This is a genomic window from Neptunomonas antarctica (assembly GCF_001305295.1).
Classification (GTDB): domain Bacteria; phylum Pseudomonadota; class Gammaproteobacteria; order Pseudomonadales; family Balneatricaceae; genus Neptunomonas; species Neptunomonas antarctica.
Genome location: NZ_LJSI01000030.1, coordinates 1 through 57,218 on the forward strand (window position 1 = coordinate 1; position 57,218 = coordinate 57,218).

Here is a 57,218-nt window from a genome sequence, read left to right on the forward strand (position 1 = left end):
GGAATAAAAGTGAAAATACTCTCAAATACGAAAAAAACGCCTAAAAAGGTGCCTTTTACAGGGCCGGATACCAGGCTACGCAGAGTAATAGAAAAGATGGTGCTTTTTCTTCCCTAATTTTACCAGAAAGTATGCATTGTAAATCCCTTCGGATTCAGCAAAAACCTCCGCACTCTTGAAATTATCCTCTAAACCTTTAGCGACACCATTAACGGTAACGGCGTTACGCTGTAACGCATCTTTAATTTGTTTGCCGTTCCCCATATCCGCTTCTGCCAGCAAAGACGTTAACGGCTTATCACTCATACCTTGTAGCACCAAAGAAGATGATGGCAACCCATCTTGCTTAAGCTGCTCGAAATCGTCTGCACTTAAATCAGATAAATCACCACTAAAGAGTGCCGCTGTAATACGCTGAGCAGCTACCAACCCATCTTCACCATGTACAAGCTTCGTGACTTCACGCGCCAATACGCCTTGCCCTTCAGGACGGCCTTGGCGCTCTTTATCATCAGCTTCTATCTGGTCAATTTCTACAACACTTAAAAATGTGAAGTATTTCAGAAATTGATACGCATCGGCATCCGCCACCTGCAGCCAGAACTGGTAGAAAGCATAAGGCGATGTTTTTGCTGCCGACAGCCAGATAGTACCTGTTTCGGTTTTACCAAACTTAGTCCCATCAGACTTCGTTACCAAAGGCAGAGTAAGACCATAAGCGCGGTTTCCATTCATGCGGCGTGTTAACTCTGTTCCACCGGTAATATTGCCCCATTGATCAGAGCCACCTATCTGTAATGTGCAATGATGACTCTTATTGAGTTGCTGAAAGTCAAATGACTGAAGGATCATGTAGGTAAACTCAGTAAAGGAAATACCATCACCATCGCGATCAATACGCTGTTTAACTGATTCTTTAGCGATCATCTGATTCACAGAAAAGTGCTTACCTACATCTCGCAGAAATGTCAGAACATCCAGACCACGAGTCCAATCAAGGTTATTAACAACTTCTGCACTATGGGTGCCGCAATCAAAATCAATAAACAAACTAACTTGTTCTTTTAATTTATTAACCCAGCTAGCGACTGTTTCGTCGTCATTTAACTTACGCTCTTGTGCTTTAAAGCTCGGATCACCAATCAACCCTGTAGAGCCGCCTACTAAAGCTAATGGCTTGTGTCCATATTGCTGAAACCGTTTCAACGTTAACAAAGGCACTAAACTACCGATGTGCAGACTATCCGCAGTCGGATCAAAACCACAATAAAGAGTCACACTGCTTTCGTTGAGATGATTCTCAAGCTCCTCTTCGCTGGTCATCTGAGCTATAAGGCCTCGCGCTTTCAAATCCTGTAGCAGTGTTAACTCGTTCATTTTGGATCATTACCTTGTGAAAATATTAAGACATAATAAATTAGTGCCACATTCTACCCACAGCATCGCTTTTGAACAAATTTCAATTATTATTGTCTATGTTTTGCTTTATCTGCCGATAAACTAAGCCCTCAACAGATAGTTCTGGCAAGTAAACATCCTATGTTACAATTTTAATTTTACTATTTGATAAATAGACTGCAGGAATGAGGAATGTTGACTCTTTTAAAAGGTATTCAAAACCGTTTCCCTACGGTACATATTGCAGCAGTAAGCATCTGCGGAGTTATTTTAAGTATTACCCTGCTTTTACTGCCCTCGGCAGAAGTCTCCGCCACCAAAGACACCTCCCTGACAACAGAACGGCCTACGCAAAACGCTGTACAAAAAGAACTTATTGAGCAGTCCGCGGAACGAATACACAACGATCTTGTATTAAACATTTCAGGATCAGAGTCGGCATTCACGCCACTAGTACCAGCCGCAAACAAAAACACCACTCAAATAAAAGCAACCTTACCCACGAACAACCCAACGATCTCGACCTATGAAACCCCTGATGAAAACTGGGTTTCTTATACCGTTCAAAAAAATGATAATCTGACATCGCTATTTTTACGTGCAGGGTTGAATGCAACTGATGTTTACAATATCAGCCAGGCAACACTGGAAGGGAAAGAACTGAATCAAATTTATCCAGGTGAAGCGTTAGCTTTTCTGATTGAAGGTAGTGTTCTCAAAAAACTGAAGTATGAAGTCAACCCGTTAAGAACCATCGTAATCCAGCTACTTGGTAGTGACTATGTCGTAAATGCAATCGAACGAACACCTGACACACATGAGCGTTATATTGAGGGAGTTATTAATAACTCTTTATTCGTCGATGCCGAGCACGCAGGCTTATCTAACAATATGATCATGAGGTTTGCCGCTATTTTCGGATGGGACGTAGATTTTTCGCAAGGCATTCGTCAGGGTGACCGTTTCAGAGTTATTTATAATGAACAGTTTTTAGACGGCAAAAAAATCAAAGACGGCCATATTGTCGCGGCACAATTTGTTAATAATGGTGAAACCTTTACTGCGATTCGATATACCGACTCTGATGGCAGCAGTCGCTACTACACTCCAGACGGACATAGTATGCGTAAAGCTTTTTTACGCATGCCTGTTGATTTCGCCCGTATTAGTTCCGGTTTTAACCTTTCTCGTAAGCATCCTGTTTTAAATAGAATCAGAGCACATAAAGGGGTGGATTACGCAGCCTCTACTGGAACACCTATTAAAGCGTCTGGTGACGGCAAAATCATATGGAAAGGCACTAAAGGTGGTTATGGCCGCGCCATTATTATTCAGCACGGTAGCAACATCACTACGCTGTATGCCCACATGTCCAAGTATAATTCAAAGTTACAACAGGGTAGCCGGGTTAAACAAGGCCAGGTTATTGGCTACGTTGGCAAATCAGGGCTCGCAACAGGGCCACATCTGCATTATGAGTTCCGTGTCAACGGCGCGCACAAAAATCCTATGACCGTTAAATTCCCTCAGGCATCTCCTGTTGCAAAAAGGGAACTGGTAGCTTTTCAGGCGGTATCTGATCAAATGCAGGCACAACTTGAAACTTATTCAACGATCAAATACGCACGAGCGGAATAAACTAAATGAAGCCTGATATATACATTGGCGTAATGTCGGGCACTAGTCTTGACGGTATTGATGTGGCCGCGGTATGTATTGACGATCAATTCAGCTTCTTGGCCGCTCAATGTATCGATATCCCCGCCGAACTTCGCCGGCAGATTTTAGCACTAACACAAGCAGCCGATAATGAGATCGAGCGTATGGGGCGGCTGGATATTGACCTGGGCAAACTATTTGCCGCAAGCATTAATCAGCTGATAAAGACTGCCGACATCGATATAAAACGAATTGCGGCAGTAGGCTGCCATGGACAAACAATCCGCCATCGTCCACAAGCAGGCTTTACACTTCAGATTGGAGACCCTAATACGATAGCAGAGATAACGGGGCTCACAACGATCTCAGATTTCAGAAGAAGAGATCTTGCCAATGGCGGACAGGGAGCGCCTTTAGTCCCTGCTTTTCACAACTGTATATTTCGTTCCGCTGAAAAAAACCGTGTCATCCTTAATATCGGAGGCATGTCGAATATCACCGTTTTGCGTGCAAAAACGGCATCTTCCGTCATAGGTTATGACACCGGCCCAGGTAATGTCTTATTAGATGCCTGGATCAATAAGCATTCAGGAACGCCATACGATAAAGCCGGACAGTGGGCGAATTCAGGCCAGCATAATCAAAGACTACTGCAAGCATTACTGAACCTCCCTTTTTTTACGGAGCCTCCTCCTAAAAGTACAGGAAGAGAGCAATTTAACCTCGACTGGCTAGAGCGCGTTATTAGCGATAATGGTTTTAAAATTTCGCCCGTTGATATTCAGGCTACCTTGTTAGAGATGACCGCACGTTCAATCGCAGATGCCATTAATGCAGAAAACCTGAGCGATCCTGAACTCTATATTTGCGGCGGGGGTGTTCACAATCACACGTTGGTAAAGCGTTTAGGCGAGCTGATTCATACCACAGGTATTACGACCACCGAAGAACTGGGATTACATCCTGACTGGGTAGAGGCATCCGCCTTTGCCTGGCTGGCTCATCAAACGCTTAATCAGCTCACGGGTAATTTGCCCAGCGTAACCGGCGCCACTCAAGAAAGGATATTGGGGGGGATTTACCAAGCTTGATGGACTTTAACAAGCTATGTACAAAATTAAGCACAGCCGGTAGCTGTGCTTAATAAAGATTTACATCTGCTTACTTACATTGACGCTCTTAAACCGAAAACGATGAACCGCAACCACAGGTTGTCGTTGCGTTAGGATTCTCAATCTTAAACTGAGATCCCTGTAGTCCTTCTTTATAGTCAACGACAGAACCTTCCAGATACTGCAAACTCATAGGGTCAACCACCATAGTGACGCCCTGATTGACTACTTGAGTATCGTCCTCTGCAGCTTCTTCATCAAAGGTGAAGCCATAGGAAAAGCCTGAACAACCGCCGCCCGTAATAAAAACACGCAGCTTAAGGTTATCGTTTTGCTCTTCTTCTATAAGACTTTTTACTTTTGTAGCAGCTGCGTCTGTAAAGACCATTGCTGCACTTGATGCCACTGATTCTGTCATAACTCTCTCTGCGTCATTAGACCCTGATTGCCTATTCTCAATTAACCAAGCATTTTAGTCAAGTATCAAGGCATCATACCCACGAATCTTAACCCTGCCGATTCATCCAATCCGAACATAATATTCATATTCTGAATCGCCTGGCCTGCAGCACCTTTCACCAGATTATCAATCACAGACAGCACTACAACAGTGTCATCATTTTGCGGACGGAACACACTTATTCTGCAGGTATTGGCACCTTTAACACTGCGTGTCTCAGGGTGACTACCCGCCGGCATAACATCTACAAACGGCTCATCCTTATAACGTTGCTCGAATAACTCCTGAAGCCCATCCTTCGGATCTTTCAGTGTCGCATACAGCGTAGAATGAATACCGCGGATCATCGGCGCCAAATGAGGAACAAAGGTTAAACCGACAGGCCGCTGGGCCGCATTTGATAACCCCTGACGAATTTCCGGCAAATGCCGATGACCAGCAACACCATAGGCTTTCATGCTTTCGCTGGTTTCACACAGCAAGGCAGCCACACTCGCCCCACGGCCAGCACCGCTGACGCCTGTTTTACAATCGGCAATCAAACGACGGGTATCCACCAGCTTATTTTCTAACAGGGGTAAAAAGCCCAATTGAGTAGCGGTCGGATAGCATCCGGGACAGGCAATTAACTGCGCCGCTTTAATCTGCTCACGGTTTACTTCAGGCAATCCATAAACAGCCCTTTCAACCAGATCAGGACAGGTATGCTCAAGTTTGTACCATTGAGACCAGAGCTCAACATCTTTAATCCGGAAGTCAGCTCCCAGATCAATAATCCGCACACCCCGCGCCATCAAATCTGGCGCCATACTCATCGCTACACCATGGGGTGTTGCAAAAAACACGACATCGCACGCCGCTAGCGCATCGTTATCCGGCACGCTAAATTGTAAATCATAATGACCACGTAGATTCGGGAACATGTCCGCTACATAAACACCTTCTTCTGATCGAGAAGTAATTACCTTCACATCTACATCAGAATGGCTTGCCAGTAACCGCAAAAGCTCTACGCCGGTATAACCGGTTCCACCTACGATACCTACATTAATCACTTTAACCTCTCCTCGGCCTTAAAAAACTGTTAACTTATAATACCGGTCAGGAACCATAAAAACTATCTTCAGCTGTTGGTTAAAAAACTGAATGCAAAAACACCATTTATCTCTGCAGTATTTCAGAGAACGTCTGGCCCATTATGATGCCTTGCCACAACTGGTTATTCTGGGCTTACTGTCAGGAGTAATGACCGGATTACTGATGGTTCTTTTCCGGCTTGCAATGGAGCTACCCCTTACCTATTTGCTGGGCCATCCCGATAATTTTGAGGCCCTGTCTTCGCAACAGCAATTCTTGTGGCCGATCATAGGTAGTAGCGTTCTCATCCTGATTTTCTACCTATGGCCGCAAACCGCCAAACAAATAGGTATGGTAAACCTGTTTGAACGTCTTGCTTATCATCAGGGAAGAATTCCAGGCAAAAGTATTATTATGCAATTTGTGACTGCCGCAATAGCACTCAGCAGCGGCCACTCTGCCGGCCGTGAAGGCCCTTCAATCTTTTTAGGTGCCGCCTGTAGCAGCCTGATAGGACAGCGCTTACAACTGCCTAATAATTCGTTAAGATTATTAATCGGATGCGGGGCCGCAGCAGCGATCTCTGCTGCCTTTAATACGCCTTTGGCTGGTGTCATATTTGCAATGGAAGTGATTCTCATGGAATACACTATCATTGGGTTCACTCCGATTATCGTTGCCGCCGTGTCAGCCGACTTAGTAATGCGAAGCATCTTGGGCCATGATAATGTTTTTGACGTTCCGCTATTCCATATAAACACTCTGGCCGAAGTGCCCTGGGTTATGCTGCTGGGCGTTGTTGTCGGCTTATGCGCAGCCACCTTCAATCGCATTATGCTGTTCGCTTATAAAGTCAAACACTGGCCTGTCGCTATCCGATTTTTGTTAGCGGGACTTATCACGGGCATCGCGGCCACAGCCTATCCTCAGATAATGGGTGTCGGTTATGACACCATTTCAGAAGCACTGTGGGGAAGGCTGGATCTACAACTCCTGTGTGGCTTATTACTGATCAAGCTCCTGATTACACCGCTTATTCTGGGCTTAGGCATTCCTGCTGGGCTTATCGGACCAACGCTTTTTATCGGTGCGATTATCGGCGCTATTTTCGGCGTTATTGGTGGTTGGTTTACCGATATGCCGGTCTCTCATATCGGTTTGTATGCCATGCTTGGCATGGGTGCAATGATGGGCGCCGTACTGAATGCGCCGCTGGCAGCTCTGGTTGCGCTACTTGAACTCACCGGCAACACCAATATTATTTTTCCGGGCATGATCGCCATAGTGATCAGCAACCTGACCGTACGCTATTTTTTCAATTTACCTTCTATTTTCCTGTCATCCTTACAGGCGCAAGGGTTAGATTATCGACAGGAACCGATAGCTCAAGCGCTTTCACGAGCCGCTGCCGGAAGCTTGATGGAAACAAGCTTTATCACAACAGCCCTGAGCTTAAGCACTACCGCCGCACAAGAAATACTGGCAAAAAAACCACGCTGGATCTTGCTTCAGGATGTTGGACAAGCCGCCAAATCACTCATGCTACCGACTGACCTGCAAAGCTATCTGGCCCGCGATGAGACACCAGAGCAGATCAACCTTTTAGACATTCCCGCGGAACGTTTAAATATCGTCGAAATCAGCTTCAGAGCGACGCTCTATGAAGCCCTGCAAAAGCTGAATGAACAACACATAAGCACGCTTTGCGTCACCAGTAATAAGGGCGACATTATGGGCGTACTGACGCGGGCACAGATAGAATATTACTACACACACAAGCAGACACTATGAACACACTACACGGCCTTTATGCGATTACCGATAACACGCTAATGCCTGATCAAATTGAACATTACTACACAAATAAGCAGACGTTATGAATCCATTACATGGCCTTTATGCTATTACCGATAACACGCTAATGCCTGATGACGAGACATTATTGACCTGTGTACGCGCCGCTATTTTAGGCGGAGCACAGATCATCCAATACCGGGATAAAACAGCCGATACACAAAAGCGCTATCGTCAGGCATGCCTGCTCAACGAATTGTGCCGCACAAATGCCCGTACGTTCCTGATAAACGATGATGTAAAACTGGCGCTTGCTTGCGAAGCTCACGGCGTACATCTGGGCCAGCAGGATACAAGCATAGAAACGGCACGGGATTTATTACCACACCACGCGGTTATTGGCATGACCTGCCACGATCAGCTATCACTGGCAACAACTGCCGCGTTGAGTGGTGCCGATTACGTGGCTTTTGGTGCCTTCTACCCGTCAAAAACAAAACCCGACGCAAAACCAGCGCCGCTCACTCTGCTCGCTGAAGCCAAAACCATTCTGTCCTGCCCGATAGTAGCGATCGGGGGGATTACTGTGGATAATGCCTACCAAACGATTACTGCCGGTGCCGATATGATTGCCGTCGTGCACTCACTTTTTTCCGCAGAATCAATTATTCAGCAAGCCGAAGCATTTGCCTTGGCTTTCAATCGGAATGTTTAACAAAGGTTTTTATTACTATGTCACGTTCAGAAGATCTCTTTAAAGCCGCTCAAACGCATATCCCCGGTGGTGTAAACTCACCCGTTCGCGCCTTTAAAGGTGTGGGCGGCACCCCTGTTTTTTTCAAAAAAGGGAAAGGCGCGTATCTGTATGATGAAGATGATAACCAATATATAGACTATGTCGGTTCATGGGGCCCGATGATTTTAGGCCACGCCTTCCCCGATGTGATTAATGCTGTCCGTAGTGTATTAGATAACGGATTGGGCTTTGGCGCACCAACCGAAATTGAAACGCAGATGGCCGATAAAGTCTGTGAAATGATGCCCTCCATCGAGATGATCCGCATGGTCAGCTCAGGCACAGAAGCCACCATGAGCGCCATCCGTCTGGCCCGTGGTTATACCAGTCGCGATAAAATCGTGAAATTTGAAGGTTGCTATCACGGCCACTCTGATTCATTACTGGTAAAAGCAGGTTCCGGCGCATTAACACTGGGCGTACCTAACTCCCCGGGTGTTCCTGCATCGGTGGCAGAACATACCATCACTTTAACATTTAACGATATTGATAACGTTCGTCAGGCGTTTGCAGAAGTCGGTAACGAGGTTGCCTGCATCATCGTTGAACCCGTTGCCGGCAACATGAACTGCATCCCGCCTAAAGAAGGTTTCCTTGAAGGCTTACGTGAAGTCTGTGACGAATACGGCACTGTGCTGATTTTTGATGAAGTAATGACCGGCTTCCGCGTTGCGCTCGGTGGCGCTCAAGCTCTTTACAACATCAAACCCGATCTCACTACGCTTGGCAAAGTTATTGGCGGAGGGCTACCTGTCGGCGCCTTTGGTGGTAAGCGTGAAATAATGGAATATATCGCACCACTAGGACCTGTTTATCAGGCAGGTACGCTTTCAGGCAATCCTTTGTCGATGAATGCCGGTTTAGCCATGCTAAACGCACTCACATCAACACCCGGCATCCATGAAGGCCTTGCGGCCAAAACAGAATACTTAACACAGGGCCTGGAAGCTGTCGCATTGGCGAAAGGTATTCCTTTCACAACTACGGCCGTGGGCGGCATGTTTGGTCTGTTCTTTACGGAGCAAACCGATATCAGCAGTTTCGCTCAAGCAACCACGTGTGACACCGAGCGGTTCGCTCAATTTTTCCAGGGCATGCTAAAAGAAGGCGTTTATCTTGCGCCATCTGCATATGAAACCGGCTTTATGTCTGCGGCAATTTCTGAAGAAGATCTGGATCACACCATTGAAGCAGCCGGACGCGTGTTTGATACACTTGTTAGCAATACGGTAAAAAATGCCTGAATGATGGAAATAGTCGCTAATGTGGCACTCATACTGGGCTGTGCTTTCTGCGCAGCTCAGCTGTTTCGCCAACCGGAAAAGTTAAACGAACACAATAAAACATTGGCGATGCTGATCACATTATCAGTGGGCTTTATAGCTGCTGCTGCTATTGGACAGCTACTTATCAGCGAGCATAATCAGGACACTCAAACCCTGCAACGCCTGCTCAGTAACATGAAAGAGTATGTCGCCATCCCGTTGATCGGCTCTCTTTTACTGGCCACCAGCTTTAGCAAATTCTGGTCTCGTGCGGGTTGGGGACGCTGGATGCTGGCGTTATTTGCACTATTTGAACTGTTTCGACGCGCCGAATTGGGCGGACATTATGCCATGGTATTGGCAGGGCTTTCATCCGCAGCACTCATCATCGCCTTTGCACGCTACTCTCAAGCAGAGATACGTGTACCGGGCTTGATCGGCGCGTTATTAGCCAGCCTTGCGATCGGGGTTTACGGGCCTTTATCGCTGCTGCCTGAATACCGCAATGAAGCGCTCAGTCATGGGTTACTAGCCATTAGCCTGGCTATTTTGGGCGTGGCAACAGGGCTAATTATTGCTCTGAATCAAAAGCAGGAAACGCTATCGCCGCGCGTGTAAACATTCAAATTTTACCCCCAAAATTTCTCACCTTTTGATTGGTATTCGCTATGTATTAACAACCCAACAAAAAAGGCCATTGAATTCGCATTCAATGGCCTTTATCTAGCGCCTATAGTTAACCTATAGGCCTGCTTAAAATATAACCCTTTGCCAATATCCTACTGATAACGCCGCGAGATAGCCGCTGCTTTATTGGCACCTTCTATATCACCTGCATCGGTGCGGATCGAGGCAATTAACTGCCATAGCCGACGCAGTTTGGTATTTTGCCCCTGTGCAATAGCGACACCTTTTAATGCGACCTGCTCGGCCTGTAAAAACTCGCCCAAGTGGCGGTGAGTATCTGCCAATGAGTAATAAACTTCCGGATCTTTCGGTGAGATACGCTGCGCCCGCTGCAAACTGGTTTGGGCTGAGCGTAACTGGCCATCATTGGTTTGCTTACGTGCCGTTTCCAGTAACGCGAGGGCCGCAGGGTTTTGCTGTAATTGCATAACAACCTTCGGTGCTACCGGAACAGCCGTTGATTCACTCTCAGAACTTTCATCTTTCTGCGAACGAAAAACAGGTGAAGGAGCCACCGGTGTTACCGTCACGCCGGTAGAAATATCGACCGGCGTGACAACCCCATTACTGCTCTGTGGGCCAGCGCCTACCGAGGATCGATCCTCAATGGGCATATTATAGGTGTTTATCTCGGAGCACCCGGCAAGGGATACCAACGCACCCAACGCGATTATTCTCATTTGTGCTGTAATATTCATTACTACTCCTGCCTGAACCAACGCCGAAACCAGTCAAGTGACTTTGTTTCGCTATTTTGAACAGGTTCTACTCCACAATCAACACGATACTGCGGTTTACTGCCTTGAATGAAAGGCACCGGTATCGCTCCCTGACAACGCTCATCGGATAAATAACCCGTTTCCTTATCCACCCAAAGATAATCCACACCCTCTGGCACCGGTGCTATGAAAGGTTCCGGTTTCTCTTCTTTCATAAAAGCAGTCCATACTTTCAATGCACCGCCTGAACCCGTAAACGGTAACGCTGTATTATCATCACGCCCCAACCAGACAACCGCCAGGCGATTGCCTGTAAAGCCCGCAAACCAGCTATCCCGCTGATCATTAGACGTGCCCGTTTTACCCGCGACGTTCAGATTAGAGGGCAGTTGCGTATAAACAGAACGTGCCGTTCCTTCACGTGCCACTTCTTGCATCGCGTACTGTAACAAATGAATACTTTCGCCGGAGACCGTCTGCTTCACCTGAAAAGGATAGCGGGACAACTCTGTTCCTGCATTATCGGTCACCATCCGGATCGCCCGTAGCGGCATCTGAAAACCATTAGCCGCAATCGTCTGGTACATAGTCGCCACTTCTATGGCAGGCAACCCTTGAGCGCCCAACAACAGTGAAGGGTACGCATCCAGATCTCGTGTCACTCCCAACTTGTGCAATGTATCAACCACCTTGCCAACGCCTAACGCCATACCGAGATTAGCCGTCGCTAAATTATACGAATGCGCTAATGCCTGGTGCAATGGCACTGTGCCATGCGAGTTCTTACCAAAATTTTGAGGCTCCCATGTTGACCCATTAGGCATCGCTACTGAGATAGGCTCGTCCTTCAGCGGTGACACCAAAGAATACCCGTTATCCAGAGCGGTTAAGTAAACCGCCGGCTTAACGAGTGAGCCTATCGGCCTGATTGCATCCAGCGCACGGTTAAAGCCTTCATAACGCGTACTTTTACCACCGATAATACTCAGTACTTCACCGGTTTGCGGGTCGGTTACCACCATGCTTGCTTCAAGGTTTGCGGCTCTTTTTCCGTAGCGCTTTTCAAGACCCGTAACCGTCGTCAGTAATGCAGTTTCCGCTTTAGCCTGAACGATAGGGTTCAAACCCGTATAGACGCGTAAGCCTTCAGTTCGGAGATCATCTTCGTGATAACTTTCGCGCAGCTGCCGTTTTACTAAATCCAGATACGCAGGATAAGCCCCCTTCAGCAAACTTTTTTGTTTTACGACACCTAAAGGTTTTTGAATAGTTTGCTGGTAAAGCTCTTCTGTAATATTTCCTTCATCACGCATTACTCGTAGCACCAGATCACGACGCTGCTTAGCCCGTTCAGGATGACGACGCGGATCATAGTAAGAAGGACCTTTCACCAGCCCCGCCAAGAGCGCTACCTGCGATAACTGCAACTCCTGAATCGGTTGAGAAAAATAGTACTGCCCCCCTAAGCCCATACCATGAATCGCCCGAGAGCCTTCCTGGCCCAGATAGACTTCGTTCAGGTATGCTTCCAGAATTTCATCTTTGCTGTAGTGCAATTCTAATAAAACAGCCATAGGCAGCTCCATTAGTTTACGTGCTAAGGTTCGATCTGATGTCAGATAAAAGTTTTTTATCAGTTGCTGAGTTAAGGTGCTGCCGCCCTGTACAAAGCGACCTGCCCGGACATTGATCCACATGGCCCGCGCTATACCTTTAAAAGAAATACCAAAGTGATCGTAATAACTCTGATCTTCAATCGCGATCAGCGCTTGTGTCAGGCTAGTGGGTACATCTTCTAAGCGAACCAGATCCCGATCCTCATTATTTTGAGGATAAATACCACCAATCAGAACGGGCTCTAAACGCACCAGATTAACGGTCTGCCCTTTGGCGTTGCGAACCCGGGAGAGCTGATCAGAATTAAAGTCTAACTGCAGCTGCTGCGCAGGCTCCCTACCATCAGGGAACGCAAATCCACGCGTGAAGATATGTGCCTTGCTACTCGAAAACTCAGCCTGCCCTGGTAAGGATGCATGCCGGACAGTTTGATAACCTAACCCTGCCAATTCAATTTTTAAGTCCTGAATCGAGATAGGTAAACCTGCGTAGAGTTCCAGCGGGCGGGCAAAGACTTTCGCAGGCAACGCCCATCGTTTACCCTCAAACTGTTGACGAATCTGGGCATCCAGATACATTAAACCGATGCCGCCGATCACTATCCCAAGCAGTGTCAGTTTCAACAAAAGGGCTCTGAAGGTACGCCAAAAGCCTCCCTTCTTCTTAGCTGCAGAGGCCCTTTTGCGGGGTGTTTTTTTTGCAGGTGTTCTCTTTTTGTTCATCAAGCCCGTATAATTCCTTAATTTTTAGACAATACCGAAGGTTACATGCTTCCAGAATTGATCGCAGCGCTTAGCCGTCCTGAAAACTACCCTCATCCGGTAGACGCACCCATACGCGTAATAGAAACACATATCTCCTGGCTTTTATTAACCGGCGAATACGCCTATAAAATAAAAAAGCCGGTCGATTTCGGATTTCTGGATTTTACGACACTAAAAAAACGCCGCTTCTATTGCGAAGAAGAGCTTCGACTCAACCAGCGTTTGGCACCAGACATCTATGATACGCTAATCGCGATCATCGGTTCGCCTGAAAATCCTCAATTAATTGAAGCATCACAAATAAACGAAGCGAAGCCTTTCGAGTATGCCGTGCGCATGTACCAGTTCGACCCTGAGCTGCGGTTGGATCTTATCCTTGATCGACAACGCTTTGAGCCGGCCTGGATCGATATGCTAGCCGAGCAGATTGCACACTTTCACACCCGAACCCCTCGCGTTGCTAAAAATAGTCCGTGGGGCGAGGCCACTAGTATCTGGGATGCGGTATCTGACAACTATCAACATGTGAGCCAGCATCAGCTGGACGCCAACGACTGGCAACAGTTGCAATTTCTGTCACAGCGAACCGCACAGCAGTTTCGTAAACTAACGCCTGCTATCCAACGCCGCAAACAGGAAGGTCACATCCGCGAATGCCATGGAGACCTGCATCTGGGTAATATCACTCTCTATCATGGGCAGTTACGTCTGTTTGATTGCATTGAGTTTAATCTTCAATTCCGTTGGACTGACACTATTTGTGACTTAGCTTTCCTGCTGATGGATCTTGAAGTCAAAGGGCAATATCGTTGGGCCAATCGCTGCCTGAATAGATACCTTGACCTAACAGGTGATTACGAAGGCCTGACACTGCTTAGTTTTTATAAATCATACCGTTCCATGGTGCGAGCTAAAGTTTCAATGCTCGGTGAAAATCCTGATTTAACGTCGTTTCGTCGCTATCTGCAACTAACAAACACATATACTCGTCAAAACAAGCCCTCTTTATTTATCATGCACGGCGTTTCCGGCAGCGGTAAAAGCTACCTATGCGGTCAGCTACTTGAACGCCTGAATTGCATCCAGATACGTTCCGATGTCGAGCGTAAACGCCTCTACAAAGAACTATGCCGAAGAGGCGAACGTCTGGAACTTTACGGCCAAGAGATGAACGCACGTACTTTTCAGCACCTTCTGAATTTATCGAAAGCACTACTAAAAAGCGGTTATTCCGTGATTGTCGATGCTACTTTTATCAGACAGCGAACCCGACAGAGTTACATCGACCTCGCCAGTTCACTTGATATCCCGATGCGTATTATCAGCTGCTATTGCGATATGAAGCTAATCGAAGCACGGTTGGCACGCCGTAGCTATGAGGGAGGAGATGCTTCAGATGCAGACATCGGTGTTATGCAGGATCAGCTAAAGCACCAACAGAAGCTCACCGAGTCAGAATTAACGCACACCTTACTAATGGATACTGATAACGATGATGCCATCAATGTACTGGTCAGCCAGTTAATCGTTCAGGGACTGGTCGAGCCTTAAACTCTTAAATGTTAAAGAATCACGCCTTAAATCGTAGATCGTGTAAAAAACAGCGGTTGTCCGAGCACTTCGGTGAAGCCGATAGGCGTTTGAAAAAGCTCTGACAGAATGTCGGGTTGCATGACCTGAGCCGGGGTCCCCGTCATTACGATGCGGCCGCTGTCCATCAGGGTAATGGTATCGGCGAACTGCGCCGCCAGTGACAGATCATGCACAATTAACAATACTGCTTTGCCTTGATTAGTGATGGTCCGAATCTGCTGCATCACCGCCACCTGATGCTTTAGATCGATCGCTTTTAACGGCTCATCCAGTAACACATAAGCGGTCTTTGCAGAGATCTGAACTAACAGACGCGCTAAATGTGTGCGCTGCTTTTCGCCTCCCGATAAAGTCGTGTAATCCCGATCAGCTAAGTGCTGTATATCCAGCGCCGTCATAGCCTTATCTGCCAGATAATTTTGCTGCGAAAAAACAGCACCAATAGGATAGGCACCCATCGAAACAACCTCTCGGACGTGAAATGGGAAATCAAGCAGTTGCTCCTGTAGCAAAACTGCCAGCGTAAGTGAACGTTCACTTACGCTGTACTCCTCAATATTTTTTCCCTCTAATGCAACCCGACCAATATCCGCTGCAATTAAACCTGCCAGGGTTTTCAGTAATGTAGTTTTCCCCGCGCCATTAGGCCCCAATATAACATGCAAACTCCCTGGCTTTACCTCCATAGAGGCGTTGTCGAGCAAGGCGCGTCCATGACGAATCACAGACAAGGACTCAGCACTCAGCATTAGCCTCGCTCCCGTTGTCGATAAGCAATCATAACAAGAAAGACAGGGCCACCGATTAATGCAGTGATTAACCCGATAGGGAGTTCAGCCGGCGACGCGACGACACGTGCGACCAAATCAGCCACCAGCAACAACAATGCACCCAGTAAAAACGAGATGGGTAATAGGAAACGATTATCAGGCCCGTTGATTAAACGCACTATATGCGGCACCACCAGCCCGACAAAACCTATCAGCCCCACCATCGACACAACAGCGCCGACCATTAAGGCAGTGATAAGTACCAGCCGCTGCTGGATTGCTTTCACATCGACACCCAAAAGATAGGCCTGCTGCTCGCCAAGCAATAATAAATTCAACTGCGCGGCATAACGAATCAATACGGGTACAAACACCATGCTAATCAGCAACAACGTCAGCACTGACCACCATGATGCCCCCTGTACATTACCCATCAACCAAAATGTCACTTGCCTGAGCGTCATACTGTCTGATAAATATTTCAACCCGGCAATACCGGCGGCGGCAATCGCATTAATAGCAATCCCGGTTAACAGCAGGGTCAGTGACGATATTCCTGAAGCACTACGGGCAATACGGATCACCATAAAAGTGACCAGCATCCCACCCACAAAAGCAGCCAGTGGCATCCCAAATGAGGCGACAACACCTGCGCCAATCGTAGCCGATACCGTTACTTGCCACGCCACAGCGGCTAACGCAGCGCCGCCCGACACGCCAATCAAGCCGGGATCAGCCAACGGGTTTCGAAAAAGAGCCTGAACTACCGCGCCGGTAATCGCCAGCAATCCACCCGATAGCATCACCAGTAATATTCTGGGCAAACGCAGTTCATAAAGAATACGACGCGACAAATCGCTGCCTTGCCAAAGATCCGTCACAGACAACGCCGCACTGCCTTTTAACAGTGACAGCAACATAAAGAACGGCAGCAGTGTAAGCACGGCCAGCCACACGCCCGCCTTCAACCTTGCACGCGACATTAGTGATTACCTTGTAGTGAAAAGCGCACAGGAATTAACGCGCGGGCGACAATACGTCTTCCCGCTTTTTTTGCTGGCATAAAACGCCACCCCAATGCGGCTTTTGTCGCGGCTTTATCAAGCATGGAATAGCCGGAACTATGATCTATCGACACCCGGTCCACCGCCCCGCGTGTATTAATGATCAACATTAACAGCACAGTACCCTGCAACCTTCTTCGCTGTGCCATCCTCGGATAGTCCGGAGGCGCGGGCGACTCGCTATACCGTAGTTCGTTATAATCAATTTGTAATATTGATTTATTAACACCACCTGCATCACCCTCCACACTCTCCACTAACGCATCATCGACAGCTGCTTGCATGCCTTGAGGTGGGGAGTCCAACGCTGAATCTGGAGTAATCTCATTCGATATCGCCGGTTGCGGTTGCGGTTGCGGTTGCGGTTGCGGTTGCGGTTGCGGTTGCACTGCGTCAACTTTTCGCGACGACAGTTTTATCTTTAAGAGGCACTGCGTCAACTTTTCGCGACGAATACTTCATGGTATTCAATGTAATGGCGTGTTGGGAGAAAATCGGGGATTGAGGTGAGAATTTTTGTAATAGCCCATGCTCTTCTACTCCCTGATCAGACCATATAAAAAAGGCATGCACGCACGCAGAGCCCAGCAGCAAGAGTAAAAAACGTATGGAGTAGTGATCAATGCGCACGCTTTATTCCCGCTGCATCAGGCAGTATCATAAGCACGAATTATAATCACTTATACAAGGTGATGGTTGAGTGCTCTTCATCATGACACACATCTGATTCACTTTTCCTGATGATAGAGGCCCTACATGCACCTACTTTGTACACTCGACACCTTAGCCGAAGATGTCTCTAAAGGCTTTCAGCTGGCCGACGTCTCATTAGTCGCCGTCAATAAGTGCGGCCACATTTATGTTTACCTGAATCAGTGCCCCCACCGAGGCGTCCCCTTAGAGTGGCAACCGGATCAATTTCTCGATCTGGACAAAAATTTTATTCAGTGCGCTACCCATGGCGCACTGTTCAGGATAGAAGATGGCGAATGTATTGCCGGTCCTTGCCCGGGAGAGATGCTCACTAAGATTCCCTGTAAAGTAGAGCAAGGTGAAGTCTGGATTAACCTATCCTCTCTTGCGGCGGCTATCTGATCATAAAAATATAATCATCTAAGCCTAATAACATATCAGCCGTTAATTTTATCTGCCAGCCGGCTCAGCGCCAGCTCAATACGGTCTACACCTGTTGTATATGAAAAACGTATGAACTGGTTAGACCTATAAGTCCCAAAGTCCAGCCCCGGTGTTACTGCAACATGCTGTTGCTCCAGTAAGTCCCAACAGTATTTGAACGTATCATCGGTAAGGTGTGATGCATCGGCATACACATAAAAAGCGCCTTCCGGCATAAGAGGAATTTTAAAGCCCAACTTCCTTAACCCATCCACCAGCAGGTTCCGCCGCAACTCAAACTGATGCCGTCTGTCTTCTAGAAGCGCCAGTGTCTCGGGTTCAAACGCCGCCAGAGCAGCGTACTGGGAAACCGCCGGGGGGCAGATATATAAATTTTGCGCCAGCTTCTCGATTTGCGGCACGGCGACCTCAGGCGCAACAATCCAACCCAGTCGCCACCCCGTCATACCGAAGTATTTTGAAAAACTATTGATTACAAACGCCTCTGGATCGACTTCCAACACCGAAGGCGCATCAAAGCCGTAAGTAAGCCCGTGGTACAGCTCATCGACCACCAAGGCGCCCTGCTTTTCTCTTACTGCTTCTGCAACAGCCGCCAGCTCCGTCTTATGTAATACTGACCCTGTTGGGTTAGCAGGAGATGCCAGCAAGACACCTGCGGTGTTGGGCTTCCATTCCTGGCGTATCAGCTCAGGCGTTAGCTGGAAATTCTGTTCAGCAGAGACAGCAACCAACTGCCCTCGCGCTTCCAGCATCCTTAAAAATTGTCGATTACAGGGATAGCCGGGGTCACTCATCATAAACGTAGTGCCCGGATCTGCCAACAGCCCAAAAACCATCAACAATGCGCCCGAAGCACCCGACGTAACAACAATGCGCTCAGGCGCAACATCCAAACCATAACGCGTACGATAAAACCCGGAGATAGCCAAACGTAGCTCTGGAATGCCCGCAGAGGGAGTGTATTGAGTGAGCCCTTGGTCAATAGCACGATGTGCGGCTTCTCTGATCAAAGGCGCCGTACTGAAATCAGGTTCTCCTGCTTCCATATGCACCACATCATGACCGAGAGCATCCAGCGCTTTTGCGCGCTTCAAAAGATCCATCACTTTAAACGATTCAATATCGCGTGCCCGACCTGTCCACTGATTTTCCATACCGGCATCCTGCATAATTTAACCTGGATATTATACATAAGTTGAATCGAATATTTCCTAAAACACTCTTATTGTCCTTATATATCTATTGAATAGTTTTAATCTGCTCTTTTTCAGAATCAGGACTAGCCTATTGAGAAGTGTTCTGGTAATTTCTGCAACCTTCTGATCTCAGGAAGTAATGGAATTAACTGTTTTGGGTCACGGGTTTATTGTAAACCCGGTCATTTCGGAGAAGTGAGGCGCCACATGCCAAACACTAGCGATACACAGTTCACACACTTTGTACCTTACGAGAAAGCAAAGGGTGAGGAATACATGAATGATGCTCAAAAAGAGCATTTTCGTCACATCCTTCTGGCCTGGCAACAGGAGCTAATGGAGGAGGTAGATACTACTATCAACCATTTGAAGGAAGAAGCATCTAATTTTGCGGATCCCAGCGACAGAGCCAGTCAGGAAGAAGAGTTCAGCCTTGAACTTCGCACCCGTGACCGTGAGCGTAAACTGATCAAAAAGATCCGTGAAGCAATGGAACGCATCGAAGACGATGAGTATGGTTATTGTAGCACTTGCGGTATCGATATCGGCATTCGTCGTCTGGAAGCCCGTCCAACGGCTACCATGTGTATCGATTGCAAAACACTGGCTGAAATAAAAGAAAAACAGATCGGCTCTTGAATTTTATAAGTTCAGGTAAATGGAGTTTTCCTTTACCTGAATTTATAAACTTAACGGCTTCATTAGCGGCCTAATTGATGCTTTCACAATGATTTTGCGAACGCGTCATATCCCTTCTCTCGTCCATGCAATATTACTCTCGCTTAAATAATACGTCTCGTCTTTCTAGCTGCCAACGAACCTTCGGGGCCAACATCCTCCTATTATGTTAAAAAACAACATTGAGAAAACGGCTATCCACGGATATTCTGACCCTGACAATACTGTACTAGGCTATTCATCAGAAACCTGACGCCTTGCCAGCATATGAAGGGAGCTCGAACACACTATGCATAAGCAGCACATCACCCCGTTGGCAAAAGTAACATTATGAATTTTTCAGTTACCGAACTTTTCCTGATCGTTACTGCGTATCTGCTGTTTTTATTTGGCATTGCCTATGCCACCGAGCGAGAAATCATTCCACGCCGAATTTCACAACACCCTATTACTCACATGCTCTCATTAGGCACCTATGCCAGCGCCTGGACTTTTTACGGTGCCTTCGAGATGCTGGAGAACTCGGGATTCTTATTTTTATCCTCCTATCTTGGTGCAAGCGCCGCCTTTATTATGGCGCCTACGCTACTCATACCCATATTCAACATAACTAACCGTTACAAACTAAGCTCTCTCGCTGACCTGTTCGCCTTTAGATTTCGTAGTGGGCTGGTAGGTACTATCACGACATTACTCTTATTACTTGCCACACTGCCTCTGCTATCTATTCAAATTCAAGCGGTCACAGACTCCTTACATATACTGAACGATGACTTTGCTTCGTCACAAATTGCAGCAGCCTTCTGTATCTTAATTGCGCTATTTGCCATTCTTTTTGGTACGCGTCACCCTTCAATGCGAGCACGTAACCGCGGTTTAGTGATGGCAATGGCCACCAGCGCCTTAATTAAGCTAATCGCACTGATCAGCATCTCCGTGTATGTGCTTTTTTCAGTGCTGGGAGGTCCGACAGAAACATTACAATGGTTGAATACCAATCCTCAAATCCTCGCATCGCTGACGGGTGATAATAACGATGACAGCTGGCACACGTTACTGCTGGCTTTTTTCGCGGCTACTCTGGTAATGCCACATATGTTTCATCTGGCTTTTACCGAAAACCGTTCAACAGAAAGTCTGTACAAAGCGTCATGGGGTATGCCCCTTTATTTATTATTGCTGGCGGTTTGTGTTCCCGTTATCGTACTGGCAGGCTATAAACTGGAGATCCATAAGGAGTCCTCCTTTTTACTGCTGTACTTAAGCCAGTTATTGCATTCCGAGTGGCTAATTATCACGGTATTTATTGGCGGCCTCACAGCGGCCAGTGGCATTATTATCGTAGCCTCCATATCGCTGGCGTCCATGCTACAAAACCATCTGATTTTACCTCTGATTAAAACACCTGAAAATGTAAAATTTTATGCGTGGCTGCTGTGGCTGCGACGCATACTCATCTCGTTGGTTGTTTTGTGTAGTTATATTTTTTATATGACATTTGGCGCTCATCAGCAGATCCATTTGCTGGGTTTAAGTGCTTTCGTTGCTTTTTTACAGTTTTTACCTGGCATTATCGCCACACTGTTTTGGCTGGGGGCAAATCGAATTGGCTTTATTGCCGGCCTGATTCTCGGCATGTCCAGCTGGATCATTACCACTTTTTATCCCGTCATGCTGCAACAAGGAGTACTTCTCAGCGATACCAACATTGATAGTCTTAACTGGCAATCCTCCGCTATTATCTCTCTTCTGCTGAATATCGGTGCTTTCATTCTTATTTCGCGCCTGACACGCACGTACCCGGAAGAAACCCGGGCCGGCGAGGCATGTCTGATTAATACGATGGACTCACCCTCGGATATTCAACGGCCTTCTTTCGAAACCGCTGACATTATCCGCTTGTTAACGCCTAAGCTGGGCGAAACCGCCGCACGTAGAGAGTTCCAGCACGCGATTACTCAGCTGGGCTTGGATATAGATCAGATAAGACCGTTAGACCTACTGCGCTTACGTAATGCATTAGAGCAAAATCTTTCTGCTCTCATCGGCCCCATAGAAGCAGCTACTATACTGGAATCACTGGCTAAGCAACCTGTTGACCGATCATTTAAGGCGCGCGACATTCATCTTCTTGAAACCCATCTGGAAACCTATCAGGCAAAACTAAGCGGTCTTGCAGCAGAGCTGGATGAGCTACGCCGCTTTCACAGAAGAACACTGGAAAAGCTTCCTCTGGGTGCATGCACTGTCACTCCTTCGCAGCATATTCTCTTCTGGAATCATGAAATTGCCAAGCTGACAGGACTTAATTCTTATGATGTAGCCGATCTTTCTTTATCTGATTTACCGGAGCCCTGGTGTACTCTGTTACCCGATTTTATTAATCAGGATGATAATCACCTCACTGATACACAGGTGATTATTAACGGTGATAACTATTGGCTTACCTTACATAAAAGCCAACTTTCAGAGAATCCTGATAGCTCAATTATTATTTTGGTTGAGGACGAAACAGAACATCACCTTTTAACTGACAAATTGCGACATAGTGAACGCCTCGCCTCAATAGGCCGATTCGCCGCCGGTGTTGCCCATGAAATAGGTAACCCTATTACGGGTATCGCATGCCTGGCACAAAACCTTTCTCTTGAAACTGATCAGCCTGAAGTGCTCCAGGCAGGCGATCAGATCATGGAGCAGACACGTCGGATTAATCGAATTGTGCAGTCACTGGTACGCTTTGCGCATACAGGACAAACGATCACTGATATTCAATGTGAGAGCATCAACCTCAAGCAGTGCATTGAAGAAGCTATCCAGCTGGTATCACTTGATATTCATGCCAGGCAGCAGCAGTTTATCTGCGAGCTCAATAGTGACGTGCGGGTAGAAGGCGATCCTCAGTTACTCTTACAAGTATTCGTTAACATTCTTAACAACGCCTGCGATGCATCACTGCCAGAAGGCGCTATTGTTATCAGCTGTGAACAAGCAGAGCAACGGGTATTCTTATCCATTACCGACGAAGGCACAGGTATCGACAAGGCCATTCAGGACAAATTGTTCGAGCCCTTTTTTACCACCAAAGAACCGGGAAAAGGTACAGGACTCGGGCTCTCTTTGGTTTACAACATCCTGACTGAACATTATGGTAGTATTGAAATAATTAGCCCCGCCAATAACAAGCAGAATAAAGGCACTCAGGTGATTATCACCCTACCGGGCTCCAGACCTGAAGTGAAAAACGACTTTTCATAACGGCCTCGCATTGGAGAATAGGTAAAGAGCAATGAGCCGCATTCTGATCGTAGAGGATGAATCAATCATCCGTGCCGCGTTACGGCGTTTATTGGAAAAAAATGATTATGTCATTGATGATGCCGCATCGGTTGATGAAGCAACGTCACAATTCAATCTAACTGATTTCAACCTCATCATTAGCGACCTTCGCCTGCCTGGTGCACCGGGAACTGAGCTTATCAAGCTTGCCGGGGCTGTTCCCGTATTAATAATGACGAGTTACGCCAGTATGCAATCCGCTGTCGATGCGATGAAAATGGGCGCTGTCGACTATATTGCAAAACCCTTTAATCACAATGATATGCTGGACACGATCAAAGCCATACTGAGCCAACAAAAGGCAGATCATCACGATATCGTTATCGAACCCCAGATTCAGCACACTAAAATTATCGGTTCCTGTGAAGCGATGCTATCCCTGTTTACCCGTATTACGAAAGTGGCTCGCACAGATGCCACAGTATTAGTACTGGGTGAGTCAGGAACAGGCAAAGAGCTGGTCGCCCGTGCACTTCACGAACAGAGCTCTCGAGCGCAATCACCGATGATCTCCGTCAATTGCGCTGCGATACCGGAAGCTCTGATAGAATCTGAACTGTTTGGCCACGAAAAAGGCTCCTTCACTGGCGCAAGTACCAGCCGTTGCGGACTGATAGAAGCCGCCGATGGCGGCACTCTTTTCCTCGATGAGATTGGCGAACTGCCGATGGAAGCACAAGCACGGTTACTGCGTTTTCTTCAAGAAGGAGAGATCCGAAAAGTAGGTTCCGTACACTCAATCAAGGTCAATGTTCGCCTGATAGCAGCGACACATCGCAACCTGAAAGAGCTGACACGCACCGGCCTGTTTCGGGGAGACTTATACTACAGGCTCTACGTTATGGAGCTCACTATGCCACCGCTGTGTGAGCGCGGGGAGGATATCATTGAGCTGGCTGAGCGCTTTCTGGTTAGCGCTTGTGAACGTATGCACTGTCCGGCGGCCATTTTTAGCGAGAGCGCCCGTCAAACAATGCTGCGATATAGCTGGCCAGGCAATGTCCGTGAATTAGAAAACGCCATAGAACGCGCGGTAATACTTGCCGACAACCATCTGATAACCCCAGATTTACTGGGGCTTGACATAGACACCCGTCCCAGCTTGCAACAACTGGAATCAGATTATATCGGCCGCAGCGCAGCGCATGAAACACCTAGCAGCCAACCCATGAGAAGGCAGCCTCAGGCTGGCTTATCGATGGACGATTACTTTCAGCGCTTTGTTATGGAACATCAGAGCGACATGAGCGAAACCGACCTTGCAAAAAAACTAGGCGTTAGCCGGAAATGCTTATGGGAACGCCGGCAAAAACTCGGCATTCCGCGAAGACCCAAAGGATAAAAATAAATATTGTTACTCTAAAGCACTGCCCAGAGGTAACACTTCGGGTAACGTTTTAGAGTAACAGCGTTACCTAAAGAAACACTTTTATTGTTACCCACGTTACAAAAAAATCGCATTCTCCTATGATAAAATTTAATTATCGCATAAAAACAACAAGTTATAAAAAGTGGCACAGCTAATGCTTTATCTATTGTGTTCAAACAACAAAAATAAGCTTAGAAACGCCAACCATTAATAAAAATAAATACAGGTTAAGTGTCGATAAAGCCATCCACCTCGAATAATAATAAAAATGGGGTTTAAAAGCTGATCGCTGGATTGTGGTAACGCAACTACAGCGCTCTAAAAACAACAACAAGCGACGGTTACTCTCAGCTTGCGGTCAGCTATCCATCTCCTCTTTCTCGTGTTTATTCCCTCATTGCTTAATGTGTCCCCATAACAATGTTATGATGTGTCACATAATACTTTACGAGCAAAATTTAAAACTCATGCCTAGCCGTTTAATTCAAAAAGTTACCGGACTCTTCCGTAGCAAATCAGCCCCTACTTCTGCGCAAGAAGAACTTCACGTACCTAGTGAAATCCCAGCAGAGCAGGATAATAGCCCACAGATCATCCCGGAACAGGTTCATCAGATTCCGCGAAAGCATCTGGACGACAATGCCGCCAAAGTTGTTTACCGACTCATTGACGCAGGCTATGAAGGCTATTTTGTCGGCGGCTGTATCAGAGACATTCTGATCAATAAACGCCCCAAAGACTTTGATATTGCAACCAATGCACATCCTGAAGAAGCGCATGAGTTATTTCAACGTTCACGACTCATCGGACGTCGCTTCAAACTTCTGCATGTTCGTTTTGGTCGCGAACTCATTGAAGTCGCCACCTTTCGGGCAGGACATGACTCGATCAAGAATGAAGACGATGTTAAGGGTAAGCAGTCTGAGTCCGGACTCATTCTGCGTGACAATGTTTATGGCACCATCGAAGAAGATGCATTACGCCGCGACTTCACTGTTAACGCCATGTATTACTGCGTTAAAGACCACAGCATTTACGATTTCACTCACGGCTATCAAGATATACAGAGCAAAATCATACGCATGATCGGCAACCCCGATAGCCGCTATATCGAAGATCCTGTTCGCATGCTGCGTGCTATTCGTTTTGCAGCAAAACTTGATTTTACGATTGAAGCGCAGACAGCCGCTCCGATTAAAAAACAGGCTCATCTATTACAAGGGATAGCCCCCGCCCGCCTTTTTGACGAAACACTAAAGCTATTACAATCAGGCCATGCCGTTACGGCGTATCATCTGCTGAAAGAATATCATCTGCTTGAGCAACTACTACCCTCTGTCGGAAAGGCTCTCAAGGCTCAGTCTGAACACCCTTTAATGGAAACATTGATACTTCAAGGGCTTAAGAATACTGATCGCCGTCTCAGTCAACGTAAAAGTGTCACTCCGGCGTTTCTGTTTGCCACAATGCTCTGGCACCCGCTACAAACACGTATGAAAGAACTACTAAAGCAAAACCCTAAAATGCCGCAATTGGTAGCATTGAATAGCGCGGCCAACGACATTATCGCTCAGCAAGTTAAGCGAACCGCCATTCCCCGACGTTTCTCTACGCCTATAAGGGAAATCTGGGAGCTACAACTGCGTCTTCCCAAGCGTTTTGGCCATCGCGCAGAGCTACTTTTAGAACACCCCCGCTTCAGAGCCGCCTATGACCTGTTGCTTTTAAGAGAACAAAGTGGCGAATCGTTAGACAACTTAGGTCAATGGTGGACGCAATATCAGTCTGCGTCCGCGGAGGAAAGGGAAGCCATGGTCGCTGAGCTTACATCAGAAAGTAAACCTGCACGTAAGCCTCGTCGTCGCAGAAGAGCAAGTAATGATCCGCGTAACGCCTAAGCATTGCTACATTGGCCTGGGGAGCAACCTGGAAAGCCCTCGCCAGCAAGTCACTACAGCATTAGAAGAGCTTAAGCAGATACCAGGCTGCACTCTGCTTTCGTCTTCCAGCCTATATCGCTCAGATCCCGTCGGCCCCGCAGGACAGCCTGATTATGTTAATGCCGTAGCATTACTCGACACAGCGCTTACTCCGGAAGCTCTTCTGGATCAACTTCAAATACTCGAACAGCAGCATCGCCGTGTGCGACATACACACTGGGGCCCTCGAACACTGGATCTGGATATTATTATGTTTGGCGATCTGATCATTAATTCAGATCGACTGGCCGTCCCCCACCCTTTTGCCGGAGAACGGAATTTCGTACTCTGGCCGTTGTCGGAGATATCCCCCGGCTTAATTTTTCCCGATGGCCGATCAATAAATGATCTATTAGTCGCATGCCCGCTGGGCACACTGGAAAAGATCTCTGTATAATCACGCTCGAAAACAGAGCATCCCAATTAATACATCGAGTTGCCTATGAACAAAGTCACATTACATACATTATCCGCCTGCAAGAAGGCAGGTGAGAAGTTCACTGTCCTAACAGCCTATGATGCTTGCTTTGCTCACGTGGTTAGCGAAGCCGGGGTAGAAGTGATTCTGGTAGGTGATTCTCTTGGAATGGTTCTACAGGGACAGAACAGCACTCTGCCTGTCACCATGAATGATATGACCTATCACACCGCCAGTGTGGCAAAGGGTAATATGGGCGCCATGATTATGGCTGACATGCCCTTTATGAGTTATGCCACACCTGAAAAAACCATGGAGAATGCCGCTCTGCTTATGCAGGCAGGTGCTCATATTGTGAAAATTGAAGGCAATGCCTGGTTGGCCGAGAGCGTCTCATTACTATTCGAACGCGGTATTCCCTGCTGCGTACATATGGGGCTAACACCTCAAGCAGTTAATACTTTAGGTGGCTACAAAGTACAAGGCCGTGATCGCGATAGTGCGAAGCAGATGATTGAAGATGCTGTACGTCTTGAGCAGGCAGGTGCCAGCATGTTGTTACTGGAATGCGTACCTTCACTACTCGCAGCGGAGATCACTCAGGCCGTTGATATCCCGGTTATCGGCATTGGCGCAGGCGTTGAAACTGATGCTCAGGTATTGGTACTGCACGACATGCTAGGCATAACACCGGGACGGCGTCCTAAATTTGTTAAAAATTTCATGGAAGAAGCGACGGATATTCATTCCGCTCTCCAAAATTATGTCATCGCGGTGAAGCAAGGTAGTTTCCCGGGACCAGAGCACAGTTTCGAATAATTTATGAAAACTATTCATACTCTAAGCGAACTCCGTCAAGCACTGACGGGGGAACGCGCACGTGGAAAAAAAATAGGTCTGGTTCCAACAATGGGCAATCTGCATGATGGCCATATTGCACTGGTGCATCAGGCGAAAGCGAATACAGATATTATTGTTGCCACCATTTTCGTTAATCCGCTGCAATTCAGTGCCAACGAAGATCTCAGCAAGTATCCTCGCACACTTCAGATGGATCAGGAAAAACTCACGGCTGCCGGTTGCCACTATCTATTCGCTCCGACCGAGTCCGAGGTCTACCCCAACGGCCGCGAAAAACAAACTATGGTTGAAGTGCCTGAAGTGTCTGATCTGTATTGCGGAGCCAGCCGTCCAGGACATTTTCAAGGCGTTGCTACCATCGTATGCAAACTATTTTGTATGGTACAACCCGATGTCGCCATTTTTGGAGAGAAAGATTTTCAGCAACTGTTTGTTATCCGCAAAATGGCGAGCGATCTGAGTCTGCCGATTGAGATCCAAGGCTCTGCCATCGTCCGCAATGAACATGGTTTGGCCTTAAGCTCTCGCAATGGTTATCTGACACCACAAGAGCTGGACGCGGCCACCGCTCTCAATGCCACTTTAAAGGATACTTTAAAAGCCATTGAACAAGGTAAGACTAACTTCGATGAGTTGTGTGAATCAGCACAACTACAATTGGAAAGCGCGGGCTTCAAACGTGATTACTTTGTCATTGTCCGACAGGACGACCTTTTACCAGCGAACGGCTCTGATAAGCAACTCGCTATCCTCGCCGCCGCTTATATGGGTGCCGCCCGGTTAATCGATAATCAAGTAATCAACCTAAAACCCCTCCTATAAACAATCTCCCTTACTACTTTTTGTGCAGGCACCTTTTCTATATTTATTAGTTCAGGTGCTTGCAATAGCAAGTCTAGTTGCTCAAACTGAATGCTTTCCGCGTTGCGGTAAAATAGAAAAATAAACCACTAAGCATAACTCCTGCATAGCCATGCTTTCTGGCATCTGCAAGATTCGGATCCTTTATTATATAAAGGACCGAATAGAGTTTATTAACAAGAGGCTCAATCATGCGTGAAGTCGTTATTGTCGCTGCCGGCCGTACTGCAGTTGGCACATTTAATGGTTCTTTAGCAGGCGTAAAAGCATCCGATTTAGGCGCTACCGTACTTAAAGGATTGCTAGAACAGACTAAAATTGATCCGGCACAGATTGATGAAGTGATCCTTGGACAAGTGTTAGCCGCTGGCTGTGGCCAAAACCCTGCACGCCAAGCGCTCATTAATGCAGGCATTCCACAAGAGGCATCAGCCTTTACGCTCAATAAAGTATGCGGCTCTGGCCTGAAAGCGATTCAACTGGCTGCTCAAGCGATACGTTGTGGCGATGCTGATATGATCATTGCGGGTGGACAGGAAAACATGAGCCAATCGCCTCACGTCCTGCCAAATTCACGTAATGGCGTACGCATGGGTGACTGGAAAATGGTCGACACCATGATCACTGACGGCCTGTGGGATGCGTTCAACAATTACCACATGGGTATTACTACCGAAAACATTGTTGAAAAATACGGTTTTACGCGTGAAGAACAAGATGCTTTTGCCAGTGCTTCTCAGAACAAAGCAGAAGTAGCAGTCACGTCTGGGCGCTTCAAAGATGAAATCATTCCTGTCGTAATCCCGCAGCGCAAAGGCGATCCGGTTGTATTTGATACGGATGAACAACCACGCTTTGGCTGCACCCCTGAAGCATTAGCAAAATTGCGTCCTGCCTTTAAAAAAGACGGCACCGTTACCGCAGGTAACAGCTCGACTCTTAACGATGGTGCTGCCGCTGTAATCTTGTGTTCAGCAGAGAAAGCCGCTGAGTTAGGCTTGCCCGTGCTAGCCCGCATCAAAGCTTACGCGTCTGCCGGTGTTGACCCTGCCATTATGGGTACGGGTCCAATCTGCGCTACACAGAAAGCATTGAAAAAAGCAGGCTGGACAGTCGACGATCTGGAACTGGTCGAAGCTAATGAAGCTTTTGCTGCTCAAGCGATGTCGGTCAACAAAGACCTCGGCTGGAACAGCAAAATCGTTAACGTCAACGGTGGTGCCATCGCTATGGGTCATCCAATCGGCGCATCCGGTTGCCGCATTTTTGTATCGCTGATTCATGAAATGATCAAACGCGATGCGAAAAAAGGCCTGGCAACACTGTGCATTGGTGGTGGTATGGGTACGGCTCTGGCGATTGAACGCGATTAATTATTAGCCTTCGCGCATAAAAAAACCGCAGCTTGTCTGCGGTTTTTTTTGTTTAACATTCAGCGCTTCAAAAGCAGTGTGATGTAAGCGTTTTTTATTGGCTATTTATACCTGTGATACAGCGCCTTTACCCACGCCTTCATAAGCACGCACCATGACGTCATCCAACGGTCTTATCTGCTTTATACGTGCAGCCAGATGACGGGCTATCTGCTCAACCGTACTTTCTGTATCTATATCGGAGCAATACTCGGTAGGCAGAGTCAGCGAGAACTCTCCTTGCGGAGCCCGATACTCATAAGTATTCATTCCTTCAGCACTCTCTTTACGATGTGCAGAGGTACCAATATAAATATCATGCCAGCGCGCCGCCCACTCTTGTTCGAGTTTGTGATTTCGCTCATTATTCAGAAAAATCTCAATGCGTGAACGATGCCCATGTGCAATACGCTGGCAGTTACCGTCATGCTGCTGCAGACCGTGGCTATAATGATAAAAAGCACCATCAATAACTTCAGGAACAAAGCGTAAATTCAGCCCTCTGACTTCCTGGGGGAATAACGCTATCAATTGAGCCCGACACCATTCAGCCATCGCCTCTGGAGTAATTTCTTCCACATCAACAGCGACAATGGCTTTACTGGGTGACTGGCAATGGAAGGACTTACCGTTAGGGTAGAGCCAATCAACACGGGTCTGACCCAGTGCATGCTCAATTTTAATATCGTTCATTTTAGTGGGGACTAACAATGCATGATCAATCGTGCTGTCCATCCACTCTCGTGTCAGCTTTTTCACTACGCCAAAGTCACAGACCATCCCTTGCTCATTAAGCGCTCCATCCAGTTCAAGCTGAAGCAGCCAGGACTCCCCCATTAACCCCCGGGAAGAGTGCAAATAAGAAAAATCTACGTTGGTCAGATTATTTACAAAAAGCTTCACTTTTATACACCCTCATTTTAAGCATTCCATTCTAACGCAAGGCGGCATTCAGATGCATTCAAATCATCACCCCTTAATGATTTTTCAGGTGAACTTATAAATTTGGTTCTGACGCAGGCCTCTGCACGTTATACTAAGTTTTTGCACTCAATAAAGTTGCCTAACATGCGTCTCGATAAGTACCTGTCTCAGTCTACCGGCCTCTCCAGAAAAGATATTAAACGTCTTATACACAAAGACCTTGCTACTGTTAACGGGATGGTCACGCGCGACTCGTCTCTACAGGTTAGTGAAGACGACAACGTTACCTTTCAGGAAATGGTCGTTGATGCGCCACGCCCGCGTTATTTCATGATGAATAAGCCTTATGGGTACGTGTGCTCCAGCGAAGATCCTACTAATGCCACCGTCATGGGCCTGTTAATTGACGAACCCAGACCTACCGACCTGCATCTCGCTGGCCGGCTTGATTTGGATACGACTGGCTTACTGCTGATTACCGATGATGGTCAATGGTCTCACCGGCTGACATCGCCGAAACATAAGCAGGGTAAACGTTATCTTGTGGAAACTGCAGATCCGATCGAAGCATCGACAGTAGAACTGTTTGCTCAAGGCGTTCAATTGATCAATGAAAAACAGCTGACTAAGCCTGCTACACTTGAAATTCTCGGCTCACATCAAGCCTACCTGACATTAATGGAAGGCCGTTATCATCAGGTCAAACGTATGTTTGCATCCGTTGGCAATAAGGTCACGAAGTTACACCGTGATCGCATTAGCCATATTGATCTGGATGAATCATTAGCCCCTGGAGAATATCGGGAACTCACCCACGAAGAAATTAACATCAGCGCACAATGAGTACAGATAAAGCCTTTGATCTGCTGCATTACGAATTTAAACAGGCATCTGCTCCTGCGCTTTGGATCGTCGACGAGAATATTGCTGCCGACACCATACCTACAGCCGTTCCTCTGATTTGTGCTATCGCTAACCGCCTTGATGTTGCAGAAAACCTGCAGCACAAAGGCTGGGATTGCTGCTTTGATGATTACCTGCTTGAAGCGATACCTGAGCATCATTTTCAGTCGATCTTTTTACGCATTCCTAAAGAGAAAGCTCAGGCACATTACATCATTAATCAGGCGCAGCGATTGCTTGTAGCCGGTGGTTCGCTATACCTCACAGGCCTTAAACAGGAAGGTATAAAAGGCTTTATTGAACGCGCAGCTACACTGGCAAAAAAACCGGCACAAACATGGAAGGCCGATAAGCAGACCTGGGCAGGTAAAATAACCTTTACGGGCATATCAGAGTCACTACTGGATGATAAAGCTTATCGTGACCTTCGCCAGTCTCCTCAAGATGAGCATTTCAGTTTTTGGAGTAAACCAGGAATTTTTGGCTGGGATAAAATTGACAGAGGCAGCGAGCTACTTATTCAACATCTAAAAGAACTGGTGAAGAATCACGGAGCGATAAACTCTGTGCTGGACATTGGCTGCGGGTATGGCTATTTAAGCGTCCATACAGCCCGCCTACTCAACGCCAGAATAACAGCAACCGATAATAATGCGGCAGCTATTACTGCCTGCCAGGCCAATCTGGATCATCATCAGATTGACGGGGAAGTCAGCGCGGACAACTGCGCTCAAAAGATTACGCCTCGCTTCCCTCTGGTAGTCTGCAACCCACCCTTCCATAGCGGTTTTGGTGTTGAAAATGATCTGACCGATCGCTTTCTCGCCAGTGCAGCGCAACATTTGAACAGAGACGGTGTGGCTATATTTGTGACTAACCTGCATATCCCGCTAGAGCGTAAAGCCAGCCGTTACTTTAGTCTCTGTGATACGCCGGTGGTAACTGACCACTTTAAACTGGTAAGGCTATCGCAACCGAAATAACACCTCAGCAGCACCTAATAAGTATTAAACCCTTAGCCTGGATTTTTCCAACTAGGGGCCGCTGAAATCAGAATAGGAACGTAGCGAATACAAAAGAGCGTTAACGCTACCAGCCATACAACAGCGGCGCTGACAATAAAATGGTTGTACCCCACGCCTTCAACCAGAGATGCAGCTGAACGCAACCCCGCCGTGATGCTAATCAGCACAAAAACAATAATCATCATTTTCCCGGCAATCAACGCGCGTTGCGTGTGGCCTAATGCTGCACGCGAGGCGACACCAAGAATCATACCGGCCATCGCACCAATGCCTATCGCATGCAAGCCGGCGCTGACATTGATCAGCTCAAATGCAGACAATCCAAGCAAGAAGAGCCCGCCACCTAACCATAAAAAACTAAGATGTAATATCCACAATAGCGGCTCACTGAGGATTCGCACCCCCTGCCACCGACCTATTCTTATCCATTGCGTGATTCCAGCCAGACACAACAAGCCACCGGTAATAGGATTAACGGGAGTGATGATCCAGCTCAACGCCGCTAACAGCAACACCACACTAACCGCCACATCTATGCGATTAAATAATGTCGGTAACGGTTTATCCGAGTCAGGATGTTTTTGTATTAAATAATTACGCGTAAAGGACGGCGTGATGCGTCCGCCAATCAATGCAATCATCAAGCAAATTTGCATGACAACGCCCCTCAGCGCCATCTGGCTATACTCGATTCCATATTTCATACCCACATGAAATAGCAAATTGAACAGCGTAAAAAGTCCGAGCATGATAACGATCTTATAGTTGCGCTTATTGCCACCCATGACCACTTCACGGCCGATTAAACTCATCAGCAGCAAACCATATAGCAGATCAATACACGCGACTAACACATAAGGCAATGCGGCCGAACTAAGCATAACAACTCTGCCGGCAATCCAGCACAACACCAACAACGCCAGTGGCGTACCGCTGACGGGAAGCCGATTGGTCCACTTTGAAACCGCGGCCAACAGAAAACCTCCTATGGCAGAACCTACAAAGCCAAACAACATTTCGTGTGCATGCCATTGCGCTAACGGAACGGCTATTGAATCCGCCTGCCAATAACCTTTTAGTATCGCTAACCACAGTGTTATCAAGACAACACCTGCAACGCCTGTGCATAAAAACAGAGGCCTGAAGCCATTACTCAGCAGCGTTTCCCACCGAGACGCGGGGTATTTCTCAAACATCAGGATCGCCATTTCAAAACCTCTATATCTGTTAACAACAGCCTTAATATGTAATTATTATACATGTTTGTTAGTAGCCCAGATATAACTCATTAGAGGTAATGACAGACATAAAAAAACCCTCACAAGGAGGGTTTTTCTGATAAATCAGAAAGCCTTAGCCTTCTACAGATTCATCCTGAACCAAATCTTTCATAGAAAGCTTGATACGACCACGCATGTCTACTTCCAACACTTTAACTTTAATGATGTCGTCCATCTTCACATAATCGGTTACTTTCTCAACGCGCTTGTTATCAATCTGGGAAATGTGTACCAGACCATCTTTACCCGGCAGAATATTTACAAATGCACCGAACTCTTCAAGACGCACAACTTTACCTTCGTAGATTTTGCCTACTTCAGCTTCAGCTGTGATTTCGATGATTTTATCCGTAGCCGCTTTTGCTGCTGCTTTATCAGCCGCATAGATACGAACCGTACCGTCATCTTCGATATCGATCATCGCGCCAGTTTCTTCGGTCAGAGCACGAATAGTCGCGCCGCCTTTACCGATAACGTCACGAATTTTCTCAGGGTTGATTTTCAACTGAGTCATCGCTGGAGCATTATCTGGTAATTCCGGACGAGAATAACCAATCACTTTCGCCATCTCTTTCAAGATATAAGTACGTGCGTGAAGCGCTTGCTCCAAGGCCGTTTCCATAATCTCTTCAGTGATACCAGTGATTTTGATATCCATTTGCAGGGCAGTAATACCTTGCTCAGTACCGGCTACTTTAAAGTCCATATCACCGAGGTGATCTTCATCACCCAGAATATCAGTCAGGATAGCGAATTTATCGCCTTCTTTAACCAGACCCATCGCAATACCAGCAACAGGAGCTTTCAAAGGAACACCTGCATCCATCATTGCCAGTGACGCACCACAAACAGACGCCATTGAACTTGAACCGTTAGATTCAGTAATTTCTGATACGATACGAATTGTATATGGGAAATCTTCCTGCGATGGCAGCATTGCCGCAACACCACGACGCGCCAGACGGCCATGACCAATCTCACGACGGCCTGTAGAACCGATACGGCCAGCTTCACCTACTGAATAAGGAGGGAAGTTATAGTGCAGCATGAACGGGTCTTTACGTTCGCCTTCCAGTGCATCAATAAACTGCTGATCGCGTGATGTACCTAAAGTACATGTCACGATAGACTGAGTTTCACCACGGGTGAACAATGAAGAGCCATGAGCGCCTTTCAGAATATCAATTTCTACACTGATAGGACGAACCGTTTTAGTATCACGGCCATCAATACGTGGCTCACCATTAACAATACGCTGACGAACAATGGTTTTCTCAACAGAGCTAACAACACCAGACACTTCTTTCTCAGAAGGCTGACCTGCTTCAGAACCAGCTAATTCGGCAACTGCTTTAGTACGCAGATCAGCTAGTGCATCCTGACGCTGCATTTTATCAGCAACCTGATAAGCATCAGCAATACCCTGGCCAACGAGTGTATTAACCTGGCCAATCAGCGCTTCGTTTTTCACGGCTGGCTGCCAAACCCAAGCAGGCTTGCCCGCTTCGGCTTTCAGTTCATTGATCGCACCGATAACAACCTGCATCTCAGTGTGAGCAAACAATACTGCACCCAACATCTCATCTTCAGTCAGTTCTTTTGCTTCTGATTCAACCATCAGAACAGCGTCAGACGTACCGGCAACAACCATGTTTAATTCAGAAGATTCTAACTGCTCATAGGTCGGGTTCAGGATATAACCTGTTTCTTCTGTAAAACCAACGCGCGCGCCGCCAATCGGACCTACAAAAGGAATACCTGAGATAGACAATGCAGCAGAGGTACCGATCATTGCGGCAATGTCAGGATCGTTTAGTTTATCTGCAGACATGACCGTACAGATAACCTGTACTTCATTCATGTAGCCCTTAGGGAACAGCGGACGAATAGGACGGTCAATCAAACGCGATGTTAGTGTTTCTTTTTCTGATGGACGTGCTTCACGCTTGAAAAATCCACCCGGGATTTTACCGACAGCGTAAGTTTTTTCGATGTAATGAACAGACAGTGGGAAGAAATCTTGCCCACTGCGTGCTTCAGTAGCGCCTACGACAGTACACAGAACCTGTATATCACCAATAGTAACCATAACCGCGCCAGTCGCCTGACGAGCAATGCGCCCTGTTTCTAAAGTAACCTGCTGGCCACCAAATTCAAAAGTCTTTGTAATCGCTTGCACGAATATTACCTCTCGTTAAATAAACAAATGCCTGTCCGAGAGAAATAGATTTTCACACCATCTTAAACGCCAGTACTCATTTGCGCTCGGTTTTATCGATACGAGAACTGAGTACAAATGAGTACAGGCTGGTTGAAAATTTTCTCTATGAAACAGGCCAAATAAAATCAGGGCCATACATTGTATGGCCCCTTTTAGTACCTAAGCTTAGCGACGCAGGCCTAAACGTGCGATCACAGCCAGGTAACGATCTGCATCACAACGTTTCAGGTAATCCAGCAATTTACGACGCTGGTTTACCATACGGATCAAACCACGACGTGAGTGATGGTCATGCTTATGCGCCTTGAAGTGTCCCTGAAGAGCTTCAATATTTGCAGTTAGCAAAGCAACCTGTACTTCTGAAGAACCAGTATCGCCTTCGCTACGTGCATAATCAGTTACGATCTGCGCTTTTTGTTCAGCTGTTAACATCTGTCAAACTCCATTCTAATATGCAGACAGCCTGTGCTGCCGGATTTTAAGGACGCGGTAAACCGAGCATATTATCAGTTTATCGCCATGGTCTGTTGGCAGGTATGCCTTCAGACCTAATCAGGAAGATTGATTGTTTGTAGACATTAAACGTCTGGAAACTAATCGACCTTCCGGAGTAATTTCGCCAATACCGAGAAAGTCTCCGGTACCTTTTTCTTGTATTCTTACAAGAGGCTGAGCAGCCATATTGAGGTCAATGACTATACCATTGCGCACTAAAGCACATTGATCAGATGCCAATTCAATGACCGGTGTATCTTCAATAGCAGACCAAGGTACTAATAATAACGCATCCAGTCTCTTTTGTATGCTTTCCAATGGCTCATCAGGGACTGCCGGAGCCGCCATTGCCTGCAACTCCTCAAGAGTAATCATGCTCTCTGCTTTATAAGGTCCGGAATCAAGTCGACGCAGCGCCTTAACATGCGCACCACACCCCAGATACAAGCCTAAATCTTCAACAATTGAGCGTATATAAGTTCCTTTGGAGCAGCTTATATCCAGATCAAGCTCATCGCCTCTGAAGCCAATAATGGTGATACTGAATATTGTGATTTTTCTCGGCTTTACTTCTACCGTTATACCTTGTCTGGCCAACTTGTATAGTGGCTGACCATTATGCTTCAAGGCAGAAAACATCGAAGGGACCTGTTCTATCTCGCCGGTGAAATGCTCGTCCAGCAGAGATTGAATCAGTTCTTGGGTAACATGAGATCCCACATCAGCGGTAGCAACAACTTGCCCATCAGCATCACTGCTGTCAGTTCTGACACCCAGCTTAGCCGTGGTTTGATAACGTTTGTTGGCATTGAGAAGAAATTGGGAAAACTTGGTTGCCTCACCGAAAGTGAGTGGCAACATCCCCGTGGCTAACGGATCAAGCGCACCGGTATGGCCTGCTTTTGCAGCACCATAAATACGTTTAACACCCTGCAGCACATAGTTCGAGCTAACGCCCTGGGGTTTATCAAGCAGAAAAATGCCGTCCACTGGACGGCCTTTATGTCGCCGGCTCACTGCCTAATCCTCTTCTGAGTCACTTTTATCCCGCAATTCGCGGGAAGCTTTCTCGATCAGACTGTGCAGATGACGGCCTCTTTCGACGCTCGTGTCAAAGTGAAAACGCAACTGAGGCATCACACGCAATTGTATCTTGTGTGATAACTCATGCCGGAGGAAACCTGCCGCGTTACGTAGAACCTCAAGAGAACACTTAGTAGCCTCCTCCTGAGTCTGCTCACCTATCGGAAAAACGGTGATATAAACATCAGCATAGCCAAGATCTTTTGCGACCTTGACATGGCTGAGTGTCACCATTCCCATACGAGGGTCTTTAACTTCAAACTGAATCAACTGAGCCAGGTCACGTTGTACCTGGTCAGCGATTCTTTGAGTACGACTAAATTCGCGTGCCATACTTCTCCGTTACAATGTACGTGGAACTTCGACAATCGAGAACACTTCGATCTGGTCGCCGACTTTCACATCATTATAGTTTTTCACACCAATACCACATTCCATACCCATACGAACTTCACTCACGACATCTTTAAAACGACGTAATGACTCAAGCTCACCTTCGTAGATAACAACGTTATCACGCAGTACACGAATATTCTTGTTACGGAACACAGTACCTTCAGTCACCATACAACCGGCTATTTGACCAAGTTTTGGCGAACTGAAAACATCACGTACTTCAGCAATGCCGACAATTTCTTCACGGAAGACCGGTGACAGCAAGCCTGTCATTGCCAGTTTCACGTCATCGATAATATTGTAGATGACACTGTAGTAACGTAGCTGGATACCTTCACGTGCAATGATCGCTTTAGCCTGTGCATCGGCACGGACATTGAAGCCGATCACTAACGCAGATGATGCGAGTGCAAGGTTAGCCTCAGTTTCGGAAATACCACCGACACCACTAGAGACGATAACTACTTTTACTTCATCAGTAGAGAGGTCTTCCAGAGCATGTGTCAATGCTTCCAGCGAGCCTCTAACATCAGCTTTAAGAACGATATTCAAGTTCTTAACGTCACCGGCTTCCATAGTGGCAAACAGGTTTTCCAATTTAGATGCATGCTGACGGGCTAGCTTAATGTCACGGTATTTTCCCTGACGGAAGAGCGCGACTTCACGTGCTTTCTTCTCGCTAGTAACAACGGTGAATTCATCACCAGCAGCAGGAGTACCATCAAGACCCTGGATTTCAACAGGAATAGCAGGACCGGCTTCATCAACAGGCTTACCATTCTCATCCAGCATCGCTCTGACACGGCCATAATGCAGACCTGCTAAAACGATATCACCTTTTCTCAGCGTACCATTCTGTATCAGCAGCGTAGCAACAGGACCACGTCCTTTATCAAGACGCGACTCAACAACCACACCCTGACCAGGTGCATTTGCCACGGCTTTCAGTTCAAGTACTTCGGCCTGCAGCAAGACAGCTTCTAGCAGCTCTTCGATACCTTCACCGGTTTTGGCTGAGACTGGCATAAACTGAACATCGCCGCCCCACTCTTCCGGCAGGACATCACGCTGTGCCAGTTCGTTTTTAACACGATCCGGATCAGCATCTTCTTTATCCATTTTGTTAACAGCAATGACCAGAGGTACGCCAGCGGCTTTCGCATGCTGAACGGCTTCTTCAGTCTGAGGCATTACGCCATCATCTGCAGCCACAACTAAGATAACAATATCTGTCAATTTAGCACCGCGGGCACGCATCGCCGTGAAGGCAGCATGTCCGGGGGTATCCAAAAAGGTAATCATACCGTTGTCAGTTTCTACATGGTATGCACCAATATGCTGGGTAATACCACCGGATTCACCTGCAGCAACACGTGTGCGGCGAATACAGTCAAGCAAAGAGGTTTTACCATGGTCAACATGACCCATAACGGTCACGATAGGCGCACGTCCGAGCAGCTCACCTTGCGACTGCTGAATGCTTTCCATCAATGCTTCTTCGATGGCATTTTCCGCCATTGGCTTAGCAATATGGCCCATCTCTTCAACCAGCAACACCGCAGTATCTTGGTCAATCACCTGATTAATGGTCGCCATAGCGCCCATTTTAAACATAACCTTGATGACTTCAGCGGCTTTAACTGACATCTTTTTAGCCAGCTCTGCCACTGTAATGCTTTCAGGAACAGCAACTTCATGCACTTTAGGCGCCTGAGGCTCTGTAAATCCATGCGCATTATCAAGCTGATGAGCAGTCTTAGGACGGTTACCTTTCATGTTGTTACGTGAAAGCTTTCCACCGCGGCGTTTAGCATCAGAAGAAGAAGGCCCTCGGCTATTTCGTCCCTGCGTCGCTTTCGCTGGTTTTTTATCTTCACCACGAAACGATTTTTTCTTATCGTCATGCGTAGAGGAAGGCGCAGGTGCACTAACCTTAGGTGCAGGTGCGCTAACTTTAGGCGCAGGTGCGTTTGCCTTAGGTGCAGGCTTCACTTCAGCCTTAGGTGCCGCTGCCTGTGGTTGAGTCTGAGCTTTATTCTCAGGCGCGACGGCAACCTTAGCGGGCTCTGCTATTTTAGCGGCGGCCGTAGCCTTCGCTTCTGCCATAATTTTAGCTTCTTCTGCTGCTTTGATTGTATTCTCTTCCTGTTCGCGCTTCTGACGCTCTGCTTCCAGGCTCGCCACTTCTTCGACTGAGACCTGATCTGAATCTTTAGCATCGCCTTCGATATCAGAACGTTTTACGTAGGTGCGTGTTTTACGCACTTCAACATTAACTGTCTTTTTCTTACCTGATGAACCAGCAACCTTCAACTGAGAAGTTGTAGTACGCTTCAAGGTAATTTTATTAGGTGAAGCGACATTCTCGTCTTCTTCACCATGTGACCGCTTAAGGTGGTTTAATAGTGCCTGTCTTTCCGTTTCCGAAACCAGAGACTCATCTTTTTTACCTGCGATTCCCGCTTCCTGCATCTGTGCTAACAAACGCTCGACGGGAACACCAACCACACCGGCAAGTTGTTTAACTGTGACTTCTGCCATATTGGTATATCTCCTCCGCTGAATTAGACTTCATCCGCAAACCATGGCGCTCGCGCGGTCATGATTAACTTTGCAGCCTTTTACTCGTTCATACCTTCAACATCAAGAAGCTCTTCAACAGATTGTTCTGCCAAATCTTCCATGGTAATCACGCCGGTAGCTGCCAGCAGGAAAGCCAGATGGCGATCCATACCTTCCATTTCCAGCAGATCGGCTGCCGGTTCGGATTTCTCAAGCTGCTCTTCACTCGCCAGTGCCATATTCAGCAGCGCGTCTTTCGCTCGAGTACGAAGCTCATTCACAATATCTTCATCAAAGCCGTCAATTTCTAGCATTTCATTGACAGGCACATAAGCCACCTCTTCCAAGGTGGTAAATCCTTCTTCAACCAGCACGGATGCAACATCTTCATCTATATCCAGATGCTTCATCAATGTCTCCATGACTGAGCCCATTTCGGACTTCTGCTTAGCAGCCGCAGCTTCTACAGTCATGACATTCAATTCCCAACCCGTGAGTTCTGATGCCAGTCGAACATTCTGTCCACTACGGCCAATCGCCATAGCAAGAGATTCTTGCGCAACAGCCACATCCATCGAATGACTTTCTTCATCGACGACAATAGATGCCACTTCTGCCGGAGACATTGCGTTAATAACTAGCTGAGCAGGATTATCATCCCACAGGATGATATCAACACGTTCACCGCCAAGCTCGCTCGAAACAGCTTGAACTCGCGCGCCACGCATACCAACACAAGCACCTACCGGATCAATTCGGCCATCATTGGTTTTTACTGCAATTTTCGCACGTGAGCCAAGGTCACGGGCAGCTGCTCTGATCTCAATGACTTGTTCTGAGATCTCAGGCACTTCAATTCGGAAAAGCTCAATCAGCATTTCAGGGCAGGTGCGGCTCAGTACTAACTGAGGACCACGTCCTTCTGCACGTACTTCCGTCAGAACCGCACGAACACGGTCACCCATACGGAAAACTTCACGTGGTAGTACATTCTCACGCGGCAGCAATGCTTCAGCATTATTTCCCAAATCGACGATAATATTATCACGCGTAACTTTTTTCACGCTCGCCGAGATTAACTCACCAAGCCTGTCACGGTAAAGATCAACCACTTTTGCACGTTCAGCTTCACGCACTTTCTGTACGATAACCTGTTTTGCTGTTTGTGCAGCAATACGTCCAAATGCCATCGACTCGATTTGTTCTTTATGGATGTCACCAGGTCTCAGCTTTGGATTAATCTCCTCAGCTTCTTGCATCGTCAACTCAGTTCCGAGCAAAGGAACATCGTCATTACTAACAACTTTCCAGCTACGAAATGTTTCATAACTTCCCGTTGCACGATCTATGATGACCTCGATATCGGCTTCTTCGTCAAAACGCTTTTTCGTCGCTGTTGCTAGCGCCAGCTCAATCGCTTCAAAAATAACGTCTTTTGGGACGTCCTTTTCGTTCGATACCGCTTCCGCAACCAGTAGAATCTCTTTATTCATGCTGCTGCCTCACCAAATCCCCGAAAGTGCTGTTAAAACTGTGGAATAACCTGAGCCCGATCAATCAGATCAATCGGTAACAAAAACTCTTCGTCTTCCACAACCAGCAAAATATCTTCGCCTTCAATGCCATTCAAAATACCTTTGAAGTTGCGTCGTCCGTCAAATGGAACGCGTAGACGGATCTGAACTTTACTCCCTGCAAAGGCACTGAATTGCTCCAATGTAAATAGCGGCCTGTCCATTCCAGGAGAAGACACTTCCAATGTATAGACACCACTAATAGGGTCTTCTACATCGAGCACTCCGCTGACCTGGTGACTCACAGCCGCACAATCTTCTACAGTCACACCTTCTTCGCCATCTATATAGACGCGTAATGTGCTGTGCTTACCTTGTGAGATATGATCTATTCCCCATAACTTGCAGCCTAATGACTCAACAATGGGTTCTAGCATCTCTTGTAATAATTTCAGCTTCGCTGACACGAACTGACCTCTAACGTAAAGCAGAAATAAAAAATGGGTCTTTTTTAGACCCATTTCTGCGAAAATAAATTGACCACATCTACAAAAAAGCCCCTAAAAAGGGGCCATTTCGAAAAGTGGTAGCGGGGGCTGGATTTGAACCAACGACCTTCGGGTTATGAGCCCGACGAGCTACCATACTGCTCCACCCCGCATCAGAAACAGGCGCATATTATACATATAACATGCAGCCCTTGCAAACAAATGGTGCCCAAGGCCGGACTCGAACCGGCACAGCCATAAGCCACTACCCCCTCAAGGTAGCGTGTCTACCAATTTCACCACTTGGGCTAAACTCTTTTCACTAAACTCTTTTCACTAAATACTTTTTACACAGATACTAACGGCAAGCTATTTTGCTGTTGGGATATCCGTTTCAACCGGAGCCGATATTTTCGGCTCATCCAAAACCGGCAACTGACTGTCTTCAACCACTTCAACCGTTGGAATGCCCGCAGCACCTACAGATACTGCTTGCTCCTTAGCATAAATAGCAAGCACAAAACTGGTAACAAATAACCCTGTTGCCAGCACAGCCGTCATACGGCTTAAAAAATTCCCGGTGCCCTGACTCCCAAAAACTGTTTGAGATGCACCACTACCGAAAGCAGCACCCGCTTCTGCACCTTTACCCTGCTGCAATAACACCAGAGCAATAATACCAGCAGCGAGAATAACATGAGCAGCAAGAACCAGATTTTCCATATTACCTACCGTTTAAGCAACTTCCGCAGCCGCACTGCAGATAGCTATAAATTCATCAATCTTCAATGACGCTCCTCCAACAAGACCACCATCAATATCTGGCTGCGAGAAAAGCTCCTGTGCGCTAGCGGCGTTAACACTACCGCCATACAGTATCGAAATACGTTCCGATACATTTTCACCAGCCAATTCAGTTATTACTTTACGAATTAACTCATGCACTTCCTGCGCCTGCGCGGGTGAAGCCGTTTGCCCTGTGCCAATAGCCCAAATAGGCTCATATGCAACAACAACATCTGCGAAATTCTCTGCATTTAGCAGGCTCAATCCGATTTTAACCTGCCTTGCAATGACATCGAAAAACTGACCACTATTCCTATGCTCTAGTGATTCACCTACACATAGAATAGGAGTAAGACAATGCCGAACTGCCGCACTTACTTTTTTTGCTACTAAGACGTCTTCTTCAGCAAAAATTTCTCGTCTTTCCGAATGCCCCACCACTACATACGAACAACCGACATCTATTAACATCGATGGGGATAACTCTCCAGTAAAAGCCCCGCCATCCTCAAAATACATATTCTGAGCACCAACTTTTACTGTCTTAGCTTTCTGGCTGACATCAAGCAAATAAACTGATGGTGGACAGACAACTACTTTTACAGATTCAGAAAAAATAGCCTTATTAAGACCTGACATCATTTCGTCGATAAATTGACGATTGCCATTCATTTTCCAATTTCCAGCGACTATTAGATCACGCATCGTCACCCTCCATAAAAGAGGCGCAAATATTAACCGAGTTACTCCTGACTAACAAGCGCTTCAAGTGCATTTCCCACCTCTTTTGCTAACTCTGTGCATAGTTTTTGAATAAATGCTTTATCCGGACCCTCTAGCATGACGCGCACTAAAGGTTCAGTTCCCGATGGACGCAGCAACACCCGACCTGCAGAGCCCAGCTGAGCCTCAACATCTTTTACCGCCTGCTGAATAGCCTCCACTCCACGAACATCCACTTTCTTAGCCATGCGGACATTAATCATGACCTGCGGCATCTTATGCATACCTTCTTTCAGGTCATGCAGATTTTTACCTGATTCCTGCATTGCACGTAGTACCTGGAGAGCAGATATTGTGCCATCTCCCGTCGAGGTCAGATGGCGACAAATAACATGCCCTGAACTCTCGCCACCTAACACCCAATCATTTTCTGCGAGCAGCTCCATCACATATCGGTCGCCTACATTCGCACGCAGAAAAGGAATATCCAGCTGATTAAGTGACTGCTCTAATCCAAAATTGCTCATTAATGTACCGACAACCCCGCCCGTCAGGACACCACGCTGCTTCATTCGCTGAGCAATGATAAACAATGCTTCGTCACCATCAACAACCTCTCCGCGATGATCAACCATTATTAAACGGTCACCATCACCGTCCAGCGCTATACCCAGATCAGCTTTTTCAGCAATGACTACTTTTTGTAAACGCTGCGGCGCTGTAGCACCGCAGGCTTCATTAATATTTAAACCATCAGGAGAAGACGCTATTTCTATCACATCAGCACCTAATTCAGACAACACCTCTGGTGCTACGTGATATGTCGCACCATTGGCGCAATCCAGTATAATTTTTAACCCGGACAGACTGAAGCCCACAGGCACAGACGCTTTACAGAATTCAATATAGCGACCTGGCGCATCTTCTATACGCCGGACTTTCCCGAGACTTGCCGAATCAACCGTCGTCATAACCAGATCCATCTGCGCTTCAATGGCATGCTCTATTTCATCCGGTAGTTTTGTACCTTCCGAGGAAAAGAATTTAATACCATTATCGCCAAAGGCATTATGAGAGGCGGAAATAACAATACCGGCATTCGCCTGAAACGTTCGTGTTAAATAAGCAATGGCGGGCGTTGGCATTGGACCTGTCAGTAATACATCGACACCCGCAGCAGATAAACCAGCCTCTAACGCCGACTCAAACATATAACCGGAAATACGTGTATCTTTTCCAATCAGAATTTTACTCCGACCTCCCCGGGCAAAGACCTTACCGGCAGCCCAACCAAGCTTTAACATAAAATCGGGTGTGATTGGAAACTGTCCTACGTGTCCGCGAATACCATCCGTACCAAAATACCGTTTACTCATCACTTATTCCTCTTTAGCAGATGATTCATGCATAACAGCTTCCGTCATCCGCACAACATCTACCGTTTCCGATACGTCATGTACCCGGATAATTTTTGCACCTTTCATGACGGCAATGGCTACTGTTGCCAAACTGCCGGATAAACGTTTATCCACAGGATGACCCAGCACTCCGGCAATCATACTCTTGCGTGATGTGCCTACTAACAATGGCAGACCCATCACGTCTAATGATTCTAATCGATTCAGTAATACTAAATTATGCTGTAACGTCTTCGCAAAACCAAAACCAGGATCCAGTATCAGCCGGTCTAAGGGTATACCTGCTGCTTGGCAGACTCGCACACGCTCATGGAAAAATGCGACAACTTCATCGACAACATTTTCGTAAAATGGCGCATCTTGCATGTCTGCAGGCGAGCCTTTCATATGCATCAAACAAACAGGCAACCGGGTATTGGCGGCGGCGGCCACGGCACCAGGACGCTTAAGTGACCTTACATCATTAATAAAACCAGCACCCAAAACAGCAGCCTCAGTCATGATTTCAGCGGAGCTCGTGTCTACAGAAATAATAACATCTAACTCTCTCGAGATCCTTTCCACTGCGGGCAACACACGCTCCATCTCTTCCTGCAACGTGATTTCAGGCGCACCAGGGCGAGTAGACTCGCCACCAATATCAATAATACTTGCCCCTTCGTCCACCATTTTTGCAGCGCGGACTAACGCCTTATCAACCGAAAGTTTATTCAACTGAAACAGACGCCCTCCATCAGAAAAGGAGTTGGGCGTAACATTCAGAATACCCATAACCTGCACGCGATTCAGGTCAAGTATGCGCTGCCCACACTGTAAAATAGCCATGAACTATTCCTATACATAAAAAAAAGACTGGATGTTTGCACATCCAGTCTTTTCCCGTTCTTTTTAATTAAACTGTTTTACCGTCTTCATCTGGATCATCTTTACTCGAAGAGACATCCGACTGACCTTTATCCTTATCGATAACGGGCTCCGCCTCTTTTTTCAGATCGATATCAGAGCTACCCCCGGATGATGCCGCCTGATCGTTATCATCGACCCATCCTTCTGGCGGAGTGACTGCCTTTCGTTCCATTAACTCGCTGATCTGATCACTATTGATCGTTTCATATTTCATCAGCGCCTGAGTCATATTATCCAGGATATCGCGGTTGGCCATTAAGACATCTGTTGATCTCTGATAGCACTCATCAATAATTTTACGTACTTCAGCATCAATTCTGCGCTGCGTATCTTCAGACGTCGGTTTAGCACCCTGCCCGTAACCACGCCCAAACGGATCGCCCTCTTCATCATCGTACAACAGTGGCCCTAATTCTTCAGACAGCCCCCACTTTGTTACCATATTCCGCGCCATCCCTGTAGCACGCTGAATATCGTTAGAAGCACCGGTTGTTACGCCGTCTTTACCTAATGTAATCTCTTCAGCAATACGGCCGCCATATAGCGAGCAGATATTAGCAATAATGGTCAGGCGACTATGGCTATAACGATCTTCCGCAGGAAGAAACATAGTCACACCTAATGCACGACCACGAGGAATAATAGAGACCTTATAAACAGGATCGTGCTCTGGCATCAAACGCCCCACGATCGCATGCCCGGACTCATGATAAGCCGTATTCAGACGTTCTTTATAAGACATCACCATTGACTTGCGCTCGGCGCCCATCATGATTTTATCTTTTGCTTTTTCAAACTGCTCCATACCGACAGTGCGTCGACTTTCCCGCGCAGCGAACAATGCAGCCTCATTCACAAGATTGGCTAAATCCGCACCAGAAAAACCAGGCGTACCGCGCGCGATCAGGTCAGGTTTGACGTCATCGCCCATAGGAACTTTGCGCATATGTACTTTTAGTATCTGCTCACGCCCACGAATATCGGGCAAACTAACGTAGACCTGACGGTCAAAGCGACCCGGACGTAACAATGCCGGATCCAACACATCAGGACGGTTAGTTGCCGCTATAACGATAACGCCTTCTGTTCCCTCAAAACCATCCATCTCAACAAGAAGCTGATTCAGTGTTTGCTCGCGCTCATCATTACCACCGCCCATACCAACGCCACGACTACGACCCACGGCATCGATTTCATCAATAAAAATAATACAAGGCGCATGTTTCTTGGCTTGCTCAAACATATCACGGACACGTGATGCACCCACACCTACAAACATTTCAACGAAGTCCGAACCCGAAATCGAAAAGAACGGTACTTTTGCTTCGCCGGCAATCGCTTTGGCTAATAGAGTCTTACCAGTACCAGGACTACCTGACATCAGTATACCGCGGGGTATGTGGCCACCCAAGCGCTGAAATCGACCAGGATCACGCAGATACTCAACGAGCTCAGCGACTTCTTCTTTCGCTTCTTCTACACCCGCTACATCATCAAACGTGGTCTTAATCTGATCTTCACTCATCATCTTGGCTTTAGACTTACCAAAAGACATTGGACCACCTTTGCCGCCGCCTCCCTGCATCTGTCGCATAAAGAACATGAATATTGCGATAATGACCAATATAGGGAATGAGGCTACCAGCAACTGCGTCCAGATGCTTTGCTGCTCAGGCTGCTTACCTTCTACAATAACTTTATGCGAAAGCAGATCATCTACCAGTTTAGGATCCTGTAACGCAGGGCGAATGGTTTTAAAGCGCTCACCATTACTGCGCTCACCATTGATGGTATACCCATCAATCACCACTTTAGAAACCCGATCAGACTGCACTTCGGCTACAAAGTCAGAATAACTCAAACGCCCTGGATCAGTTTCAGCGTTGAAATTATTAAAGACCGTCAGTAAGACCGCCGCAATAACCAGCCAGAGAACCAGATTCTTTGCCATATCGTTCAAAAGACAACCCTCAATTTAATACCGTCACAAAGCATCAGCTAAACTACAACAGTTTAGATACTTTGACTAATGAAACTCATTTAAAACCCTGGCCAATTATGTAGACTTCTCGTGATCTGGCGCGAGAGGAATCAGGCTTACGCGTCACAACTCTGTCAAATGTTGCTCTCATCGCAAGCACATACTGGTCAAAACCTTCACCCTGAAACACTTTGGCAACAAAACTACCCTTTGGTTTCAATACTTCTTTCGCCATTTCCAGCGCCAGTTCAACCAGATACATAGATGCTGGTTGATCAATAGAGTTGCTACCACTCATATTGGGGGCCATATCTGAAATTACAAGGTCTGCTAATTCACCATCCATTATGGCGAGAATTTCATTCAAGACCGATTCTTCGGTAAAGTCTCCCTGAACGAACTCGACACCCGCCAATGCGTCCATTGGTAAAATATCTGACGCAACGACTCTTCCATTGTCTCCGACCAGCTGGGCTGCAATTTGCGACCAACCTCCCGGTGCAGCACCCAAATCAACAACCGTCATGCCTTTTTTAAACAACCGATCCTTCTCTTGTAAGTCCAACAGTTTAAAACTGGCTCTTGATCGATAGCCTTTCTCTTTAGCTAATTTGACGTAAGGATCATCGAAATGTTCCTTTAACCAACTCCCACTACTTTTCGATCTCGACACTTATTTTTCTCTGTAGTTTTACGCTGAGCATGTCTCAGGTAGAATATAGTTTTTAAATGTGGCTTTGCCACCCCAAACGAGATGTCTATTTTAGTATGAGCCTGACGCCCGAGCAAAAGAAACAGTACCGCACTATTGGACATAGCTTAAATCCAATTGTGACCATCGCTGGAAAGGGAATGACAGAAAACATCCAATTGGAGGTTGATCGAGCATTGGAAGATCATGAACTTATCAAAGTTAAGTTCTCAGTAGGCGACCGCGATGCGAAGAAGCTGCTAGTAAAAGAGCTTTGCGCAATCGTCGAAGCCACCGTTGTTCAGGAGATCGGCAATATAGCTCTGATCTACCGTCCAGCCCTGCAACCCAACCCTAAATTGTCCAATTTATTACGTTAAAAAAAGCCGCCCCTAGGCGGCTTTTTTATTAGAGATGTAAAACCTCTTCTATTTCGTACTCAACCGTACCTTTCGGTGTTTGAATACTGACTACATCACCCTCTGATTTCCCAATCAAACCACGGGCAATGGGTGAGTTCACCGAAAGCTTGCCAATTTTGATGTTAGCTTCATCATCACCGACAATCTGATAGCGCACCGTTTCATCAGTATCGCAATTGATGATCACGACTGTCGTCCCGAAAAATACTTTACCGGAGCGAGGAATCAAGGTTACATCAATCACCTGAGACAGAGACAACTTACTTTCAAGCTCTTGTATGCGGCCTTCAATAAAACCCTGCTCTTCACGCGCCGCATGGTACTCAGCATTTTCTTTTAAATCACCATGTTCACGAGCATCGGCTATGGCCTGAATAACACGTGGGCGATCTGAAGTTTTTAGGCGAACATGCTCTTCACGCAGAGCTTTTTCACCGCCAACCGTCATAGGAACACGACTCATTAACTAGTCCTCAGTATAAATCTTGTAAACGACGTACCACTTTTTCTTCACCGTACTCAAGCGCCATAACAATCGCTTCAGCACCGGCAAGAGTGGTTGTGTATGGGACTTTATGCTGCAGCGCGCTACGGCGAATTTCAGCCGAGTCTGCCGTCGCTTTTCTGCCTTCCGTTGTATTCACAACATAGACAATTTCATGATTTTTAATCATGTCGATAATATTTGGACGCCCTTCAGTCACTTTGTTGACAACCGAGACATCTAATCCATGCTCTTTCAAAAAAGCCGCTGTTCCGCCAGTAGCTACTAATGAAAAACCTAGGGCTATCAATGATTTAGCAACAGGCACCGAGCCTACTTTATCGACATTACGAACAGAAATGAAGGCTTTGCCTGGTTGCGGCATTTTCTCGCCTGCACCAATAGTGGCCTTCATAAAGGCTTCACCAAAGGTTTCACCGGTGCCCATCACTTCACCCGTAGATTTCATCTCCGGAGAAAGAATTGGATCGACGCCCTGGAATTTATTAAACGGGAAGACTGCTTCTTTGACATGGCAATACGTCGGAATTATTTCTTCTGTAAAACCTATCTCCGATAGCTTCTTACCGATCATAACCAACGCGGCAACTTTCGCTAATGAAACACCGATACATTTAGAAACAAAAGGTACCGTTCTTGAAGCACGCGGGTTCACCTCAATCACATAAATTTCACCATCCTGATAAGCAAGCTGTGTATTCATCAAACCGATTACACCTAGTTCAAGCGCCATCTTTTTGACTTGCTCACGCATCTCATCCTGCACATCAGCAGGTAAATTATAAGGAGGGAACGAACATGCAGAATCACCCGAGTGAACCCCTGCCTGCTCTATATGCTGCATGATGGCACCGATAACCACAGTTTCACCATCACATACCGCATCAATATCAATTTCAATTGCGGCATTCAGGAAGTGATCCAGTAACACAGGCGCTTCATTAGAGACCTGTACCGCCTCCTTCATATAGCGACGCAGTTCAGTTTCGCTATATACAATCTCCATCGCTCGACCGCCCAGAACATAAGAAGGCCGTACAACTAGAGGGTAACCAATTTTTTCTGCTTCAATGACGGCTTGCTCAAGAGAGCGCACTGTTGCGTTTTCAGGCTGTTTCAAACCGAGACGCTGTAACATTTGTTGAAACTGTTCACGGTCTTCAGCACGATCAATCGACTCTGGAGATGTCCCGATAATGGGCACACCGGCTTGCTCTAGTGCCACAGCCAGCTTCAGAGGTGTTTGTCCACCAAACTGTACAATAACGCCTTTAGGCTTCTCTACATGGACAATTTCCAATACATCTTCAAGCGTAATCGACTCAAAATACAGCCTATCGGATGTATCGTAGTCTGTAGATACCGTTTCAGGGTTACAGTTAACCATAATGGTTTCATAACCCGCTTCGCGGGCAGCTAATGCCGCATGCACACAGCAGTAATCAAATTCAATACCCTGACCAATACGGTTAGGCCCGCCACCAATAATCATGATCTTTTCACGATCCGTTGGATTTGACTCGCACTCCTCTTCATAGGTTGAGTACATGTAGGCAGTATCGGTCGAAAACTCAGCAGCACAGGTATCAACCCGCTTAAAGACAGGACGAATTTTCAAATTATGGCGGTGTTTGCGAAATTGCTTCTCGCTCACACCGAGTAATGTCGCAAGACGAGCATCCGAGAAACCTTTACGCTTGAGTCGATAGACTTTATCCGCATCCAGTTCAGATAGCGTCATTTTTGCAACGCGCTGCTCATCAAGAATAAGGTCTTCTACCTGTCTCAAAAACCATGGGTCGATGCCGGAAATGGGATAAAGCTCTTCTACTGTCATCCCCAATCGGAAAGCATCACCCAAATACCAAATACGCTCGGCGCCAGGCTGCTTCATCTCACGGACGATGTCAGAACGCGCATCTTCACTATTAAGATCAACGATAGGATCAAAACCGGTTGCTCCAACTTCGAGACCACGTAACGCTTTCTGCAAAGATTCTTGCTGTGTCCGGCCAATAGCCATCACCTCACCCACAGATTTCATCTGCGTAGTCAGGCGATCATTCGCTTGCGGGAACTTCTCAAACGTGAAGCGAGGTATTTTCGTAACAACATAGTCAATCGACGGTTCGAAAGATGCCGGGGTTGCACCACCGGTAATCTCATTTTGCAATTCATCCAGCGTATAACCAATCGCTAATTTTGCGGCAACACGGGCAATCGGAAAGCCAGTTGCTTTGGATGCTAATGCGGATGAGCGTGACACGCGCGGGTTCATCTCGATAACAACCATGCGGCCATCTTCAGGATTCACACCAAACTGTACATTAGATCCACCTGTTTCGACACCGATCTCACGTAACACCGCAAGCGATGCATCCCGCATTATCTGATATTCTTTATCAGTTAATGTCTGCGCAGGAGCGACTGTTATTGAGTCACCGGTATGAACACCCATCGCATCAAAGTTTTCAATAGCACAGATGATGATGCAATTGTCGTTTTTATCACGAACAACTTCCATCTCATACTCTTTCCAACCAATAAGAGACTCATCAATCAATAATTCAGTGGTCGGTGAAAGATCTAATCCACGCTCACAAATTTCTACAAACTCTTCGGTATTATAAGCGATACCGCCACCGCTGCCGCCCATGGTGAAAGAAGGACGGATAATACAGGGAAAGCCGAGTTGCGCCTGAACCTGAAGCGCTTCTTCAATGCTATGCGCAATAGCCGCGCGCGGGCATTCAAGACCGATTTTCTTCATGGCTTTATCAAAACGAGAGCGATCTTCAGCTTTATCAATGGTGTCAGCATTAGCCCCGATCATCTCAACACCAAATTTGATCAGGACGCCTTCGCGTTCTAAATCCAACGCACAATTCAGCGCTGTCTGCCCGCCCATAGTCGGTAACAACGCATCAGGACGTTCTTTTTCAATGATTTTAGCAACAGTTTGCCATGTAACAGGCTCAATATAAGTCGCATCCGCCATCGAAGGGTCGGTCATAATAGTGGCAGGATTCGAGTTAACAAGAATAACCCGATAGCCTTCTTCGCGCAGCGCTTTACATGCTTGCGCACCAGAGTAATCGAACTCGCACGCCTGACCAATAATGATCGGGCCCGCGCCTATAATAAGTATGCTTTTAATATCTGTGCGTTTTGGCATTGTATCAACCGGTCGAATCTATTTACTTAACTGATCAGTATCTGTAATCAGGCGTTTTTACTAATTCTCATCTCTTTAATAAAGCGATCAAACAGAGGCGCAACATCACGAGGGCCAGGACTCGCTTCAGGATGTCCCTGGAAGCTGAATGCTTGACGGTCGGTACGCTCAATACCCTGTAACGACTGATCGAACAGAGATTTATGTGTCGCACGAATCGTATCCGGTAAGCTCTCTTCATCAACAGCAAAACCGTGGTTCTGACTTGTAATCATTACGCTACTATTAGAAAGGTCCTGTACAGGATGGTTCGCACCATGATGACCAAACTTCATTTTTATAGTCTTTGCACCGGATGCTAATGCCAACAACTGATGCCCGAGACATATTCCAAATACTGGCACATCAGTATTACAAATTTCCCGAATCGCTGTAATTGCATAATCGCAAGGCTCTGGATCACCAGGGCCGTTGGATAGAAATACGCCATCAGGTGACAATTTTAAAACATCAGCTGCTGATGTTTGCGCAGGAACGACCGTTACCCGACAGCCACGTTCAACAAGCATTCTGAGAATGTTACGCTTTACACCAAAATCATAAGCAACAACATGATAAGGCTGATTCGCTGGATCGCACTCAGTATGCCCTTTACCCAACGTCCAAGTGGAAGAGTTCCATTCATACGCTTCGGCAACGGTAACTTCTTTAGCCAGATCCATGCCTTTTAGGCCAGGAAAAGCTTTTGCCTGCTCTAGTGCTTCAAACTCATCCACTTCGCCTGCCATAATGCAGCCGTTCAGACAGCCTTTCTCTCGCAGAATACGTGTCAGACGACGTGTATCAATATCTGCTATTCCAACGATATTGTGATCTTTCAGGTACTGATCTAATGTTCGCTGGCTTCTGAAGTTACTCGCGACAAGTGGTAAATCCCGAATTACTAATCCTGATACCCAAGTATTAGCTGACTCTTCATCTTCATCGTTTGTGCCAACATTACCAATATGAGGATAAGTCAATGTTACGATTTGTTTGCAATAGGAAGGGTCTGTCAGAATTTCTTGATAACCGGTCATGGACGTGTTGAATACAACTTCACCACTAGATTGACCGTCCGCGCCAATAGCAATACCCCTGAATATACTACCGTCTTCAAGGGCCAGAATGGCTGGTCTTGTCAATTGAACCTCCCCGCGTGTCTGCGAATGAACAGATAACTATACGACACCTGAAAAAAAACGAGGACCAACCTCGTTTTAAAACCGGAATTATTAGTGCTACCTTTAAACCACAGGTAAACGTCGGCATTTTAGACGATCCATGCATCGCTGTCCACGCAACATCCACGTCTTATCATTATCCATCACGAAACTGACATATTTCCTTCATATAATATTCAGACAAAATTCAGCTCTGAGCAACGAAGGCTAAAGCATGCGCATATCATTCATCACGCGAACGACTGTGATTATTCTATTTACAACAATTACTTTTTTGGCTATTTCTATTTTTTGGGCATTAGATAAACTTGAATCGGCCTTTACTGACACGCAGGCATTTCAGCAATTACAACAAATAACTAACGAAACTATCAACCTTCCATTGAATGATTACCTCAACACTGGAGACGCTAATTTACTCAATAAGATATCTGACAATATAAAGACACTGTCTAAAAATATCGAAGCGTCAGACTCACTTACAAACGCAAAAAAACAACATCTGATAGTGACACTTGGAGCACTGGATGATCACTTATCCGTTCAATTGCGAGCCGCTGGTAAATTAAACAACCCTGAAACACTCCTCATCATTTCAGAACAACAGATTTCTAATGCTTTAGCCACACTCAGCGATATAAACAATCAACATGACAATTCTGATTTACAGAAAAAATATTGGAATCTAATTACTAATATTGAAACCAGCCTCTATCAACTGGTGAATGCGCGTCAACATACGATGTCGACGCAAAGCGAAGATACGGACTCATTGAACAGAATTCTGGATACAATCAAGAATAAAGCTGAACAATTAACTTCCTTATCATTAATGGGGGTCTATAAATCAAAACCTAAAGAGGCTGCCGAGGATGATATTACGGCATTAATGGGATGGAAAAAAACAACAAATGACACAGCAGAAGACCTGAGCGAAGAACCTATAAGCACTATAAACACTCAAATCAGTCGTTACCCTAAAGAGATTTCGAATATCCGTAACCTGCTATCATCCAAAAAATCTGCCCAGGATATAGCCAAACAACAGCTCAATAAATTAAATAACGAAATCACAGTTGCCCAATATTCATTATTTGAAAACTATCACAATATACGCATCCAAGTTCAATGGGTCCTGATCATAACGGTCATTATCATCATGATTGCTGTATTACTTATGTCGAAGCTGACATTCAAATTAGCGCATACTATTGCTCTAAGCGCGCAAATAACATCAGCGTTGGCCAAAGGCGACCTTAAACAAGAGATAGTGTTCCTGTCGCGTTTTAAAGAATGCGTTAGCTTACAAGGATCGCTTGAAGAATTAAAAACGTATTTTCATAAATTAATTAATGATATACGTAGTGAAAACAACCGCCTAACGATACTTCAGGGCACATCATTAGCGGGATCAATCTGCCTTACTGAAATCATTGAAGAACAAAATCAATCAACACAAAATTCCGCCCACAAAATTGAACAACTAAATATCTCATTTCAGGAGGTCACAAATAATGCAGAAGATACGACGCATCAAACCAGTGATTCAAAACAAAAAATTGAAGGGGGTTTAGCGCAACTAAAACAAACATGTCAAAGCCTGAATCTTCTAGCTTCTGAAGTTCAGACAACAGAGCAGTCAATTATTCTTTTACAATCTGACGTCAAACTTATAAGTAACACATTAAATGTTATACATGGATTTGCTGAGCAAACCAATTTACTGGCACTTAATGCTGCAATTGAGGCGGCAAGAGCGGGTGAGGCAGGTCGAGGCTTTGCCGTCGTAGCAGACGAAGTCAGACAGCTCGCAAATAATACGGCGTCATCCGCTAATACGATTCAAGCTCTGACCAAACGCCTGACCGAAAGAACAAGCAGAACAGTGGCGCTAATGAAGTTACAAAGACATACGACTAAAGAGACCTTAGATAAAGCTAATAGTACACAATCTTCAATCATTTCAATTACGGATTCCATAGCGGCAATTCATGAAAAAAGCCTCGCTATTTCGTCCGCTGCGAATTTACAAACGATGGTCAGCAAAGAAATTGTAATCGCGATCAATAACACCGCTACAATGAGTACGAAATCTGCGAAGGAAGCTCAAAACAATGAGGAGTTCTCTCACCAATTAGCAGAAATAAACACTCGACTTAAAGGCCTTGTTAGCCATCTTGGATAAGCCAGCTCTAACGCCTGCCCAATAAATTAATATTGAGCAGGACTCACTTATACAGATCCCCCCCCCTCAAACTAATGACATCCACATGCCTCACATATCAAACGTATTCTGGAGGACTTAATCATAAGAAAGGAACTATGCACGCCGCTATAATAACGCCAGAACAGCCAGTTTATACAGCAATAGCTGCCCGGGCCAGCTTGTGAATAGTTTTCCACATGGATGCAGGAGAGCCTGCTAATTTCCAGACATAAAAAAACCCTGACCGTTACCGGTCAGGGTTA

At 46.5% G+C, this 57,218-nt stretch carries 48 protein-coding genes and 2 tRNA genes; 20 read left to right on the forward strand and 30 right to left on the reverse strand.

Features of this window, described 5'->3' with window-relative positions:
- Positions 1-75 precede the first annotated feature (75 nt).
- The gene (gene tyrS, locus Nant_RS07535) at positions 76-1,377 is read right to left on the reverse strand and encodes a tyrosine--tRNA ligase (RefSeq protein WP_054341038.1); all 1,302 of its coding nucleotides are present in this window, start codon (positions 1,375-1,377) and stop codon (positions 76-78) included.
- 213 nt (positions 1,378-1,590) lie between these two features.
- Between tyrS and Nant_RS07540 the strand changes: the two genes are divergently transcribed.
- Positions 1,591-3,036, forward strand: coding sequence for a peptidoglycan DD-metalloendopeptidase family protein (locus tag Nant_RS07540; protein ID WP_054341039.1), 1,446 nt, complete (start codon positions 1,591-1,593; stop codon positions 3,034-3,036).
- Positions 3,037-3,041: 5 nt separating this feature from the next.
- Positions 3,042-4,148 carry an anhydro-N-acetylmuramic acid kinase gene (locus Nant_RS07545; RefSeq protein WP_054341040.1) on the forward strand — a complete coding sequence of 369 codons (1,107 nt, stop codon included), beginning with the start codon at positions 3,042-3,044 and terminating at the stop codon, positions 4,146-4,148.
- Between the two features lie 88 nt (positions 4,149-4,236).
- Here Nant_RS07545 and erpA read toward each other — a convergent pair whose 3' ends face one another.
- Together erpA and argC are read right to left on the reverse strand one after the other, a co-directional pair.
- Positions 4,237-4,587, reverse strand: a complete 351-nt coding sequence (gene erpA / locus Nant_RS07550) for an iron-sulfur cluster insertion protein ErpA (protein ID WP_054341041.1) — start codon at positions 4,585-4,587, stop codon at positions 4,237-4,239.
- 65 nt (positions 4,588-4,652) lie between these two features.
- On the reverse strand, positions 4,653-5,684 hold the full coding sequence (gene argC / locus Nant_RS07555; RefSeq protein WP_054341042.1) for an N-acetyl-gamma-glutamyl-phosphate reductase: 1,032 nt from the start codon (positions 5,682-5,684) through the stop codon (positions 4,653-4,655).
- 91 nt (positions 5,685-5,775) lie between these two features.
- Here argC and Nant_RS07560 point away from each other — a divergent pair, with 91 nt between their 5' ends.
- The 4 genes from Nant_RS07560 to Nant_RS07575 all read left to right on the forward strand — a co-directional run bounded on the left by Nant_RS07560 (position 5,776) and on the right by Nant_RS07575 (position 10,179).
- Positions 5,776-7,497, forward strand: coding sequence for a chloride channel protein (locus Nant_RS07560; RefSeq protein ID WP_054341043.1), 1,722 nt, complete (start codon positions 5,776-5,778; stop codon positions 7,495-7,497).
- Between the two features lie 85 nt (positions 7,498-7,582).
- Positions 7,583-8,215 (forward strand): thiamine phosphate synthase, encoded by a 633-nt coding sequence (gene thiE / locus Nant_RS07565; RefSeq protein WP_054341044.1) that lies wholly within the window; start codon positions 7,583-7,585, stop codon positions 8,213-8,215.
- 17 nt (positions 8,216-8,232) lie between these two features.
- Positions 8,233-9,540, forward strand: a complete 1,308-nt coding sequence (gene hemL, locus Nant_RS07570; RefSeq protein ID WP_054341045.1) for a glutamate-1-semialdehyde 2,1-aminomutase — start codon at positions 8,233-8,235, stop codon at positions 9,538-9,540.
- The gene (locus tag Nant_RS07575; protein ID WP_054341046.1) at positions 9,541-10,179 is read left to right on the forward strand and encodes a hypothetical protein; all 639 of its coding nucleotides are present in this window, start codon (positions 9,541-9,543) and stop codon (positions 10,177-10,179) included.
- A 161-nt stretch (positions 10,180-10,340) separates the two neighbouring features.
- On the opposite strand, the gene Nant_RS07580 is transcribed toward Nant_RS07575, so the two are convergent.
- On the reverse strand, positions 10,341-10,946 hold the full coding sequence (locus tag Nant_RS07580; RefSeq protein ID WP_054341047.1) for a tetratricopeptide repeat protein: 606 nt from the start codon (positions 10,944-10,946) through the stop codon (positions 10,341-10,343).
- Positions 10,947-10,948: 2 nt separating this feature from the next.
- On the reverse strand, positions 10,949-13,306 hold the full coding sequence (gene mrcB, locus Nant_RS07585; protein ID WP_054341048.1) for a penicillin-binding protein 1B: 2,358 nt from the start codon (positions 13,304-13,306) through the stop codon (positions 10,949-10,951).
- A 45-nt stretch (positions 13,307-13,351) separates the two neighbouring features.
- Here mrcB and Nant_RS07590 point away from each other — a divergent pair, with 45 nt between their 5' ends.
- A complete protein-coding gene (locus Nant_RS07590; RefSeq protein WP_054341049.1) occupies positions 13,352-14,899 on the forward strand; it encodes a bifunctional aminoglycoside phosphotransferase/ATP-binding protein in 1,548 nt (515 codons plus the stop codon).
- Between the two features lie 26 nt (positions 14,900-14,925).
- Here the strand turns inward: Nant_RS07590 and Nant_RS07595 are convergent, their stop codons facing one another.
- From Nant_RS07595 to Nant_RS21270, 4 genes are read right to left on the reverse strand one after another with little or no spacing between them, the layout of a single operon-like run.
- Positions 14,926-15,690 carry a heme ABC transporter ATP-binding protein gene (locus Nant_RS07595; protein WP_054341050.1) on the reverse strand — a complete coding sequence of 255 codons (765 nt, stop codon included), beginning with the start codon at positions 15,688-15,690 and terminating at the stop codon, positions 14,926-14,928.
- Positions 15,690-16,694 carry a FecCD family ABC transporter permease gene (locus Nant_RS07600; protein ID WP_054341051.1) on the reverse strand — a complete coding sequence of 335 codons (1,005 nt, stop codon included), beginning with the start codon at positions 16,692-16,694 and terminating at the stop codon, positions 15,690-15,692. The genes Nant_RS07595 and Nant_RS07600 overlap by 1 nt, the downstream gene beginning before the upstream one ends.
- The gene (locus tag Nant_RS07605; protein WP_054341052.1) at positions 16,694-17,164 is read right to left on the reverse strand and encodes an energy transducer TonB; all 471 of its coding nucleotides are present in this window, start codon (positions 17,162-17,164) and stop codon (positions 16,694-16,696) included. Before Nant_RS07605 ends, Nant_RS07600 begins: the two co-directional genes overlap by 1 nt.
- 4 nt (positions 17,165-17,168) lie before the next feature.
- Positions 17,169-17,405 (reverse strand): hypothetical protein, encoded by a 237-nt coding sequence (locus tag Nant_RS21270; RefSeq protein WP_156298821.1) that lies wholly within the window; start codon positions 17,403-17,405, stop codon positions 17,169-17,171.
- A 126-nt stretch (positions 17,406-17,531) separates the two neighbouring features.
- On the opposite strand from Nant_RS21270, the gene Nant_RS07610 reads away from it, so the two are divergent.
- The gene (locus tag Nant_RS07610; RefSeq protein WP_054341053.1) at positions 17,532-17,870 is read left to right on the forward strand and encodes a Rieske (2Fe-2S) protein; all 339 of its coding nucleotides are present in this window, start codon (positions 17,532-17,534) and stop codon (positions 17,868-17,870) included.
- A gap of 35 nt (positions 17,871-17,905) precedes the next feature.
- Here Nant_RS07610 and Nant_RS07615 read toward each other — a convergent pair whose 3' ends face one another.
- Complete coding sequence (locus tag Nant_RS07615; protein WP_054341082.1) at positions 17,906-19,069, reverse strand: pyridoxal phosphate-dependent aminotransferase; 1,164 nt, start codon at positions 19,067-19,069, stop codon at positions 17,906-17,908.
- Positions 19,070-19,318: 249 nt separating this feature from the next.
- Here Nant_RS07615 and dksA point away from each other — a divergent pair, with 249 nt between their 5' ends.
- The 8 genes from dksA (at position 19,319) to Nant_RS07655 (ending at position 29,989) form a co-directional block, all read left to right on the forward strand.
- The gene (gene dksA, locus Nant_RS07620; protein ID WP_054341054.1) at positions 19,319-19,750 is read left to right on the forward strand and encodes an RNA polymerase-binding protein DksA; all 432 of its coding nucleotides are present in this window, start codon (positions 19,319-19,321) and stop codon (positions 19,748-19,750) included.
- A 369-nt stretch (positions 19,751-20,119) separates the two neighbouring features.
- Positions 20,120-23,047, forward strand: a complete 2,928-nt coding sequence (locus Nant_RS07625; RefSeq protein ID WP_054341055.1) for an ATP-binding protein — start codon at positions 20,120-20,122, stop codon at positions 23,045-23,047.
- A gap of 31 nt (positions 23,048-23,078) precedes the next feature.
- Positions 23,079-24,470, forward strand: coding sequence for a sigma-54-dependent transcriptional regulator (locus Nant_RS07630; RefSeq protein ID WP_054341056.1), 1,392 nt, complete (start codon positions 23,079-23,081; stop codon positions 24,468-24,470).
- 494 nt (positions 24,471-24,964) lie between these two features.
- Positions 24,965-26,395 carry a polynucleotide adenylyltransferase PcnB gene (gene pcnB, locus Nant_RS07635; protein ID WP_054341057.1) on the forward strand — a complete coding sequence of 477 codons (1,431 nt, stop codon included), beginning with the start codon at positions 24,965-24,967 and terminating at the stop codon, positions 26,393-26,395.
- On the forward strand, positions 26,376-26,873 hold the full coding sequence (gene folK, locus Nant_RS07640) for a 2-amino-4-hydroxy-6-hydroxymethyldihydropteridine diphosphokinase (protein WP_054341058.1): 498 nt from the start codon (positions 26,376-26,378) through the stop codon (positions 26,871-26,873). The genes pcnB and folK overlap by 20 nt, the downstream gene beginning before the upstream one ends.
- 45 nt (positions 26,874-26,918) lie before the next feature.
- Positions 26,919-27,713: a 3-methyl-2-oxobutanoate hydroxymethyltransferase gene (gene panB, locus Nant_RS07645; RefSeq protein ID WP_054341059.1), complete on the forward strand. Its 795-nt coding sequence runs from the start codon at positions 26,919-26,921 to the stop codon at positions 27,711-27,713.
- A gap of 3 nt (positions 27,714-27,716) precedes the next feature.
- Entirely contained in the window at positions 27,717-28,577 is an 861-nt protein-coding gene (gene panC, locus Nant_RS07650) for a pantoate--beta-alanine ligase (protein WP_054341060.1), read from the forward strand.
- 230 nt (positions 28,578-28,807) lie between these two features.
- Positions 28,808-29,989 carry an acetyl-CoA C-acetyltransferase gene (locus tag Nant_RS07655; protein ID WP_054341061.1) on the forward strand — a complete coding sequence of 394 codons (1,182 nt, stop codon included), beginning with the start codon at positions 28,808-28,810 and terminating at the stop codon, positions 29,987-29,989.
- 105 nt (positions 29,990-30,094) lie between these two features.
- On the opposite strand, the gene Nant_RS07660 is transcribed toward Nant_RS07655, so the two are convergent.
- Complete coding sequence (locus Nant_RS07660) at positions 30,095-30,931, reverse strand: 6-carboxytetrahydropterin synthase (protein WP_054341062.1); 837 nt, start codon at positions 30,929-30,931, stop codon at positions 30,095-30,097.
- A 165-nt stretch (positions 30,932-31,096) separates the two neighbouring features.
- Between Nant_RS07660 and rsuA the strand changes: the two genes are divergently transcribed.
- Together rsuA and Nant_RS07670 are read left to right on the forward strand one after the other, a co-directional pair.
- Positions 31,097-31,795: a 16S rRNA pseudouridine(516) synthase RsuA gene (gene rsuA / locus Nant_RS07665; RefSeq protein ID WP_054341063.1), complete on the forward strand. Its 699-nt coding sequence runs from the start codon at positions 31,097-31,099 to the stop codon at positions 31,793-31,795.
- Positions 31,792-32,838, forward strand: a complete 1,047-nt coding sequence (locus tag Nant_RS07670; protein ID WP_054341064.1) for a class I SAM-dependent methyltransferase — start codon at positions 31,792-31,794, stop codon at positions 32,836-32,838. The genes rsuA and Nant_RS07670 overlap by 4 nt, the downstream gene beginning before the upstream one ends.
- A gap of 32 nt (positions 32,839-32,870) precedes the next feature.
- Here Nant_RS07670 and Nant_RS07675 read toward each other — a convergent pair whose 3' ends face one another.
- The 16 genes from Nant_RS07675 to rlmE form a co-directional block, all read right to left on the reverse strand.
- Entirely contained in the window at positions 32,871-34,076 is a 1,206-nt protein-coding gene (locus Nant_RS07675) for an NnrS family protein (protein ID WP_076496143.1), read from the reverse strand.
- Positions 34,077-34,233: 157 nt separating this feature from the next.
- Entirely contained in the window at positions 34,234-36,339 is a 2,106-nt protein-coding gene (gene pnp / locus Nant_RS07680; RefSeq protein ID WP_054341066.1) for a polyribonucleotide nucleotidyltransferase, read from the reverse strand.
- A 207-nt stretch (positions 36,340-36,546) separates the two neighbouring features.
- On the reverse strand, positions 36,547-36,813 hold the full coding sequence (gene rpsO / locus Nant_RS07685; protein ID WP_054341067.1) for a 30S ribosomal protein S15: 267 nt from the start codon (positions 36,811-36,813) through the stop codon (positions 36,547-36,549).
- Between the two features lie 120 nt (positions 36,814-36,933).
- Entirely contained in the window at positions 36,934-37,893 is a 960-nt protein-coding gene (gene truB, locus Nant_RS07690; protein WP_054341068.1) for a tRNA pseudouridine(55) synthase TruB, read from the reverse strand.
- 3 nt (positions 37,894-37,896) lie between these two features.
- Positions 37,897-38,292, reverse strand: coding sequence for a 30S ribosome-binding factor RbfA (gene rbfA, locus Nant_RS07695; RefSeq protein ID WP_054341069.1), 396 nt, complete (start codon positions 38,290-38,292; stop codon positions 37,897-37,899).
- 9 nt (positions 38,293-38,301) lie between these two features.
- Positions 38,302-40,896: a translation initiation factor IF-2 gene (gene infB / locus Nant_RS07700; protein ID WP_054341070.1), complete on the reverse strand. Its 2,595-nt coding sequence runs from the start codon at positions 40,894-40,896 to the stop codon at positions 38,302-38,304.
- Between the two features lie 80 nt (positions 40,897-40,976).
- The gene (gene nusA, locus Nant_RS07705) at positions 40,977-42,410 is read right to left on the reverse strand and encodes a transcription termination factor NusA (RefSeq protein WP_054341071.1); all 1,434 of its coding nucleotides are present in this window, start codon (positions 42,408-42,410) and stop codon (positions 40,977-40,979) included.
- Between the two features lie 32 nt (positions 42,411-42,442).
- Entirely contained in the window at positions 42,443-42,898 is a 456-nt protein-coding gene (rimP, locus tag Nant_RS07710; protein WP_054341083.1) for a ribosome maturation factor RimP, read from the reverse strand.
- Positions 42,899-43,015: 117 nt separating this feature from the next.
- Positions 43,016-43,092 (reverse strand) — tRNA-Met (locus Nant_RS07715).
- A 50-nt stretch (positions 43,093-43,142) separates the two neighbouring features.
- Positions 43,143-43,228: transfer RNA gene (locus Nant_RS07720), tRNA-Leu, on the reverse strand.
- A 60-nt stretch (positions 43,229-43,288) separates the two neighbouring features.
- A complete protein-coding gene (gene secG, locus Nant_RS07725) occupies positions 43,289-43,642 on the reverse strand; it encodes a preprotein translocase subunit SecG (RefSeq protein WP_054341072.1) in 354 nt (117 codons plus the stop codon).
- A 12-nt stretch (positions 43,643-43,654) separates the two neighbouring features.
- Positions 43,655-44,410: a triose-phosphate isomerase gene (tpiA, locus tag Nant_RS07730; protein ID WP_054341073.1), complete on the reverse strand. Its 756-nt coding sequence runs from the start codon at positions 44,408-44,410 to the stop codon at positions 43,655-43,657.
- Positions 44,411-44,448: 38 nt separating this feature from the next.
- Entirely contained in the window at positions 44,449-45,804 is a 1,356-nt protein-coding gene (gene glmM, locus Nant_RS07735) for a phosphoglucosamine mutase (RefSeq protein WP_054341074.1), read from the reverse strand.
- Positions 45,805-45,807: 3 nt separating this feature from the next.
- Entirely contained in the window at positions 45,808-46,671 is an 864-nt protein-coding gene (gene folP, locus Nant_RS07740; RefSeq protein ID WP_054341075.1) for a dihydropteroate synthase, read from the reverse strand.
- Positions 46,672-46,738: 67 nt separating this feature from the next.
- Positions 46,739-48,703 carry an ATP-dependent zinc metalloprotease FtsH gene (ftsH, locus tag Nant_RS07745; RefSeq protein WP_054341076.1) on the reverse strand — a complete coding sequence of 655 codons (1,965 nt, stop codon included), beginning with the start codon at positions 48,701-48,703 and terminating at the stop codon, positions 46,739-46,741.
- A gap of 85 nt (positions 48,704-48,788) precedes the next feature.
- On the reverse strand, positions 48,789-49,406 hold the full coding sequence (gene rlmE, locus Nant_RS07750; RefSeq protein ID WP_054341077.1) for a 23S rRNA (uridine(2552)-2'-O)-methyltransferase RlmE: 618 nt from the start codon (positions 49,404-49,406) through the stop codon (positions 48,789-48,791).
- 95 nt (positions 49,407-49,501) lie between these two features.
- Here rlmE and Nant_RS07755 point away from each other — a divergent pair, with 95 nt between their 5' ends.
- Positions 49,502-49,804 carry a YhbY family RNA-binding protein gene (locus Nant_RS07755; protein WP_054341084.1) on the forward strand — a complete coding sequence of 101 codons (303 nt, stop codon included), beginning with the start codon at positions 49,502-49,504 and terminating at the stop codon, positions 49,802-49,804.
- 28 nt (positions 49,805-49,832) lie between these two features.
- On the opposite strand, the gene greA is transcribed toward Nant_RS07755, so the two are convergent.
- From greA to carA, 3 genes are read right to left on the reverse strand one after another with little or no spacing between them, the layout of a single operon-like run.
- Entirely contained in the window at positions 49,833-50,309 is a 477-nt protein-coding gene (greA, locus tag Nant_RS07760) for a transcription elongation factor GreA (RefSeq protein WP_054341078.1), read from the reverse strand.
- Between the two features lie 10 nt (positions 50,310-50,319).
- Positions 50,320-53,526 (reverse strand): carbamoyl-phosphate synthase large subunit, encoded by a 3,207-nt coding sequence (gene carB / locus Nant_RS07765; protein WP_054341079.1) that lies wholly within the window; start codon positions 53,524-53,526, stop codon positions 50,320-50,322.
- 47 nt (positions 53,527-53,573) lie between these two features.
- Complete coding sequence (carA, locus tag Nant_RS07770) at positions 53,574-54,710, reverse strand: glutamine-hydrolyzing carbamoyl-phosphate synthase small subunit (RefSeq protein ID WP_054341080.1); 1,137 nt, start codon at positions 54,708-54,710, stop codon at positions 53,574-53,576.
- A gap of 253 nt (positions 54,711-54,963) precedes the next feature.
- On the opposite strand from carA, the gene Nant_RS07775 reads away from it, so the two are divergent.
- The gene (locus Nant_RS07775) at positions 54,964-56,934 is read left to right on the forward strand and encodes a methyl-accepting chemotaxis protein (RefSeq protein WP_054341081.1); all 1,971 of its coding nucleotides are present in this window, start codon (positions 54,964-54,966) and stop codon (positions 56,932-56,934) included.
- The last annotated feature ends 284 nt before the right edge of the window (positions 56,935-57,218 follow it).

Coding starts and splice junctions, on each gene's coding strand:
- Nant_RS07655 (WP_054341061.1), top strand. CDS start 28,808: ATGCGTGAAGTCGTTATTGTCGCTGCCGGCCGTACTGCAGTTGGCACA.
- erpA (WP_054341041.1), bottom strand. CDS start 4,587: ATGACAGAATCAGTGGCATCAAGTGCAGCAATGGTCTTTACAGACGCA.
- Nant_RS07625 (WP_054341055.1), top strand. CDS start 20,120: ATGAATTTTTCAGTTACCGAACTTTTCCTGATCGTTACTGCGTATCTG.
- Nant_RS07675 (WP_076496143.1), bottom strand. CDS start 34,076: ATGTTTGAGAAATACCCCGCGTCTCGGTGGGAAACGCTGCTGAGTAAT.
- secG (WP_054341072.1), bottom strand. CDS start 43,642: ATGGAAAATCTGGTTCTTGCTGCTCATGTTATTCTCGCTGCTGGTATT.
- Nant_RS07615 (WP_054341082.1), bottom strand. CDS start 19,069: ATGGAAAATCAGTGGACAGGTCGGGCACGCGATATTGAATCGTTTAAA.
- greA (WP_054341078.1), bottom strand. CDS start 50,309: ATGAGTCGTGTTCCTATGACGGTTGGCGGTGAAAAAGCTCTGCGTGAA.
- ftsH (WP_054341076.1), bottom strand. CDS start 48,703: ATGGCAAAGAATCTGGTTCTCTGGCTGGTTATTGCGGCGGTCTTACTG.
- panC (WP_054341060.1), top strand. CDS start 27,717: ATGAAAACTATTCATACTCTAAGCGAACTCCGTCAAGCACTGACGGGG.
- Nant_RS07670 (WP_054341064.1), top strand. CDS start 31,792: ATGAGTACAGATAAAGCCTTTGATCTGCTGCATTACGAATTTAAACAG.
- rbfA (WP_054341069.1), bottom strand. CDS start 38,292: ATGGCACGCGAATTTAGTCGTACTCAAAGAATCGCTGACCAGGTACAA.
- folK (WP_054341058.1), top strand. CDS start 26,376: ATGATCCGCGTAACGCCTAAGCATTGCTACATTGGCCTGGGGAGCAAC.
- tpiA (WP_054341073.1), bottom strand. CDS start 44,410: ATGCGTGATCTAATAGTCGCTGGAAATTGGAAAATGAATGGCAATCGT.
- nusA (WP_054341071.1), bottom strand. CDS start 42,410: ATGAATAAAGAGATTCTACTGGTTGCGGAAGCGGTATCGAACGAAAAG.
- mrcB (WP_054341048.1), bottom strand. CDS start 13,306: ATGAACAAAAAGAGAACACCTGCAAAAAAAACACCCCGCAAAAGGGCC.
- Nant_RS07540 (WP_054341039.1), top strand. CDS start 1,591: ATGTTGACTCTTTTAAAAGGTATTCAAAACCGTTTCCCTACGGTACAT.
- dksA (WP_054341054.1), top strand. CDS start 19,319: ATGCCAAACACTAGCGATACACAGTTCACACACTTTGTACCTTACGAG.
- Nant_RS07560 (WP_054341043.1), top strand. CDS start 5,776: ATGCAAAAACACCATTTATCTCTGCAGTATTTCAGAGAACGTCTGGCC.
- glmM (WP_054341074.1), bottom strand. CDS start 45,804: ATGAGTAAACGGTATTTTGGTACGGATGGTATTCGCGGACACGTAGGA.
- folP (WP_054341075.1), bottom strand. CDS start 46,671: ATGGCTATTTTACAGTGTGGGCAGCGCATACTTGACCTGAATCGCGTG.
- carB (WP_054341079.1), bottom strand. CDS start 53,526: ATGCCAAAACGCACAGATATTAAAAGCATACTTATTATAGGCGCGGGC.
- infB (WP_054341070.1), bottom strand. CDS start 40,896: ATGGCAGAAGTCACAGTTAAACAACTTGCCGGTGTGGTTGGTGTTCCC.
- hemL (WP_054341045.1), top strand. CDS start 8,233: ATGTCACGTTCAGAAGATCTCTTTAAAGCCGCTCAAACGCATATCCCC.
- Nant_RS07590 (WP_054341049.1), top strand. CDS start 13,352: ATGCTTCCAGAATTGATCGCAGCGCTTAGCCGTCCTGAAAACTACCCT.
- rsuA (WP_054341063.1), top strand. CDS start 31,097: ATGCGTCTCGATAAGTACCTGTCTCAGTCTACCGGCCTCTCCAGAAAA.
- Nant_RS07595 (WP_054341050.1), bottom strand. CDS start 15,690: ATGCTGAGTGCTGAGTCCTTGTCTGTGATTCGTCATGGACGCGCCTTG.
- panB (WP_054341059.1), top strand. CDS start 26,919: ATGAACAAAGTCACATTACATACATTATCCGCCTGCAAGAAGGCAGGT.
- tyrS (WP_054341038.1), bottom strand. CDS start 1,377: ATGAACGAGTTAACACTGCTACAGGATTTGAAAGCGCGAGGCCTTATA.
- Nant_RS07755 (WP_054341084.1), top strand. CDS start 49,502: ATGAGCCTGACGCCCGAGCAAAAGAAACAGTACCGCACTATTGGACAT.
- thiE (WP_054341044.1), top strand. CDS start 7,583: ATGAATCCATTACATGGCCTTTATGCTATTACCGATAACACGCTAATG.
- Nant_RS07575 (WP_054341046.1), top strand. CDS start 9,541: ATGATGGAAATAGTCGCTAATGTGGCACTCATACTGGGCTGTGCTTTC.
- Nant_RS07775 (WP_054341081.1), top strand. CDS start 54,964: ATGCGCATATCATTCATCACGCGAACGACTGTGATTATTCTATTTACA.
- Nant_RS07630 (WP_054341056.1), top strand. CDS start 23,079: ATGAGCCGCATTCTGATCGTAGAGGATGAATCAATCATCCGTGCCGCG.
- Nant_RS07545 (WP_054341040.1), top strand. CDS start 3,042: ATGAAGCCTGATATATACATTGGCGTAATGTCGGGCACTAGTCTTGAC.
- Nant_RS07610 (WP_054341053.1), top strand. CDS start 17,532: ATGCACCTACTTTGTACACTCGACACCTTAGCCGAAGATGTCTCTAAA.
- pcnB (WP_054341057.1), top strand. CDS start 24,965: ATGCCTAGCCGTTTAATTCAAAAAGTTACCGGACTCTTCCGTAGCAAA.
- Nant_RS07600 (WP_054341051.1), bottom strand. CDS start 16,694: ATGTCGCGTGCAAGGTTGAAGGCGGGCGTGTGGCTGGCCGTGCTTACA.
- Nant_RS07580 (WP_054341047.1), bottom strand. CDS start 10,946: ATGAATATTACAGCACAAATGAGAATAATCGCGTTGGGTGCGTTGGTA.
- rpsO (WP_054341067.1), bottom strand. CDS start 36,813: ATGTTAACAGCTGAACAAAAAGCGCAGATCGTAACTGATTATGCACGT.